At 31.5% G+C, this 57,671-nt stretch carries 56 protein-coding genes and 1 tRNA gene (2 of these 57 running past the window's edge); 20 read left to right on the forward strand and 37 right to left on the reverse strand.

The window, feature by feature from the left end; genetic code table 11:
• Both NAT47_RS06310 and NAT47_RS06315 read left to right on the forward strand, forming a co-directional pair.
• Nucleotides 1–410, forward strand: partial view of a hypothetical protein gene (locus NAT47_RS06310; RefSeq protein ID WP_250581497.1) — the 3' portion only. Its footprint begins 43 nt before the window's first position; 410 of the gene's 453 nt are visible here — the last part of the coding sequence; the start codon falls outside the window, past its left edge; the stop codon is at nt 408–410.
• A gap of 171 nt (nt 411–581) precedes the next feature.
• Complete coding sequence (locus tag NAT47_RS06315; protein ID WP_250581498.1) at nt 582–983, forward strand: hypothetical protein; 402 nt, start codon at nt 582–584, stop codon at nt 981–983.
• A gap of 133 nt (nt 984–1,116) precedes the next feature.
• Here NAT47_RS06315 and lpdA read toward each other — a convergent pair whose 3' ends face one another.
• Together lpdA and NAT47_RS06325 are read right to left on the reverse strand one after the other, a co-directional pair.
• Nucleotides 1,117–2,520 (reverse strand): dihydrolipoyl dehydrogenase, encoded by a 1,404-nt coding sequence (gene lpdA / locus NAT47_RS06320; RefSeq protein WP_250581499.1) that lies wholly within the window; start codon nt 2,518–2,520, stop codon nt 1,117–1,119.
• A gap of 97 nt (nt 2,521–2,617) precedes the next feature.
• On the reverse strand, nt 2,618–3,073 hold the full coding sequence (locus NAT47_RS06325; RefSeq protein ID WP_250581500.1) for an Lrp/AsnC family transcriptional regulator: 456 nt from the start codon (nt 3,071–3,073) through the stop codon (nt 2,618–2,620).
• Between the two features lie 183 nt (nt 3,074–3,256).
• On the opposite strand from NAT47_RS06325, the gene NAT47_RS06330 reads away from it, so the two are divergent.
• Together NAT47_RS06330 and NAT47_RS06335 are read left to right on the forward strand one after the other, a co-directional pair.
• Nucleotides 3,257–4,459, forward strand: coding sequence for an aminotransferase class I/II-fold pyridoxal phosphate-dependent enzyme (locus NAT47_RS06330; RefSeq protein ID WP_250581501.1), 1,203 nt, complete (start codon nt 3,257–3,259; stop codon nt 4,457–4,459).
• Nucleotides 4,460–4,563: 104 nt separating this feature from the next.
• Nucleotides 4,564–6,735, forward strand: a complete 2,172-nt coding sequence (locus NAT47_RS06335) for a S9 family peptidase (RefSeq protein WP_250581502.1) — start codon at nt 4,564–4,566, stop codon at nt 6,733–6,735.
• A gap of 31 nt (nt 6,736–6,766) precedes the next feature.
• Here the strand turns inward: NAT47_RS06335 and NAT47_RS06340 are convergent, their stop codons facing one another.
• Entirely contained in the window at nt 6,767–8,695 is a 1,929-nt protein-coding gene (locus tag NAT47_RS06340; protein ID WP_250581503.1) for an amino acid permease, read from the reverse strand.
• A gap of 231 nt (nt 8,696–8,926) precedes the next feature.
• On the opposite strand from NAT47_RS06340, the gene NAT47_RS06345 reads away from it, so the two are divergent.
• The 3 genes from NAT47_RS06345 to NAT47_RS06355 all read left to right on the forward strand — a co-directional run bounded on the left by NAT47_RS06345 (nt 8,927) and on the right by NAT47_RS06355 (nt 10,350).
• The gene (locus NAT47_RS06345; RefSeq protein ID WP_250581504.1) at nt 8,927–9,562 is read left to right on the forward strand and encodes a peroxiredoxin; all 636 of its coding nucleotides are present in this window, start codon (nt 8,927–8,929) and stop codon (nt 9,560–9,562) included.
• A 78-nt stretch (nt 9,563–9,640) separates the two neighbouring features.
• Complete coding sequence (locus NAT47_RS06350; RefSeq protein ID WP_250581505.1) at nt 9,641–9,949, forward strand: thioredoxin family protein; 309 nt, start codon at nt 9,641–9,643, stop codon at nt 9,947–9,949.
• A 143-nt stretch (nt 9,950–10,092) separates the two neighbouring features.
• Nucleotides 10,093–10,350 carry a DUF6952 family protein gene (locus NAT47_RS06355; RefSeq protein WP_250581506.1) on the forward strand — a complete coding sequence of 86 codons (258 nt, stop codon included), beginning with the start codon at nt 10,093–10,095 and terminating at the stop codon, nt 10,348–10,350.
• A gap of 35 nt (nt 10,351–10,385) precedes the next feature.
• On the opposite strand, the gene arsB is transcribed toward NAT47_RS06355, so the two are convergent.
• From arsB to rpsA, 6 genes are all read right to left on the reverse strand, one after another.
• Nucleotides 10,386–11,414, reverse strand: a complete 1,029-nt coding sequence (arsB, locus tag NAT47_RS06360; RefSeq protein WP_250581507.1) for an ACR3 family arsenite efflux transporter — start codon at nt 11,412–11,414, stop codon at nt 10,386–10,388.
• Nucleotides 11,415–11,418: 4 nt separating this feature from the next.
• On the reverse strand, nt 11,419–12,027 hold the full coding sequence (locus NAT47_RS06365; protein ID WP_250581508.1) for an arsenate-mycothiol transferase ArsC: 609 nt from the start codon (nt 12,025–12,027) through the stop codon (nt 11,419–11,421).
• Nucleotide 12,028: 1 nt separating this feature from the next.
• A complete protein-coding gene (locus NAT47_RS06370; protein ID WP_250581509.1) occupies nt 12,029–12,646 on the reverse strand; it encodes a class I SAM-dependent methyltransferase in 618 nt (205 codons plus the stop codon).
• 1 nt (nt 12,647) lies between these two features.
• A complete protein-coding gene (locus NAT47_RS06375) occupies nt 12,648–13,124 on the reverse strand; it encodes a DUF6428 family protein (protein ID WP_250581510.1) in 477 nt (158 codons plus the stop codon).
• Nucleotides 13,125–13,154: 30 nt separating this feature from the next.
• Nucleotides 13,155–13,478, reverse strand: a complete 324-nt coding sequence (locus NAT47_RS06380; RefSeq protein WP_250581511.1) for an ArsR/SmtB family transcription factor — start codon at nt 13,476–13,478, stop codon at nt 13,155–13,157.
• A gap of 104 nt (nt 13,479–13,582) precedes the next feature.
• Nucleotides 13,583–15,346 carry a 30S ribosomal protein S1 gene (gene rpsA, locus NAT47_RS06385; RefSeq protein WP_250581512.1) on the reverse strand — a complete coding sequence of 588 codons (1,764 nt, stop codon included), beginning with the start codon at nt 15,344–15,346 and terminating at the stop codon, nt 13,583–13,585.
• A 246-nt stretch (nt 15,347–15,592) separates the two neighbouring features.
• Here rpsA and NAT47_RS06390 point away from each other — a divergent pair, with 246 nt between their 5' ends.
• The 3 genes from NAT47_RS06390 to NAT47_RS06400 all read left to right on the forward strand — a co-directional run bounded on the left by NAT47_RS06390 (nt 15,593) and on the right by NAT47_RS06400 (nt 17,696).
• Entirely contained in the window at nt 15,593–16,717 is a 1,125-nt protein-coding gene (locus NAT47_RS06390; RefSeq protein WP_250581513.1) for a TlpA disulfide reductase family protein, read from the forward strand.
• A 164-nt stretch (nt 16,718–16,881) separates the two neighbouring features.
• Nucleotides 16,882–16,963 (forward strand) — tRNA-Tyr (locus NAT47_RS06395).
• Between the two features lie 175 nt (nt 16,964–17,138).
• Nucleotides 17,139–17,696, forward strand: coding sequence for a DUF6642 family protein (locus NAT47_RS06400; protein WP_250581514.1), 558 nt, complete (start codon nt 17,139–17,141; stop codon nt 17,694–17,696).
• Between the two features lie 5 nt (nt 17,697–17,701).
• On the opposite strand, the gene ytxJ is transcribed toward NAT47_RS06400, so the two are convergent.
• The 7 genes from ytxJ to NAT47_RS06435 all read right to left on the reverse strand — a co-directional run bounded on the left by ytxJ (nt 17,702) and on the right by NAT47_RS06435 (nt 22,512).
• Nucleotides 17,702–18,037 carry a bacillithiol system redox-active protein YtxJ gene (gene ytxJ / locus NAT47_RS06405; RefSeq protein WP_250581515.1) on the reverse strand — a complete coding sequence of 112 codons (336 nt, stop codon included), beginning with the start codon at nt 18,035–18,037 and terminating at the stop codon, nt 17,702–17,704.
• A 169-nt stretch (nt 18,038–18,206) separates the two neighbouring features.
• Nucleotides 18,207–19,766, reverse strand: a complete 1,560-nt coding sequence (locus tag NAT47_RS06410) for a protein adenylyltransferase SelO (RefSeq protein ID WP_250581516.1) — start codon at nt 19,764–19,766, stop codon at nt 18,207–18,209.
• 1 nt (nt 19,767) lies between these two features.
• Nucleotides 19,768–20,526 (reverse strand): peroxide stress protein YaaA, encoded by a 759-nt coding sequence (gene yaaA, locus NAT47_RS06415; RefSeq protein ID WP_250581517.1) that lies wholly within the window; start codon nt 20,524–20,526, stop codon nt 19,768–19,770.
• Between the two features lie 149 nt (nt 20,527–20,675).
• Complete coding sequence (locus tag NAT47_RS06420) at nt 20,676–21,089, reverse strand: lipocalin family protein (RefSeq protein ID WP_250581518.1); 414 nt, start codon at nt 21,087–21,089, stop codon at nt 20,676–20,678.
• Nucleotides 21,090–21,184: 95 nt separating this feature from the next.
• Complete coding sequence (locus NAT47_RS06425; protein WP_250581519.1) at nt 21,185–21,451, reverse strand: heavy-metal-associated domain-containing protein; 267 nt, start codon at nt 21,449–21,451, stop codon at nt 21,185–21,187.
• A 78-nt stretch (nt 21,452–21,529) separates the two neighbouring features.
• Nucleotides 21,530–21,943: a DUF6691 family protein gene (locus NAT47_RS06430; protein WP_250581520.1), complete on the reverse strand. Its 414-nt coding sequence runs from the start codon at nt 21,941–21,943 to the stop codon at nt 21,530–21,532.
• A gap of 2 nt (nt 21,944–21,945) precedes the next feature.
• Nucleotides 21,946–22,512, reverse strand: a complete 567-nt coding sequence (locus NAT47_RS06435; protein WP_250581521.1) for a YeeE/YedE family protein — start codon at nt 22,510–22,512, stop codon at nt 21,946–21,948.
• A gap of 99 nt (nt 22,513–22,611) precedes the next feature.
• Here NAT47_RS06435 and NAT47_RS06440 point away from each other — a divergent pair, with 99 nt between their 5' ends.
• The 4 genes from NAT47_RS06440 (at nt 22,612) to NAT47_RS06455 (ending at nt 25,344) form a co-directional block, all read left to right on the forward strand.
• Nucleotides 22,612–23,097, forward strand: coding sequence for a DUF4199 domain-containing protein (locus NAT47_RS06440; RefSeq protein ID WP_250581522.1), 486 nt, complete (start codon nt 22,612–22,614; stop codon nt 23,095–23,097).
• A complete protein-coding gene (locus tag NAT47_RS06445) occupies nt 23,097–23,552 on the forward strand; it encodes a 2-dehydro-3-deoxyphosphooctonate aldolase (protein ID WP_250581523.1) in 456 nt (151 codons plus the stop codon). Before NAT47_RS06440 ends, NAT47_RS06445 begins: the two co-directional genes overlap by 1 nt.
• 98 nt (nt 23,553–23,650) lie before the next feature.
• Nucleotides 23,651–24,469, forward strand: coding sequence for a 3-deoxy-8-phosphooctulonate synthase (kdsA, locus tag NAT47_RS06450; RefSeq protein ID WP_250581524.1), 819 nt, complete (start codon nt 23,651–23,653; stop codon nt 24,467–24,469).
• A 29-nt stretch (nt 24,470–24,498) separates the two neighbouring features.
• Nucleotides 24,499–25,344: a hypothetical protein gene (locus NAT47_RS06455; protein ID WP_250581525.1), complete on the forward strand. Its 846-nt coding sequence runs from the start codon at nt 24,499–24,501 to the stop codon at nt 25,342–25,344.
• A gap of 34 nt (nt 25,345–25,378) precedes the next feature.
• On the opposite strand, the gene bcp is transcribed toward NAT47_RS06455, so the two are convergent.
• A complete protein-coding gene (gene bcp / locus NAT47_RS06460) occupies nt 25,379–25,831 on the reverse strand; it encodes a thioredoxin-dependent thiol peroxidase (RefSeq protein WP_250581526.1) in 453 nt (150 codons plus the stop codon).
• Between the two features lie 112 nt (nt 25,832–25,943).
• Here bcp and NAT47_RS06465 point away from each other — a divergent pair, with 112 nt between their 5' ends.
• Together NAT47_RS06465 and NAT47_RS06470 are read left to right on the forward strand one after the other, a co-directional pair.
• Nucleotides 25,944–26,591 (forward strand): endonuclease III domain-containing protein, encoded by a 648-nt coding sequence (locus tag NAT47_RS06465; RefSeq protein ID WP_250581527.1) that lies wholly within the window; start codon nt 25,944–25,946, stop codon nt 26,589–26,591.
• Nucleotides 26,592–26,942, forward strand: a complete 351-nt coding sequence (locus NAT47_RS06470) for a DUF2200 domain-containing protein (RefSeq protein WP_250581528.1) — start codon at nt 26,592–26,594, stop codon at nt 26,940–26,942. It abuts the gene before it with no gap.
• Nucleotides 26,943–26,974: 32 nt separating this feature from the next.
• Here NAT47_RS06470 and NAT47_RS06475 read toward each other — a convergent pair whose 3' ends face one another.
• From NAT47_RS06475 to NAT47_RS06530, 11 genes are all read right to left on the reverse strand, one after another.
• Nucleotides 26,975–27,118 (reverse strand): hypothetical protein, encoded by a 144-nt coding sequence (locus NAT47_RS06475; protein WP_250581529.1) that lies wholly within the window; start codon nt 27,116–27,118, stop codon nt 26,975–26,977.
• Between the two features lie 52 nt (nt 27,119–27,170).
• The gene (locus NAT47_RS06480; RefSeq protein WP_250581530.1) at nt 27,171–27,755 is read right to left on the reverse strand and encodes an RNA polymerase sigma factor; all 585 of its coding nucleotides are present in this window, start codon (nt 27,753–27,755) and stop codon (nt 27,171–27,173) included.
• A gap of 209 nt (nt 27,756–27,964) precedes the next feature.
• Nucleotides 27,965–29,365 carry a family 16 glycosylhydrolase gene (locus tag NAT47_RS12540; RefSeq protein WP_317236580.1) on the reverse strand — a complete coding sequence of 467 codons (1,401 nt, stop codon included), beginning with the start codon at nt 29,363–29,365 and terminating at the stop codon, nt 27,965–27,967.
• A 7-nt stretch (nt 29,366–29,372) separates the two neighbouring features.
• On the reverse strand, nt 29,373–31,316 hold the full coding sequence (locus tag NAT47_RS06495) for a sialate O-acetylesterase (protein ID WP_250581531.1): 1,944 nt from the start codon (nt 31,314–31,316) through the stop codon (nt 29,373–29,375).
• Nucleotides 31,316–33,541, reverse strand: a complete 2,226-nt coding sequence (gene bglX / locus NAT47_RS06500; RefSeq protein WP_250581532.1) for a beta-glucosidase BglX — start codon at nt 33,539–33,541, stop codon at nt 31,316–31,318. Before bglX ends, NAT47_RS06495 begins: the two co-directional genes overlap by 1 nt.
• A 2-nt stretch (nt 33,542–33,543) precedes the next feature.
• Complete coding sequence (locus tag NAT47_RS06505) at nt 33,544–34,983, reverse strand: glycoside hydrolase family 30 protein (protein ID WP_250581533.1); 1,440 nt, start codon at nt 34,981–34,983, stop codon at nt 33,544–33,546.
• A gap of 113 nt (nt 34,984–35,096) precedes the next feature.
• Entirely contained in the window at nt 35,097–35,945 is an 849-nt protein-coding gene (locus NAT47_RS06510) for an endonuclease/exonuclease/phosphatase family protein (protein WP_250581534.1), read from the reverse strand.
• A gap of 325 nt (nt 35,946–36,270) precedes the next feature.
• The gene (locus NAT47_RS06515; RefSeq protein WP_250581535.1) at nt 36,271–37,665 is read right to left on the reverse strand and encodes a glycoside hydrolase family 30 protein; all 1,395 of its coding nucleotides are present in this window, start codon (nt 37,663–37,665) and stop codon (nt 36,271–36,273) included.
• Between the two features lie 226 nt (nt 37,666–37,891).
• The gene (locus NAT47_RS06520; RefSeq protein ID WP_250581536.1) at nt 37,892–39,343 is read right to left on the reverse strand and encodes a RagB/SusD family nutrient uptake outer membrane protein; all 1,452 of its coding nucleotides are present in this window, start codon (nt 39,341–39,343) and stop codon (nt 37,892–37,894) included.
• Between the two features lie 20 nt (nt 39,344–39,363).
• Nucleotides 39,364–42,369 carry a SusC/RagA family TonB-linked outer membrane protein gene (locus NAT47_RS06525; RefSeq protein ID WP_250581537.1) on the reverse strand — a complete coding sequence of 1,002 codons (3,006 nt, stop codon included), beginning with the start codon at nt 42,367–42,369 and terminating at the stop codon, nt 39,364–39,366.
• A gap of 279 nt (nt 42,370–42,648) precedes the next feature.
• Nucleotides 42,649–45,465 carry a helix-turn-helix and ligand-binding sensor domain-containing protein gene (locus tag NAT47_RS06530; RefSeq protein ID WP_250581538.1) on the reverse strand — a complete coding sequence of 939 codons (2,817 nt, stop codon included), beginning with the start codon at nt 45,463–45,465 and terminating at the stop codon, nt 42,649–42,651.
• A 126-nt stretch (nt 45,466–45,591) separates the two neighbouring features.
• Between NAT47_RS06530 and uvrA the strand changes: the two genes are divergently transcribed.
• Both uvrA and NAT47_RS06540 read left to right on the forward strand, forming a co-directional pair.
• Nucleotides 45,592–48,381 (forward strand): excinuclease ABC subunit UvrA, encoded by a 2,790-nt coding sequence (gene uvrA, locus NAT47_RS06535; RefSeq protein ID WP_250581539.1) that lies wholly within the window; start codon nt 45,592–45,594, stop codon nt 48,379–48,381.
• 2 nt (nt 48,382–48,383) lie between these two features.
• The gene (locus tag NAT47_RS06540) at nt 48,384–49,580 is read left to right on the forward strand and encodes an LETM1-related biofilm-associated protein (RefSeq protein ID WP_250581540.1); all 1,197 of its coding nucleotides are present in this window, start codon (nt 48,384–48,386) and stop codon (nt 49,578–49,580) included.
• Here NAT47_RS06540 and can read toward each other — a convergent pair.
• The 5 genes from can to NAT47_RS06565 form a co-directional block, all read right to left on the reverse strand.
• Nucleotides 49,577–50,212, reverse strand: a complete 636-nt coding sequence (gene can, locus NAT47_RS06545) for a carbonate dehydratase (RefSeq protein WP_250581541.1) — start codon at nt 50,210–50,212, stop codon at nt 49,577–49,579. The genes NAT47_RS06540 and can overlap by 4 nt on opposite strands.
• 95 nt (nt 50,213–50,307) lie before the next feature.
• Nucleotides 50,308–50,991: a carbonic anhydrase family protein gene (locus tag NAT47_RS06550; RefSeq protein WP_250581542.1), complete on the reverse strand. Its 684-nt coding sequence runs from the start codon at nt 50,989–50,991 to the stop codon at nt 50,308–50,310.
• Nucleotides 50,992–51,000: 9 nt separating this feature from the next.
• Nucleotides 51,001–52,593 carry a SulP family inorganic anion transporter gene (locus NAT47_RS06555; RefSeq protein WP_250581543.1) on the reverse strand — a complete coding sequence of 531 codons (1,593 nt, stop codon included), beginning with the start codon at nt 52,591–52,593 and terminating at the stop codon, nt 51,001–51,003.
• A 70-nt stretch (nt 52,594–52,663) separates the two neighbouring features.
• Nucleotides 52,664–52,954, reverse strand: coding sequence for a hypothetical protein (locus NAT47_RS06560; protein ID WP_250581544.1), 291 nt, complete (start codon nt 52,952–52,954; stop codon nt 52,664–52,666).
• A gap of 75 nt (nt 52,955–53,029) precedes the next feature.
• Entirely contained in the window at nt 53,030–53,509 is a 480-nt protein-coding gene (locus NAT47_RS06565; protein ID WP_250581545.1) for a Dps family protein, read from the reverse strand.
• Between the two features lie 95 nt (nt 53,510–53,604).
• Here NAT47_RS06565 and NAT47_RS06570 point away from each other — a divergent pair, with 95 nt between their 5' ends.
• Nucleotides 53,605–54,543: a LysR substrate-binding domain-containing protein gene (locus NAT47_RS06570; protein WP_250581546.1), complete on the forward strand. Its 939-nt coding sequence runs from the start codon at nt 53,605–53,607 to the stop codon at nt 54,541–54,543.
• 34 nt (nt 54,544–54,577) lie between these two features.
• Here NAT47_RS06570 and NAT47_RS06575 read toward each other — a convergent pair whose 3' ends face one another.
• The 4 genes from NAT47_RS06575 to NAT47_RS06590 form a co-directional block, all read right to left on the reverse strand.
• The gene (locus NAT47_RS06575) at nt 54,578–54,772 is read right to left on the reverse strand and encodes a hypothetical protein (RefSeq protein WP_250581547.1); all 195 of its coding nucleotides are present in this window, start codon (nt 54,770–54,772) and stop codon (nt 54,578–54,580) included.
• A gap of 131 nt (nt 54,773–54,903) precedes the next feature.
• Complete coding sequence (gene mnmD, locus NAT47_RS06580; RefSeq protein ID WP_250581548.1) at nt 54,904–55,569, reverse strand: tRNA (5-methylaminomethyl-2-thiouridine)(34)-methyltransferase MnmD; 666 nt, start codon at nt 55,567–55,569, stop codon at nt 54,904–54,906.
• A 38-nt stretch (nt 55,570–55,607) separates the two neighbouring features.
• On the reverse strand, nt 55,608–56,072 hold the full coding sequence (locus NAT47_RS06585) for a hypothetical protein (protein WP_250581549.1): 465 nt from the start codon (nt 56,070–56,072) through the stop codon (nt 55,608–55,610).
• A gap of 3 nt (nt 56,073–56,075) precedes the next feature.
• A complete protein-coding gene (locus tag NAT47_RS06590; RefSeq protein ID WP_250581550.1) occupies nt 56,076–56,576 on the reverse strand; it encodes a DUF4920 domain-containing protein in 501 nt (166 codons plus the stop codon).
• 261 nt (nt 56,577–56,837) lie between these two features.
• On the opposite strand from NAT47_RS06590, the gene NAT47_RS06595 reads away from it, so the two are divergent.
• A protein-coding gene (locus tag NAT47_RS06595) for a branched-chain amino acid aminotransferase (protein ID WP_250581551.1) crosses the window boundary here: on the forward strand, nt 56,838–57,671 show its 5' portion. Its footprint extends 234 nt past the window's final position; 834 of the gene's 1,068 nt are visible here — the first part of the coding sequence; its start codon is at nt 56,838–56,840; its stop codon lies beyond the right edge, outside the window.

The following is a 57,671-nucleotide window of genomic DNA, read 5'->3' on the forward strand; positions in this document are numbered from 1 at the left end:
TGAGTTGTTCAAAGACAAACTCGATAGAAGATACATTTGTTACTGCCCAAAATGAGTATTGGACATATTACAGTCAAGGTCAATCTGGATATATGTATTTTAAGTTTCATAAAAATGGAACTTACGATAAATATGAAAGAGACTTGGGTTTATTTAATAATGATGGTGATTTGGTTAGTGGTAAACGCAATTGGTCAATTTCAAAAGATAGTATTTTTACTTGGGGAGCGCACAAATATGATTTAGTAAGTTGTAACGAAAAAGCGATTGTTATAATGTACTTTGAAAAAAATGGAATTCCAGGCTATATTTTCTTCATTAAAGAAAAAGTAGGTGAAAAAAGAAAAGGTGATTATTATTACGAACAGAAGCGGTTAAAGAATGTGGAAAAATATAAAAGTGCTTGGTAAAAGTGTCACGGCTACACATAACAGCCGTTTGGCAAGATTGGGGTTTTAGGCTTAATTTAAAGTTGGTCTTGTATTTGGAAATTTTGTGCTTAACCGAAAAATAAATCTTAATTTAGTCCCCAACCTCGCCAAGCGGCGGGACGTTAGCGATAATGTTAAAAACCGAAATTCATGAAAAATCTTTTAATAATAATTTTCACTTTGATTTCTTTTCTCTCATATGCGCAGGAAAGTTCGATACAAAATGATTCAATTTCATTAGGAACTTGTAGAGAAGGAATTGAAAACGCAGAGTCTGACTTCAAAAAAAATATTTACAATTTATATTCTTATGGATTGTCTGTCGAAATTATTAAAAAAGGCGAAGAAGATTTCAACGAATTTTACAGAGATTATATGTTTAAAAATTATTCGATTAATATTGAAAATAGAGGTTGTGTTATTTTACCAAAGTCTAAATGTTATGCTGAAACTGCAAAAAAATTAATTTTTCAAAAGTTTGGAGAGGACATATTTGAGCGAACTAGAAAAGAAGCAAAAAAAGCATTTTTAAAAAATAAACACTATCGCTAACAGCGGTTTACTTCAATGGCTACTTCCGTATTTTACTACAAAAAAACCGATAACGCGGATTTACAATCCGTGCTAACAAAAAAAATCCCAAACTCAATTGAATTTGGGATTTTTGATATAATGACTTTTCTATTTACACGTGTAATGCTCTGTTATCAGTTGCTGCTAATGCTGCTTCTTTGATAGCTTCTGCAAACGTTGGGTGTGCGTGTGACATTCTTGAAATATCTTCTGCACTTGCTCTAAATTCCATTGCTGTAACTGCTTCTGCAATTAAATCGGCACATCTTGCACCAATCATGTGAACGCCTAAAACTTCATCTGTTTTTGCGTCTGCTAAGATTTTTACAAATCCGTCAGTGTCTCCTCCTGCTCTAGCTCTACCTAATGCTTTGAATGGAAAACTTCCTGCTTTGTAAGCTACACCTTCAGCTTTTAATTGCTCTTCTGTTTTACCTACAGCTGCAACTTCTGGCCAAGTGTAAACTACACCCGGAATTAAGTTATAATCGATATGAGGTTTTTGACCTGCTAAAATTTCAGCAACTAAAACACCTTCTTCTTCTGCTTTGTGTGCTAACATCGCTCCACGAACCACATCACCAATTGCATAAATATTAGAAGCCGAAGTTTGTAAATGATCGTTTACTTCGATTTGACCTCTTTCTGTAACTTTTACTCCTGCTTTTTCAGCGTTTAATCCATCTGTATAAGGACGACGACCTACAGAAACTAATGAATAATCACCTTCTAATGTGATGATTTCTCCTTTAGCATTTTCTGCTTTTACCGTTACTACATCTCCTGCTCTTTCTACTGATTGAACTTTGTGAGACGTGTAGAATTTCATTCCTTGTTTTTTTAATACTTTAGTCAATTCTTTTGATAAAGCAGCGTCCATTCCTGGAATAATTCTGTCCATGAATTCTACTACAGAAACTTGTGCTCCTAAACGTAAATATACTTGACCTAATTCGATTCCGATTACACCACCACCAATAATTACTAAGTGTTTTGGAACTTCTTTCAGTTTCAAAGCTTCAGTAGAAGTGATGATTCTTTCTTTATCTAATTTGATAAATGGTAAGCTAGATGGTTTAGAACCTGTAGCAATGATAATATTTTTAGATTCGATGATTTCCGAAGAACCATCTTCTTTAGTCACTTTTACAGAAGTAGCGCTTTCAAACGAACCTACTCCATTGAAAACGGTAATGTTGTTTTTATCCATTAAGAATTTTACACCACCCGAAGTTTGATCCACAACTGCTTGTTTACGAGCAATCATTTTTTCAAGATTCACTTTTACATCTCCCGAAACTTCAATTCCGTGGTCAGCAAAGTGTTGTAACTCTTCGTAATGATGAGAAGATGCTAATAACGCTTTCGATGGAATACATCCCACGTTTAAACAAGTTCCTCCAAGAGTTGAATATTTTTCAATAATAGCTGTTTTAAAACCTAATTGGGCACAACGGATAGCTGAAACATATCCTCCAGGGCCAGAACCAATAATGGTTACATCAAATTGACTCATGATTGTATATAAAGTTTGTTGTTTGACTTAAATTCGGATACAAAAGTAACGCTTTTTGAATTAATTCTTTGTTACTTTTTTGGTAAATTATTATAGCTTAGTTTAAAGTAAAAGCTGTTGTATATTTTACTTCACCAATCATAAAAGAACTGTGCGTACTTCCGATATGTTGCAAACCAGTAAGTTTCGTTACCATGAACTCGCGGTATTCTTCCATATCTTTTACATTTACTTTTAAAATGTAGTCGTAATCCCCACTTACGTGATAACATTCTGAAACTTCGGTTAATTTTACTACTTCACTTTCAAAAGTAGTTATGAAATCTTTTGTATGCTGATTTAATTTGATGTGACAAAAAACTACAAATGATTTATTAAGTTTTGTTCGGTCTAAAAGCGCTACATATTTGGTAATAACTCCTTCTCGTTCTAGTTTTTTAATACGTTCGTAAACAGCCGTTACGGAAAGATTTAGTAATAAGGAAAGCTCCTTAGTCGTCCTTTTAGTGTCTTCTTGCAGAAAACCTAAAAGTTTTTTGTCGATTGCGTCCATTGGTTAGTTGTGTTGTTTGTTTTTTAGTTGTCAGCAAATGTAACTAAAACGAATAAATAACCGAAATAAAAACTACATCTTTAACTAAATTTAGAATAAAAATCTAATTTTAATTTCAAGTATTGAATAATAATTTGCCGAATCATATTTTTGATTTAAAATAAACAACTAAACTTTAAAATTATGGAAAAATTTAATCCGGCAGATCGTATTCAAGATTTACAATATTTCGGAGAATTTGGTGGTGTAAATCCATCGATTTCAGATAGTTCAACCTACACATTTCTTTCAGCAAAAACGATGTTTGATACCTTTGAAGGTAATGCTGAAGGTTGTTATTTATACTCGCGTCATTCATCGCCAAGTAATTTATATTTAGACAAAGCATTGGCAGCAATGGAAGGAACAGAATCGGCAAATGTAGCTGCTTCTGGAATGGGAGCTATCACTCCTACTCTTTTGCAATTGTGTGGAAATGGTGACCATATCGTTTCAAGTAGAACTATTTACGGTGGAACGTATGCTTTCTTGAAAAATTTCGTTCCTAGAATGGGCATCAAAACTACTTTTGTTGACATTACAAAATTAGACATAGTTGAAGCGGCTATCACTCCAAATACGAAAGTTTTATACTGCGAAACTGTAAGTAATCCTTTATTAGAGGTTGCGGATATTGCTTCATTGGCTAAAATTGCTAAAAAACACAATATCAAATTAGTAGTTGACAATACATTTTCTCCATTATCTGTAGCTCCTGCGAAATTAGGTGCTGATATTGTAATTCACTCGTTAACGAAATACATAAACGGAAGTAGTGATACTGTTGGAGGTGTGGTTTGTGCGTCTCAAGAATTCATCAACAGTTTAAAAAATGTAAACGACGGAGCAAGTATGCTTTTAGGTCCAACAATGGATAGTTTGCGTTCGGCTTCTGTGATGAAAAACTTAAGAACGCTACACATCAGAATGAAACAACACAGCCACAATGCAATGTATTTAGCTAACAAATTTGAAGCAGACGGAATTAAAACAGTTTACCCAGGTTTAGCAAGTCACCCAAGTCATGAAATTTACAAAACCATGATTAATCCAGAATATGGTTTTGGAGGAATGATGACGATTGACGTTGGAAGTTTAGATAAAGCAAACGCGTTGATGGAATTAATGCAAGAAAGAAATTTAGGTTATTTAGCGGTAAGTTTAGGATTCTACAAAACGTTATTCAGTGCTCCTGGAACTTCAACTTCATCCGAAATTCCATTAGACGAACAAGCTGAAATGGGCTTAACTGATGGTTTAATTCGTTTTTCAATTGGTTTAGACAATGATATCGAAAGAACCTATCAAATGATGAGACAATGTATGTTAGAATTAGGAGTTTTATAATTCCGTCTAAATAAATTTTCAAAAATCCGATTTAAAATTGAATCGGATTTTTTTTGTAACAAATATGTAACTTTGAACTCTAATTCAAAATCAATTTACCTATAATGAAAAACTATATTTTAAGTTTTCTATTGGTTGGAAGCTTTGCCGTTGCGCAAAATTTAACCATTGAAGAAACCGTTTTAGGACCAAGAAAATATGCTCCAACAACACAAAATGCGCAACAATGGCGTAAAGATTCAAAATCCATCACCTATTTAAGTACTGACTTTTCTTCTTTAATTGAAAAAAGCGCTGCTAACGGTTGGACAGCCTCTACTTTAGCTACAAAAGCTGAATTTGAAACCGCTTTGAAATCGAAAATCTCAAATGATGAATTTACAATAAGAACGTTTCCGTTTGCAATCAATTGGAAAACAGTAAATACATTTGAAACGGAAGTTGCAGGCAAGAAAAACAATTACAAAGTAACGTATGATGTAGTTTCAAAGCAAATTACTTCTGTGATTAGTTATGCCGTTGAAGGTACTCAGGCAAAATTCGCTTCTAATAACAATGTAGCTTGGTTACAAGAAAATAATATTCGAATTACGACTCCATCTGGGCAGGTAATTGAAGTTACTAACGACGAAAACAAAGCAATCGTAAACGGTTCTGATTATGTACACCGTCAAGAATTTGGCATTGATAGAGGTATGTGGTGGAATGAAAAAGGAACGCAATTAGCTTACTATCGCAAAGATGAAACTATGGTAGCCAATTATCCGCTTACCAATTGGAATGAACGCGAAGCAACGAACAAAGATATCAAATATCCAATGGCTGGAATGACTAGCGAGAATGTAACTTTGGTAATTTACGATGTTGCTTCAGGAAAAAAAGTAACAATTCAAACAGGCGAACCAAAAGACCAATATTTAACTATGGTGTCTTGGGAATCGACAGGAAAACATATTTTTATTGGGATATTAAATCGCGAACAAAATCATTTGAAATTCAATAAATATGATGTAGCTACAGGTGCTTTTGTAAAAACATTATTCGAAGAAAAAACAACAACTTGGGTAGAGCCACAACATCCTTTGACTTTTGTTCCAAATAACCCAACTCAATTTATTTACCAAACGGATTTCTTTGGTTTCAACCAAATGTATTTGTACAATACTGATGGGAAATTATTGAAAAACTTAGGGCATAAAGATGTGGTTGTTAAAGATATGCTTGGTTTTGATGCTACTAACACAAAAATAAACTATATTGGAACAACAAATAATGGATTAGACCGTCAACTGTTTCAAGTGGATTTAAAATCGGGAAAAACCATTCAGATAACAACTGTTCCTGGAACTCATACGGCTTCCGTTTCTTCAGATGGAACCATGATTTTAGACCAATACAGCAATTTAACCACTCCAAACGAAATTTCGATTTTAAACATCAAAAATAAAATGGCGAATACTACTTTAGTAAAAGCCGAAAATCCATTTACAGGAAAAATTGATTTACCTAAAATCGAATTCGTAACCTTAACTTCTCCTGATGGAAAAACACCATTAAACGGAAGATTAATTTACCCAAGCAACTTTGATGCTACTAAAAAATATCCAGTAATGGTTTATGTTTACGGAGGTTCTCATGCTCAATTAGTAAACAATCGTTGGTTAGGTGGTGCTGGATTCTTCGATATTTATATGGCTCAAAAAGGATACGTAGTATTTACGTTAGACAATAGAGGAAGTGATTCTCGTGGTAAAAAATTCTGTGAAGTTACTCATAGAAATTTGGGCGTAAACGAAATGGCAGATCAAATGAAAGGAATTGAATACTTAAAATCAAAATCTTTTGTTGATGCTGATAAAATTGGGGTTTTTGGATGGAGTTTTGGAGGATTTATGACGACTTCTTTAATGACTAATTATGCTGATACATTTAAGGTGGGTGTTGCTGGTGGACCAGTTATCGATTGGAAATACTACGAAATCATGTACGGGGAACGCTATATGGATACACCACAAGAAAATCCAGAAGGCTATGAAAAAACGTCTTTATTAAACAAAGCAAAAGATTTAAAAGGAAGATTGTTGATTATTCACGGAGCTCAAGACCCTGTAGTGGTGCAACAACACAGCATGAATTTTATTGAAGCTTGTATCAAAGCAGGAAAACAAGTAGATTATTTCTTATATCCAAATCATGAACATAACGTAGGTGGAAGAGATCGAATTCACATGTATGCAAAAATTGCAGATTACTTTGATTTACACTTAAAGAAATAAAAAAAGATCCCGATTAAATCGGGATCTTTTTTTAATTATAATTTTTAGTATTTAGTTTGCTGTTTTTTCTACTAAATCCAAAATAAATTAATAAACCTATTAAAAGCCATATTCCAAAATAAATCCAATTCCAAACACTTAATTCAGCCATCATATATAAACAACTAACCAATCCAAGCAATGGAATTAAAGAAAGATTTTGCTTCCAAGACCAAACTGCAAAAAACAATAAAGAAATCAAAAATATCCACATTGGGATTTTATGTTTAAAAAGATCTAGACCTGTTTCATATTTTAATTTTTGATCAATAGGCAAAGAGTCTACTATGTTTTTGTATGCCACTTCATCCTGTGAAATCTTACTAAAAACATCTTCCAAGTCTGTGCTATCATCTGTAACATAACCATTATTTTTCAAAAATAGGAATACTTCTTTTGTTTGATTTTCTTCTAGAGAAGTTACAATTGTAGCTGGATTATTAATTTGTTTTTCATTTGTTATAAAATCCATTGTAGCAGTTTTATTAACTGTAAAAGCAATTATAATCCCAGTTAAAATGATAAGTGGAAATACATATTTAGAATTAACATAAGGAGTTTTAAATTTTCCTCTTGGAATATCTTTTTTATTTTGAAGTACTAAAACTCCCGCACAAACTAATACAAAAGCAAATAATGTTCCAATGCTACATAGGTCAGTAACCATTGTTAAATTTAAAAATAAAGCAGGAACCGCTACTACAAAACCAGTAACCACTGTAGCAAAAGAAGGTGTTTTAAATTTAGGATGTACTCGAGAAAAACGTTCAGGTAATAAACCATCACGACTCATACTCATCCAAATTCGAGGTTGTCCCATTTGAAAAACTAATAATACCCCAGCCATTGCAACAACAGCACTAATAGCAATAATTCCCGACATCCATTTTAAGTCTAATTTATCAAAAACATATGCTAGCGGATCACCAACATTTAAATCAGAGTAATTAACCATTCCCGTCAAAACAAGAGCGATAATGATATATAAAAGCGTACAAATAATTATGGCCCACATCATTCCCCTTGGTAAATCACGTTGAGGATCTTTACATTCTTCTGCAGTGGTTGAAATAGCATCAAATCCAATGTAAGCAAAAAAGACAGCTGAAACTCCTTTCAAAACACCTCCAACACCATTTGGAGCAAATGGATCCCAATTAGCAGTATCTACATAAAAAATACCAACTGCTATAACTAGTAATATTACGCATAATTTTACAACCACCATTAAATTACTTGCATTACGAGATTCTTTCATTCCTCTGTAAACCAACCACGTTATAATGACAATTATCAATAATGCAGGTAAATCAGCCACTATATGAAAGTTTCCGATAGTTGGTGATGTAGTCCAAGCAGTATAAGATGCTTGTAAAGCTTCTGACAAATTTTCAAATGATTTTCCTCCATTCATTAATGCAGTAGCTTCTTCAAATCCTTTAGATGCTGTTAGATAATCCATTTGCATCCATTGTGGCAAATGCATACCACCACTTTCGAGTAATCCCGTAAAATAATCACTCCATGAAATAGCTACGGTTATATTACCAACAGCATATTCCATAATTAATGCCCAACCTATAATCCATGCTATGATTTCACCAAATGCAACGTAAGAATAGGTATAAGCGCTACCAGAAACTGGTACCATCGAAGCAAATTCTGCATAAGCAAAAGCAGCAAAACTACAAGCAATAGCTGTAAAAATAAATAAGAAAATTACTGCGGGACCTCCATCTGCACTAGCTTTTCCAATTGTACTAAAAATACCCGCTCCAATAATAGCTGCAATACCAAAAGCGGTTAAATCTCTAACTGTCAAATGTTTACCTAATGAATTATGGCCTTCAGCTTCATTTTTGGCTACCTGACTTAAAATATCTTCAACTTTTTTTCTTCTGAATAAACTGGAAAAATTCATATTTTTAAGGTTGTTTTTAATTTTTTTGAAAAACAAATATAGGATTTTATTGCTTAGTTCATACAAACAAAAACCAACCTTTATCAAATAAGTAAAAATTTTAATTTTAAAAATAATAATAAGTTTTATCTATTGTTTTATCTAAAAATATAATAAATATCATATTATATTCGGGTTGCAATTCGTAATTTAGCGGTGTGAAAATTATTAATAACTTTTAAATAAATAATCATGGCTTTAGTAGGAAAAAAATTCCCAAACATTACAGTTGACGCAATCTCTCATATGGGGGACAACTTAAGAATTAACGTTTTAGAAGAAGCGGTAAACAATAAGAAAAAAGTAGTTTTATTCTGGTATCCAAAAGATTTTACTTTTGTTTGTCCAACAGAATTACATGCTTTTCAAGCTGCTTTAGGTGAGTTCGAAAAAAGAAACACCATGGTAATTGGTGCTTCTTGTGACACAAATGAAGTTCACTTTGCTTGGTTAAATACACCAAAAAATAATGGAGGTATCGAAGGTGTTACTTACCCACTTTTAGCTGATACAACAAGAAACTTAGCAGCTGCTTTAGATATTTTAGATGCAGAATGGGTTTATAACGAAGATTTAAATGATGAAATCTTAGAAGGTTCTAACGTTACTTTCAGAGCTACGTACTTAATTGACGAAGATGGAAAAGTATTCCACGAAAGCGTAAACGATATGCCATTAGGAAGAAACGTAAATGAGTACATAAGATTAATTGATGCTTATACTCACGTTCAAACTAAAGGTGAAGTTTGTCCAGCTAACTGGGAAGAAGGAAAAGATGCTATGAGTGCTGATAGAAATTCTACTGCTGCTTATTTAGCTTCTCACTAAAATAATATGTCAATTATCAATGTGTCAATTAAATAAAAATTGGCACATTGACAAATTGTCTAACTAAAATCAAAGAAAATGTTTACAGAAATTGAACAAGATAATTTAGCCGAAATTATTGCCTCTAACGAAACAGTTGTGGTACAATATTCAGCTTCATGGTGTGGAAATTGTCGCATCATGAAACCAAAATTCAAAATGATGGCTTCTCAAAATGAATCAGTACCTTTTGTAGTTGTAGATGCTGAGAAATTTCCTGAATCTAGAAAGTTAGCTAAAGTGGATAATTTACCTACATTTGCTACTTTTAAAAATGGTATATTAGTGAATCAAACACAAACTAACAAAGCGGAAGTTTTAGCTGAATTAGTAAAAGAAGTAGTGTAATATTATAGTTTAAAAGTTTAAGAGTTTAAGTGGTTAAATAGTAATGTTAATAAAATACTTAATATTTTATTCATATTACCTTGAAAACTAAAAGCAAAATACTTTTAAACTTTTAACCTTATAAACTTTTAAACTCAAAAAAAATGAAATTACCAGTTATAAAACAATTAACTCAATTTATTGAAGATAACGATCAAGACTACATCGTTGAAACTATAGAAGTTTTAGAAAATCTTTGTGAAGTTTCATCTTTAAAAGATGAAGAATTGGACGTAATTGCCGAACTTATCTCTAATATGTACGGTGCACTTGAAGTGAATCAAGCTGTAAAAAATGGTGCAGATAAGAAAACCGCTTTAAATGATTTTATGAAACGAGTTCTAGGCTCAATTGACAAATAAAAAAAACTCTCAATTTCTTGAGAGTTTTTTTATTATTAAAACCATCTTCGTTTCAGCCAATAAGCCGCATTAACTAAAATTATCAAAGCGGGAACTTCAACTAAAGGTCCAATAACACCTGCAAATGCCTGTCCGCTGTGAATTCCAAATACACCTATTGCCACTGCTATAGCTAATTCAAAATTATTTCCTGTTGCAGTGAATGCTATTGAAGTCGTTTTGGAATAATCCGCACCAAAATATTTACCTGCGAAAAAACTCACTAAAAACATAACTCCAAAATAAATAAGTAAAGGAATTGCAATCCGAACCGCATCCATAGGAATTTGAATGATTAATTCTCCTTTTAAACTAAACATTAATACAATAGTAAAAAGTAATGCAATCAAAGTTATAGGAGAAATAAAAGGAATAAATCGATTTATAAACCAATCGTTACCTTTCCATTTTATTAAAAAAAAGCGACTTAAAAAACCTAAGACAAAAGGAATTCCCAAGTATATCCCAACAGTTTCCGCAATTTGACCAATGCTGATATTTACAATCGAACCTTCAAAACCAAAGTAAGGTGGTAAAATCGTAATAAAAATATAAGCATAAATACTATAAAGTAAAACTTGAAAGATACTATTTAAAGCTATTAAACCTGTTGCATATTCTCGATTTCCTTCTGCTAAATCATTCCAAACAACTACCATAGCAATACATCTGGCTAATCCAATTAAGATTACCCCAATCATATATTCTGGATAACCATTCAAAAACAACAAGGCTAAAGTAAACATCAAAATAGGTCCAATTACCCAATTCAATAATAAAGAAACACCTAAAACTTTTGTATTTAGAAATACTTCACCCATTTTACTATAGTCGACCTTGGTTAAAGGTGGATACATCATCAAAATCAATCCAATAGCTAACGGAATATTTGTTGTCCCTGATGAAAAGGTATTAATAAAATTGGCCGAATTAGGAATAAAATAACCAATTCCCACACCTATTAACATCGCTAAAAAAATCCAAAGCGTTAAAAATCTGTCTAAAAAACCTAATCGTTTTTTCATATTTTTATTTTATTTGAGAGAATACAAAATACATTTCGCTTGCAATTTGCAAACTACGTTCCGCATATTTTTCGTCCTCAATATCAGTCCCATCAAACATTTTTGGATCGTCGTACATAATTGGAAATCGTGCCTCAGCACCAAAAACCATAGGACATCCTTCATCTGCATTATTACATGTCATGATAGCTGCAAAATTGCTTTTCGGATTAAAATCATCAAAATACGTTTTTGAAAAACAAATGATAGGGTGTTGATTGTTATCAAACTTCACAGCATATACTGGATTTAGTCCTTCACTCAATTTCTGAAATTGAAATCCTTGATTTACTAACGTTTCACTCACTTTTGGAAACATCTCCGTTGCTTCTGTTCCACCAGAATAACAATAAATATTTTGAATTCCAAAATGAAAAGTCATGGTTTGTGCCCAAATTTGCGACAAATGACTTCTTCTAGAATTATGAGTACAAATAAAGTTCAATCGAATCTCTTCATCAACATTCAATTTCCTTTGGATATAATCCATTAACGGTTGTAAAACTACTTTACGTTCATCTGAAATTTCAATTTTAGCAATTGATTCGATAGTTTTTGATAAATTTTCTAACATACTATTTCTTTATGTAATGACAAAAAATAAAATTCTGAATAGTATCAAAAGGTGTTTGATGATCTTCGGTAAAGCAATTTTCTAATTCGAAATCTTCGCCAAAAACCGCTTCCATTTTTTCAACTGAATATTGTGTTATGAGTAAACCGCTACATTTTAACGGACCATCCTCTGAAAAAGTTCCAATGATTAAATGCGCATTTTGAGTGGTATTTACAATGACATTGTTTTTATATTGTTCGATTTCATTCACTTCCGTAAAAAAATGAAAAGATGCTCTATCGTGCCATACATCAAATTTTTCATCCGATTGAAAATGCAAACTGTCGGAGACTATAAAAGTCACATTCTGAGCTTTATCGCCTAATCGTTTTTTAGCACGTTCAATAGCAGCTTCTGAAATATCTAGCAAGAATAAATTTGTATAACCTAATTCCAATAAATTATCAATCAAATAGCTGTCCCCTCCACCAATATCAATAATTTTAGCATCTTTAGCCACTTTACAAGCTTGAACTAACTGAATAGATGTTTGAGGTTGTTTCTGATACCAACTTACCTCATTTTCCGCTTTTGTAGTAAAAACAGTTTCCCAATGTTGATTTTTAGTATTTTCCATATTAACAACAACCTGAATCTGGTGTGCAACAAGAAGTTTGTTTTGGCTTCCACTCGCCTATTTTAACTTTTGGTTTTTCAGTTGGAATGCCGCATTTGTCTTTTGCTAAACAATCCGTTAGTTTTGAAATTAACAAGAAATTTGTTCCATCAAAATCTAAGCTAAATTTACCGATGGTTTCCTTCATTTGATATTCGACTTCAATTTCTAAGTCGGGTAATACTAGCGTTTTTTCTGAAAGTTCGATGATGTGAATTAATTTTTCTGGATGCAATCTGTGATCATAATCATTAGCTTCCCAAAGTTGAAAATTCACCAGTTCCTCTGTTCTAACAATTCCTCCACAATCAATAAAATGTTTAGATACTTTTCCTACTTCTGTAACATGGAAATGGTTTGGGACTAATTCACCATTAGGTAATTGAAAAGCTATTGTGGTTAACTTTTTTAATTCAGATTTAATTTCAGATAATTTCATATTTAAGTTTTTTTTGTTTTGATATAATTTTTAACAACATTTATTTTTAAGCTGCTGATTAATGGAACCAAAATACTTTTCTATAATTTCTATAGTATCTGGATTAATACAATAACAAATTGCAGTTCCATCTATGCTTCCTTTGATAATATTTGCGTTTTTTAATTCTTTTAAATGTTGGGAAACCGTTGGTTGCGCTAACGGCAACACTTCTACAATATCACCACAAATACAAGTATCAACCGACAACAAATATTCTACAATTGCCACCCTAGCAGGATGAGATAAAGCTTTGAACAAATTTGCCATTTCATTATGTGCTACCGAAAAAGATTCAGATTTAGATACTCCCATTATTTTATAAATTATTATATTGCAATATTACGATAAATAAATATATTATCCAATAAAAAATCCCGAAATTACTTTCGGGATTTAAAATATAGAGAAAATTGAGATTAGTTACCTCCTTTTTCCATTTTAGCTTTTAATTCAGCAAGAATATCGTTATTATCACCTAAAGTAGATGTTTGTGCTGGAGCTGAAGTAGTTTCAGTTGCAGCTTTAACGTTTTTCTCCTCTTCTTCTCTGAAGATAGCTGTATGAGATGCTACTACTCTTTTGAATTCTTTGTTGAACTCAATTACTTTAAAGTCAGCAGTATCACCTTTTTTCAATTTTTTACCGTCTTCTTTTTCCAAGTGACGTGTAGGAATGAAAGCAACGATATCGTCACCAAATTCTACAGTAGCTCCTTTGTCAACAATTTCAGAAATTGTTCCGTTGTGGATAGTTCCAACAGCGAAAGCATCTTCGTATTTGTCCCAAGGATTAGCAGTAGTTTGTTTGTGACCTAAAGATAATTTACGACCTTCAACGTCTAACTCTAATACAACTACATCTAATTTATCACCTACGTTTACAAATTCAGATGGGTGTTTGATTTTCTTAGTCCAAGATAAATCAGAGATGTAAACTAAACCGTCGATACCTTCTTCTAACTCTACGAAAATTCCGAAGTTAGTAAAGTTTCTCACGATTCCAGTGTGTTTAGAACCTACTGGATATTTAGCTGTAATATCTGTCCATGGATCTTGAGTCATTTGTTTGATACCTAAAGACATTTTTCTTTCTTCTCTATCAAGAGTTAAGATAACTGCCTCTACCTCATCACCAATTTTCATAAAATCTTGAGCACTTCTTAAGTGAGTAGACCAAGACATTTCAGAAACGTGTATTAAACCTTCTACACCTTCAGCTACTTCGATGAAAGCGCCGTAATCAGCTAAAACAACTACTTTACCTTTTACTTTGTCACCTACTTTTAAGTCAGCGGCTAATGCATCCCATGGGTGAGGGTGTAATTGTTTTAAGCCTAATTGAATTCTTGTTTTCTCATCATCGAAATCAAGGATTACAACGTTTAATTTTTGATCTAATTCTAATACTTCAGATGGGTGGTTGATTCTTGACCAAGATAAGTCAGTGATGTGGATTAATCCGTCTACACCTCCTAAGTCGATGAATACCCCGTAAGAAGTAATGTTTTTAACAACACCTTCTAATACTTGACCTTTTTCTAACTGACCGATGATTTCTTTTTTCTGAACTTCGATATCAGCTTCGATAAGAGCTTTGTGAGATACAACTACGTTTTTGAATTCGTGGTTAATTTTAACTACTTTGAATTCCATAGTTTTATTCACATATTGATCGTAATCACGGATTGGTTTTACATCAATTTGAGAACCTGGTAAGAATGCTTCGATTCCGAATACGTCAACGATCATACCACCTTTAGTTCTACATTTTACGAAACCATTAACGATTTCTCCAGACTCATTAGCAGCGATAACTCTATCCCATGCTTTGATAGTTCTAGCTTTTCTGTGAGATAATACTAACTGACCTGTTTTGTCTTCACGAACGTCGATTAATACTTCAACTTTATCACCAACTTTTAAGTTAGGATTGTAACGGAATTCGTTTAATGAGATTACACCTTCAGATTTAGCGTTAATATCAACGATAGCATCTCTATCAGTAATTCTTACAACAACTCCTTCAACAACTTCTTCGTCTCCAGTTGATACGAAAGTTTTCTCTACTAAAGTTTCAAATTCTTGTAAGTTTTTCTCGTCAACTGCATCGATACCTTCTGCATAGTTGTGCCAGTTAAAATTCGCTAAAAACTCTTCTTGTGTTTTGTTAATTTCAGACATGCTGATTAAAAATTTGTATGTTGCGTTTCTTGCGTTTCTTTCTGCGAAGAGAAAACATCAACAGTGTTTTACATAAATAATTGATTACCTGATGGAAACGCTTTTTCGCCAAAAGGTGTGCAAAATTACGACTATATTTTTGATTAACAAAACTTTGCTTAATCAAATTTATATTTTTCTGACATATTTTTATGTTTCATTCCTGACTTATTTTAAATACATTTGCGAAAATTTAATTAATAGAAAATGAAAAAAGTCTTATTTATTTTTAGTGTTCTTATGTTCACTGTATCATGCAACAATCTTAAAGACAACGAATTTGTAATCGAAGGAACCATTTCTGGAATTGCTGACGGCAAGAAAGTTTTTATTGAAGTTCCAACAGAAACAGGCTCAACGGTTAAAGATACGGGGATAGTAAAGAAAGGTACTTTCGAACTTAAAGGCACCGTAGAAGATATCGAGTTAGGTTTTATTAGAGTTGAAGAACAAGAGTTTAACCTCCCTGTTATTTTGGAAAATGGCACAATAGTAACAGTAATCAACAAAGATTCTCTTCAAAATTCCTCTTTAAAGGGAACTAAAAACAATGATATTTTTCACAAATTCAATGAAGATTCTAAAGCTATTGCAAAAAAAGGGATGAAATTTCAAAAAGAAAATGGCCCTAAAATGCTCATGGCGCAACGTAATAAAGATACAGTAGCTATTAACGCATTGAGAAAAGAATTTCAAAAATTTCAAGAGGAAATGAATGGTTTTTCTAAGAAGTTTATTAAAAATAATCCTGATGCATTTTTATCTGTGTTATTATTAGAGAATTTTATGATGCGTAATTACTTAAGTACAGATGAAATTAATACTTTATTCAATGGATTATCTGATGAAGTAAAGGCTACTAAAAATGCGAAACGTCTTAAAGAAACAATTGCGGCAAAAACAGCAGTAGTAATAGGTAAAGCTGCGCCTAACTTCTCAGCTCCATCACCAGAAGGAAAAACAATCACTCTTAAAGAATCATTAGGAAAAGTTACCATTATTGACTTTTGGGCATCATGGTGTGGACCATGTAGAATGGAAAATCCAAATGTAGTCGCATTATATAAAGAATTTAACCCGCAAGGATTGAACATAATCGGAGTATCTTTAGATAAAGACGCTGCAAAATGGAAAGAAGCAATTGCAAAAGATGGTTTAACTTGGACTCAAGTTTCAAATCTTAAATTTTGGGAAGACCCTATTGCAAAACAATACAATGTACAATCAATTCCTGCAACATTCATACTTGATGCTAAAGGAAATATTGTAGCAAAAGACTTAAGAGGAGATGAATTACGAGCTAAAGTAAAAGAACTTATAGGCGTAAAATAATTCAATGTTCTAAATTATGTAAAAAATCTCCTTTAGGAGATTTTTTTATGTTTTTCATTTACAGAACATTATAAAATAGTCCATAAAATAGTAGCAAAATCCTTTGTAAGAATAAAAAACAATTCTATATTTGCAACCGCTTAGTCAAATAAGCACGTTGGTTTGGGGAGATACTCAAGCGGCCAACGAGGGCGGACTGTAAATCCGCTGGTTACACCTTCGCAGGTTCGAATCCTGCTCTCCCCACAAAAGCACTTCGGTTGAAGTGCTTTTTTTGTTTTTATTGTCGGCCTTATCTCAGGGGTACTACAACTATGGAGTATCTATGGAGTATCTATGAAGTATCTATGAAGCATCTACGGATTAGCTCTACGAAGACTTAGATAAAACAAACGAACAACTTCAACTTTAAAAGTATTAAATGTCAAATAATAGCAAACTTTTTTGTCTTGATGGTGTATCAGACAAAAACTCTGAAACTTTAAATGTAATGCTTCCATCATTGGAAAAATTGGCTTTAGAATATCACATTACAAATGTATACCAAACCTGCTATAGCATAGAAGGATTAGAAGAAAGCTTATCTACTTTACTTTACGAAGATCGAAACTTCCGTGATTATGAAATTATCTACTTCGTGTTTCAAGGAAGAGATAACAATATCATAATTGACAATTATTTGTATAGCTTTGAAGAAATAGCAGAATTCTTTGAGGGCAAACTAACTAACAAACGCATTCATTTTGCAAATACGCTACAATTAGATTTAGATTCCGAAACTGCTCAATATTTTTTGGATGTAACAGGAGCTATCTCGATTTCAGGATATCGCAATCCTGCTCCTATTCTGAGCACTATAATTGATAATCCGTTCTTCTCCTTATGTCAGGAATATGATGATGCAACCGATATTGTTGAAGAATTATTCGAAAAATACGGAGCTTTAGCTAAAGGAATGGGATTTGTTTTGTATTGTTAACTTCTTTACAAATACTTCGCAATTTCTTCCGCTTGAATGCTGTGATGTGAAACACGATATACTACTTCCCCATCCTTCAAAACTATAACTTGTGGAGATTGGTGTATCACATTTAATTCATCCGCTATAAAATTGGATACACTTCGATAGGAAAGTAAATCCAAATAGTTAAAATCCGCTTTCGCGGTTAATAAATCATTTCCATTAATTAAACGTTCTTTTGCATAAGCACTAATACCACAAGTTACACTATCTTTAAAAATAATTTGTGGTTTTTCATATGATTTTTGAACAATATCTTTTACTTGTTGGTCGGTTGTAATTGGATTCCAGTTTTTCATAGTTTTTTTGTTTCAGGTTTCAGGTTTCAAGTTTTTGGAACACAGATTATAAAAATTAGCGTAATCTTTAAAATCTTACATGAGCTTTATTCAACGTATTGCTTCACTTATTTTTTTCTTATATGACTTACATGTTAAATTAACCTTTTTGTTACTTTTGCTAATAAATCTAAGAACTACAAGACAACATCGAACACCCTACTTTATTTCGTGCCCAATCTGGTCGTTTAGCAAACCATTTCTCATTTTGTGGTTGCTCATCGTAAGGATGTTTTAGTAACTCATGAAATTCATTAATCAAAGTATAATCTTCCTTCTCAGCCGCATCGATAGCTAATTGTGCCATGTAATTTCGTAATACGTATTTTGGATTCACTTTATTCATCCTAACTTTTCTATCTGTATCAGAAATAGAATCTTCATTTAACTTTTTAAGATAAGCTTCCATCCAATTGAACCAACTAGTTTTTATTGTTGTCACTATAGCATCCGATTGATAAAAAGCATATTCTATTTTTGATAAGGCAATTTCGGGCGAATCTGATTTTAAAACATTAGCTAAATTGCGATAGAAAATTGTCATATCTGTTTCATAAGCCGTTAATAAGGTTGTCAATTCATCCTGAAAATCGGAATCATATACTGAAGTTAGTCCTAATTTTTCCTGCATCATCAATGGAAATTTCGCGTCAAAATGATGACTGTAACTATTCAAAATAGTTTCCATAGCTGGAATATCTTCAATCAAAGGATATAAAGCATTTCCTAATTGAATCAAATTCCACAACGCAATATCAGGTTGGTTTCTGAATCGGTAACGTTTTCCTTCAGCATCGGTTGTGTTAGGAGTCCAATCAGGATTATAATCTTCTAACCAACCATAAGGACCGTAATCAATTGTGAGTCCTAAAATCGACATATTATCCGTATTCATAACACCGTGAACAAAACCTACACGTTGCCATTCTACTATCATATCCACCGTTCGATTCACTACTTCTTGATAAAAAGCCAAATACTTTTCTTTTCCTGTCTCTTTAATTTGTGGATAGAAATGGTGAATCGTGTAATCTGCTAATGCCTTTAAATTTGGCAAATCTTTTCGAGCCGCTAACAATTCGAAATTTCCAAAACGAATAAACGAAGGTGCTACTCTACACACCACCGCTCCGTCTTCATATGCTGGATTACCATTATATAAAATATCACGTAGTACTTTATCACCAGTGGTTACTAGAGACAATGAACGCGTTGTGGGAACTCCCAAATGAAACATCGCTTCACTACACAAATGTTCCCGAATAGAAGAACGTAATACTGCTAAACCATCCGCATTTCGTGAATAAGGAGTTTCTCCTGCTCCTTTTAACTGTAGTGCCCAACGTTTCTTATTGTTTATAACTTCAAACAAATTAATGGCCCTACCATCACCTAATTGTCCCGCCCAATTCCCAAATTGATGTCCGGCATACGCCATTGCAAAAGGTTGGGTTTCTGGTAATATTTTACTACCTGAAACCACCTCTAAAAACTCTTTAGATGTAAGATCATCTTTAGATAAACCAATTAAATCAGCTACCTCAGTTGTAACATGAAGTAATTGAGGATTGCTGGGAACACGAGGCGTTACAAATGAATAACAAGCTCCAAAAACTTGTCTTCGAGTATTTGAAGTATCCGTATCAGCGGTTAACTCTTTGTTAAACGTATCGTTTAGGTGTAATTTCATGTTATCGGGTAAAAACTAAGGTGTTTCCTTTAGACAAATTAGCATCAAAGGCATACCCTTCGTAATTGAATTGTTTTAAATCGTCAATCGTTTCTGCATTGGTATCAATAATATATCGAACCATCAAACCTCTTGCCTTTTTCGCATAAAAACTGATCATCTTTAGTTTTCCGTCTTTGTAATCTTTAAATTCTGGAGTAATAACTGGAACTTTTAAAGCTTTTGCATCAACCGCAGAGAAATACTCATTGCTAGCTAAATTCAAAAATAGCTCATCGGTTTCTAACTCGTCGTTTAAAGCTTTTGTGAGTTTCTTTTTCCAAAATTCATATAAGTTTTTATTTGCACTGATAGGCAATGAAGTTCCCATTTCCAATCGATACGGCTGCATTAAATCGAGCGGTTTTAATATACCATACAAACCTGATAAAATTCTTAATTTTTCTTGTAAAACAGCTATTTTATCCGCTGGAATTGAATATGCATCCAATCCCGTATACACATCACCATCAAAAGCATAAACTGCTGGGCGCGCATTTTCTGAAGTAAAAGGCAAGGCCCAATTTTGATTGCGTTCCCAATTCAAATCGGCCAACTTTTCCGAAATGTCCATTAACTCCATCAAATCTTTTGGCTTTTTCTTTTTTAGCGTTTTTTGAATGGTTTCCGCTTCTTTTAAAAACAAACTTTCGGTGAAATCTTGTACAGGAAGTGGCGATTCAAAATTTAATGATTTAGCTGGTGATACTACAATTTTCATAACGTTTTTAGGATATTTTACTTATACTTTCAAAAGTACGAAAATTAGTGAATATGAGATTTAGTAAACCATAAATAATACTTATGATACCATTAGGAATAAAAAAATCCCGAATAAATCGGGATTTAGAATGTATGAAAAGTTTTTAATTACCTTCTTGTGAAAACTTGTATAAAAGTTTCTCCAGAAAAAACAATTTTCACTTTTAAAGTTGTAGCATTCAGTGTTACAATTTCTGCGGTTGCAATCTCGCCTCCAAAATTAACAGTTAACGAGTTTCCTGATTTAGTCCATGATCCTTGGCTCAAATCTTGAGTACAATTCGTATCAAAATAGTAATCTTTCATTACACCACCTGCTAGAAATTCTGTGTAGTCTTTTTGTGAACTGCATTCATGCTCGTAAGGAGCTAAAACCTCTTGTCCTCCAACAATTGCACCTTCTTGAGAGTATTCCCATCTACCTTCTAGTCCAGTTGAAGAAGATGAAGAATCATCATCTTTACTACAAGAAGTTAAACCTAACACCAATGTTGAAACGAAAAGAAATAAAATTTTTTTCATGAGTAAGTAATTTTTTATAGATTAATAATTATTTGTACAAATAAAAATAAAAAAATCTTACAAACAAAAAAAAATGTAAAAAAAATAGGATTTATTTAACTCATTTTTCCAATAGCACAACTTACATAGGATTTTGCTTTTGATCCAAGAGTGTTGGCTTCACCATCTTCAGGATACCCAAGTGATTTCAATTTATTTTTCACTTCGTTTAGTTGCTCTTCTGTTTCATAAGAGAATGTCACAATACTTTCCTCGACATTTACCGAAACATTTTGGATGTCATCAATGGCTGAAATACCTTTAGTTATAGTATTCGCGCAACCACCACATTTTAAATTTTGTATATGAATTGTTGTTTCCATTTATATTGATTTAATAAATAACAAATTTACAAAATTCTAACGGTAATGCATTGAAATAAAGACTACTTTAACTTAACTTTAATGAGGCAATTTGTCTTTTACTAAACCATAAATATAAGTTCCAAGTAACGCCCCAATCAGGACCAAAGCAATAGCATAAGTTCCAGTTCCTAAAAGTATGAAAATAGGTCCAGGACAGCTCCCAACTAACGCCCAACCTAAACCGAACAAACTTCCACCAATAATGTAACGCCAAAACCCACGTTCTTTTTCAATGATATTAATAGGGAGACCATTGTAATCTTTTACCTTATATTTTTTTATCAATTGAAGACCAACAAACCCAGTAAAAAAAGCCACTCCCATAATTCCATACATATGAAATGATTGAAAATGAAACATTTCATAAATACGGTACCAAGAAACAGCTTCACCTTTAGTTAATGCAATTCCAAAGAAAACTCCAACTAGAAAAAAACGTACTAATTTCATACTTATATAGTTTTAAAAATTAGAGGTAGAATAAAATGAGCCATTACCAATCCACCGATGAAGAAACCAATAACTGCAATTAAAGATGGTAACTGAAAATTGCTCAAACCCGAAATAGCATGCCCAGATGTACAACCACCGGCATATCGAGTTCCAAATCCAATTAACAATCCTCCTATCAATAAAATTGCGAATCCTTTGGGAGATTGTAGCGTTTCCACACTAAAAATAGCGTCTGGCATTAATTTTCCGTTTGGAGCATCAATTCCTAAAGTTTGTAATTGTGTAATTGTGTTAGGATTGATATTTACCCCACTCCCATTCGAAAGAAAATAAAAGGCAATAAATCCACCTACAAAAGCACCTAAAACAACCGCTAAGCTCCATTTTTGTTCGCGCCAATCCAACTTAAAGAAATCACTAAATTTTCCAGCACCTGCCATAGTACACATGGTACGAAGATTAGATGACATCCCAAATGATTTTCCGAAATAGGTTAAAATTAGCATGGTGATTCCGATGAAAAATCCCGAAATAGCCCAATGCCAAGTGCCATAAATTAGTTCCATAGTAATGCTATTTTTGGCAAAAATAGAAATTCAAATCGGGATTTGTAACTTTTGTTACATTTTATAGTAAATTTGGGCTATCAAACTAAACCTCACCATATGAAAAAATTTACTATCGAATTCAAATGGGCCATTATTTCTGTAATTATTTTTTTGGCTTGGATGACATTAGAAAAACAGTTGGGTTTTCACAATGAAAAAATCAAATGGCAAATGGTATTCACTTTGTTGTACATTTTTCCCTCTTTTCTATTGTATTACTTAGCCTTACGTGATAAAAAGAAAAATTACTATAAAAACAACATGAATTGGCGACAAGGATTTATTTCTTCAATCGTGATATCTTTTATCATTGCTGTTTTTTCTCCCATAACACAATTTATTACACACGAATTTATTTCACCTCAATATTTTGAAAGGTTAATATCTTTATCGGTTGAGAGCAAAAGAATGACTTTGGAACAAGCACAGAGCTATTTTAATCTTACTGCATACATTTGGCAAAATATATCAAGTGGAATTTCAATAGGCGTGGTTTTTGGTGCGATTGTTGCTTATATGATTAAAACCAAAACAGCATCATAATGAAATATTTTTTAACCTTACTGTCTGTATTTTTTATGACGAGTTGTGTTAGTACAAAGTCAACCTTAAAAAACGTGGACAACACAGCTAAACGACCACTTGTTAAAGATAAAGCATATGTTATTACTGAATATGCATCTGACAACAAATATGGTTACGACCCAGATTATCCAATTAATATTGGATTCATACATGAAAAACAAGAAGATATTAACGTAGCCTACTATTTCAATGGCTTAGAAGGTCTTAAGGGAGAAAAAATATCATATCAAAAAATTGATATGTGTTGTCCATTCCCTACTAAAAATAGTTTAATGGGTGCCGGGACTCTCAGTATTTACGAAGTTACTATAGATGATAATCCTGCGAAAATAACACTATACTTTAATATTTATGAAAAAGGAAAGATTCTTTGTCCAAAAGGATTTAAAATAAAAAAACACACCCTTGATTAATATTTAAAAACTTTTTATTTAAGTGTAACATTTGTAACCTTTAAAACTGCTGTATTAAAGGTTTTTATTTTTATCTTTGCATCATCAAATCAACACAAATGAATTTAAAAAATATCCCCCAAATAAAGCACACCGATAGTGGTAATTTTTTCTTATTATCTGGTCCTTGCGCTATTGAAGGAGAAGAAATGGCGATGCGAATTGCTGAAAAAATTGTTGCTATAACAGACAGGCTACAAATTCCCTACGTTTTTAAAGGTTCGTTCAAAAAAGCTAATCGTTCAAGAGTAGACAGTTTTACGGGAATCGGTGATGAGAAAGCCTTAAAAATTCTTCAGAAAGTATCCAGAGAGTTTGGTGTACCTACCGTTACTGATATCCATACCAACGAAGATGCCGCTATGGCAGCTGAATACGTTGATGTATTACAAATTCCAGCTTTTTTAGTTCGTCAAACAGACTTGGTAGTAGCTGCTGCTAATACTGGAAAAACGGTAAACTTGAAAAAAGGACAATTCATGAGTCCAGAAAGTATGAAACATGCCGTTCAAAAAGTTTTAGATAGTAATAACCAAAACGTTATGGTGACTGATAGAGGAACCATGTTTGGTTATCAAGATATGATTGTAGATTTCAGAGGAATTCCAACTATGCAACAATACGCTACAACGGTTTTAGATGTTACACACTCATTACAACAACCAAATCAAATGACAGGTGTAACAGGTGGTCGTCCAGACATGATTGAAACTATTGCAAAAGCAGGTATCGCTGTTGGGGTAGACGGAATTTTTATTGAAACACATTTTGATCCTGCAAATGCCAAAAGTGATGGCGCTAACATGTTACATTTAGATTATTTTGAAGGTTTAATGACAAAACTTGTGGCCATCCGTAAAACGATAAATCAATTTTAATTTTAATTATTTATTATCACTAACTTCAAATGAAACATCCATTTTTAATGGCTGTACTAACTTTTTGTGTTTTTTCACAGTACACCTTTTCGCAAGAAACAGTCGAAAATCCTGAAAAATACACAGCTCGAAACAAAGGAAAATTCTATATTTTTTGGGGTGGAAACCGCGAATCGTATTCTAAATCAGACATTCGATTTAAAGGAGCCGATTATGATTTTACGCTTCATAATGTATCCGCTCACGACAAACCAAAAGGATTTCATCTAGATTATTTTAACCCAGCCCGAATGACAATTCCACAAACAAACTTTCGAATTGGGTATTTTATTTCGGATCATTACAACATTTCTATCGGATTTGACCACATGAAATATGTAATGTATAATGACCGAAGAGTAAATTATTCAGGTTATTATCCAAATCCGGGTACTTACAATGAAAATCCAGCTGATGGCCAATTGACCTTAGATAAAGATTTCTTATTGTTTGAACACACTGACGGATTAAATTATGTAAACACTGAAATTTCTCGTGTAGATGATATTTCAAAACTTTTCAGAATTAACAATACGGATAAAATTCAAGTAAACATTACAGAAGGTGTAGGTGGTGGATTTTTATATCCAAGAACAAATACAACCCTTCTAGGTAAAGATCGTTATGACGAATTTAACATTGCAGGTTATGGTTTATCGGCAAAAGTAGGTCTAAACGTTACTTTCTTTAAACACTTCTTCATTCAAACCGAATTAAAAGGAGGTTACATAGAAATGAACAACATCAGAACCACACAAGATAAAGCAGATTCAGCCGAACAAAATTTTTGGTTCTTACAAAGAATCTTAACCGTTGGAGGAATTTTTAGAATATAAATTAAAAGCTCGAAGAAAATCTTCGAGCTTTTTTTTATTTTAAAATCTGAGCAGCGTGTGCTTTTGTTTTCACATCCGAAATTACTTCTTCGATAATTCCGTTTTCATCAATTACGAAAGTAGTTCGGTGAATACCATCATATTCTTTTCCCATAAATTTCTTAGGTCCCCAAACACCAAAAGCTTGAATTACAGATTTATCTTCATCAGCTAACAACGGAAAAGGTAACTCATATTTTTCAATAAACTTTGCTTGCGCTTTAGCACTATCGGCACTAACACCTAACAAAGCATAATTATTGGCTTTAAATCTTTCAAAATTATCTCTTAAATCACAAGCTTCTGCTGTACAGCCTGGTGTGCTTGCCTTAGGATAGAAGAAAACAACTAATTTCTTTCCTTTGTAGTCGGTTAATGTGTGAGTTGTGCCACTTTGGTCTAAACCTGAAAAATTTGGGGCTTTATCTCCAGCTTTTAATGTTGTCATTTGTTTTTGGTTTAAAAGGTTAAATGTTTAAAAGAATCGAAACACTTTGATGAAATTGAATTTTGATATTGCGCTTTAACTTTATAACTTTACGAATCAAATTTAGTTAAAAATGACCAAAAGTGAAAAGGTAACATTCGTTATAAATACGTTAAATGAATTATATCCTGAAATTCCAATTCCTCTAGACCACAAAGATCCTTATACCCTACTAATCGCTGTATTACTTTCAGCTCAATGTACCGATATTCGTGTGAATCAAATTACACCTCTTTTATTTGCGAAAGCTGATAATCCTTATGATATGGTAAAAATGAGTGTGGAAGAAATTAAAGAAATCATTCGTCCGTGTGGTTTATCACCTATGAAATCGAAAGGAATTCACGGTTTATCCGAAATCTTAATTGAAAAATACAATGGTGAAGTACCGCAAAGTTTTGAGGCTTTAGAAGCGTTACCTGCAGTGGGACACAAAACAGCGAGTGTGGTTATGAGTCAAGCTTTTGGAGTTCCTGCTTTTCCAGTTGATACGCATATTCATCGATTGATGTATCGTTGGGGCTTAACAAACGGAAAAAGCGTACAACAAACAGAAAAAGATGCCAAACGTATTTTTCCTGAGGAATGTTGGAACGATTTACACTTACAAATTATTTGGTACGGAAGAGAATATTCTCCTGCTCGTGGCTGGAATTTAGAGAAAGATATAATTACGAAGACGATTGGAAGAAAGAGTATATTAAACGAAATTACGAAATAAATGGCATCAAAAAGTGTAAATCATATGATCTTTGCGAGTGTTTATCCTCATTACATAAACAAAGCGGAGAAAAAAAATCGCACAAAAGTAGAAGTTGATGAAATTATTTGTTGGTTAACCGGTTACACACAAGAAAGCCTTCAAACCCAAATTGACACAAAAGTAGATTTCGAAACTTTTTTTGAACAAGCACCTCAATTGAACGAAAACGTTACTAAAATTACAGGTGTTATTTGCGGCTATCGCATTGAAGAAATTGAAGACCCATTAATGAAAAAAGTGCGTTATTTGGATAAGTTAATTGACGAATTAGCGAAAGGAAAAACAATGGAAAAAATCTTGAGAAAATAAAAAATGCCTCAAATCTCTTTGAGGCATTTTTCTTAATTAGCGATGATTTCAAAACTTGAATTTCCTACTTTATGTATACTCAATGCTTTTGAAAAATTGAGTAAAAACGCAATCGTTTCTTTTTTAGGTTTCATCTTTTGAGCTGCTAATTTTTTCTTAGAGTAAAGTTTTGCCATGTATAGATATTTGTTTGTTTAAATCTATAACGTCAAAAATTTACTTTTAGTATTAGTTGGTCAAAATAATTTGATTTTTTTCTATAATTTTTCTCAAATTTAATAAAGCATAACGCATTCTACCTAAGGCTGTATTAATACTAACACCTGTTAAATCAGCTATTTCTTTAAAACTTAAATCTTGATACATTCTCATCATTATAACTTCTCTTTGATCCAAAGGAAGTTGTTCTAACAATTTAGTCAAATCTAATTCAACTTGTTCCGATATCATTTGTCCTTCTACATTCAAACTATTATCAGTCATAAAACTAAAGATTGAAAATTCTTCAGAATCTCTTTGATAAGGCATTTTTTTAGCTTTTCTGTAATAATCGACAACCAAATTATGAGCAATTCGCATCACCCATGGTAAAAATTTTCCTTCTTCGTTATACGATTGTAATTTTAGGGTTTTAATTACCTTAATAAAGGTATCTTGAAAAATATCATCTGATAAATCTCTATCATTTATTTTAGAATAAATAAACCCATAGATTTTAGATTGATGTCTTTCTATCAACGTAGCCAAAGCAGATTCATCTCCGCTTATATAATTTTTTACCAAAACCGCATCAGGAAGTACAAGATTAGCCATAACAATACCTTTTAGTTAATTAAGATCGAGTTCTAAAAAGTATTTTTATTGTATAGGCATTGCTGTTTTTGAGATTAATTATTCAAATTTAACATAAAATTTAATTGAAATACAAATCCTCAATTGAAATTTAACATTTTAATTGAAAAAATTTAATAAAAAATGCGTTTAAGGATATCTAAACGCATATTTTTGAAATAAAAATCGAATTATTGATATACTTTAATGTAGTCAATTATAAATTCTTGTGGGAAAATAGCATCATTAACTTCAGGGCCTCCAAAATTTCCTCCTATTGCCATATTTAAAATAATAAAAAATTTTTGATCAAAAGGCCAAATGTTCTCATTATAAACTTGAGGTTGGAAAGTATATACTAATAAATCGTCTACATAAAACTCCATTTTTTGTTCGTTCCAATCTACCGCATATACATGAAATCCCTCTTCGATACTATCTATTTTAGTTTTTTTTGAATTTTTTGAATTTCCGTGACTATCATTGGTGTGCAAAGTTGTGTAGATAAAATTTGGCTCCTTACCAACATATTCAAGTATATCTATTTCGCCACATTTTGGCCAACCAACATCTGAAATATTGGCGCCTAACATCCAAAAAGCAGGCCAAATCCCTTTTCCTTGTGGTAACTTAGCTCTAGCTTCTACTCTACCATATTTAAACTCTTGCTTGTTTTTAGTAGTTATTCTTGTAGATGTATATTTATTTTGTTCCTTTTTAGCCGTAATGATTAAATTTCCATTTTCAATCCTATGATTTGAATTGGTATACAATTGCCTTTCATTATTTCCCCATCCACAATTAGGACAACCGTCGCCCATTTCAATATTCCATGCGGCATCATTTAATTTTGCTTCATTAAAATTTTCTTCCCAAACTAATTTTTTTGATTGCTGTTTCTGTCTGTTTTGTTCTAACATCCAATCGTAAATTTCATGATTATTGTAAACTCGCGACCAACTATCATGATTAGCATCTTCAAAAATTTCAAATTTTATATCGTTATGACAAGCTTTCAATTTATCATAAATTGCTATAGCATAATCAACACTCACCACATCATCCTGAAGACCATGAAAAATTCTAATGGGAATCTCTTTAATTTTACAGTTTTCAACCATTGGAACTCTATCTACAAATCCTGCAATAGGAACTAGTGCTGCAAACAATTCAGGATGTTCAAATGTTAAATTCCAAGCTCCCCAAGCCCCCATACTTAAACCTGTTAAATATATTCTAGAGCGGTCGATTTTATGTTCTTTGATTACTTTTTGAATTAATAAATATAATTCTTCTGAATTCCAATATTTGTCTTGTGGACATTGTGGTGCCAAAATGTAAGCATCAAGCTTGTTTGATTTTATATAATTTAGCGGACCATGTATTTTTAGTTTATCTAAATCTGTTCCCCTTTCACCAGAGCCATGCAAAAAAACTATTAATGGTTTGGATTCCTTTGTATTATCAGGTTTAGATAAAATATAATTCAAGGAAAATGAGTTAGAAATCTCAGATTTTATCAAACCTTTTGTTTCCGTTTGTCCAAAAATTGTAGTTACTGTAATTAAAAATAATAAAACGAGCTTATTCATTTATAAGTTAATTGATTTTATATTTCTCAGATTCTGTACTTAATTTCCAATCATCTGTTCTAAATGGAACAGCGGGAAAACCTTCATTGTTAAATAAATTGCATTCAGAAGCATCACCCATCCACCCAAAACGAACTGCAATAGGATTTGCTACTTTGTTAGATGTTATAACTACATTATCATATACTATCTCTGCTTTTGCATAATGAAACACTTTATCTTCTCCAGCCACTTCAAAACCTTTTATATACCCATATTTATCCTTAGTCATTAATCCAGAACCTAAATTTTCAAAAGTCAGAATGGTTTTTCCATCACTATTTCTGAATGATTTGAAAGTTGGCCCAGAAAAACAAACCGATTTTTGATTGTAAGTATTATGCAATGAGATAGCTGCTAAACGTTTTCCAACATCTTGTTTGTTGGTTGGGTGTATATCGAATGGATTAACCACTAAATCAGTTGATACAGCCATTCCAGTATTTTTAAGTTTTAAAGTTTGAGTTTGTGCTTCTCTAAGTTCAGCCCATGCACATCCTTCGTTACTGTTTCCTTTTGTTACAAAACTTGCTAACTGCACAAAATAAAATGGAAAATCTGACTTAAATTTAGAACGCCAATCCTCAATCAACAAAGGAAAAGCTTTTTTATATTGATAGGCTCTTTGCTCATTACTTTCACCTTGATACCATATAACTCCTTTAAATGCGAAAGGAATCAATGGATGAATCATGGCATTGTAACACAAGGATGGAAATTCGTTTTGGTTAACGTTATTTAAGATAGATTCTACTTGAAATTTCCATAATCCACTCAAAGGAATTTCTTCTTTATCTGTCACAATTTTTAGAGATTTACTCTGACCATGCATTCCTCCCCCGGCACCTGTATCTGTAACTCTGACAGCAATTACATTGTCGCCAATATTTAAGATTTCTGTTGGAATTAAATAACTTCTTTTTGCATCCCAACCATTGGTTTTGCCAACTCTTATTCCATTAACAAAAGTTTCGTCATTATCGTCGATTGCAGGAATTTCCAATGCAACAGATTTTGGTTTTTCATTTAATGTAAAGTGTTTTCGAAGCCAAACAACTCCATCAAAATTTCCTAGAATTTGCTCTTCCCATGGTTGTGGTTGGTTCAACGTTAACCATTGACTATCATCAAAATTTAAATCTTTGTAAAAAGGAACATTATCCGTTGTAAATTTTGATTTTTGTAATGTTTCAATATCTTTTTTAGCTACAATCATTTTGCTTTCTAACAAAGAATCGATATTGACTTTTGGCATTTGAGCAATCATTTCTTTAAATTCATTACTATTTTCAAAACCTTCTCTACTGATCCAAGTTTCAATATTCGTACCTCCCCAGGTAGCATTAATTAAACCTATTGGAATGTTTAATTTTTGTGTTAACTCTTTTGCAAAATAATAACCCACACCCGTAAAATCAGCTACAGTTTCAGGTGAGCAAATTTGCCAAAAAGCATCTTTAAAATCTGTATTGGGTACAGAATTTATTTGCTTAGGTATTTTTATATGTCTAATAGTTGGAAAATTTGCTTTTAAAATCTCCTCTTTTGAATTATCAGACTGACCTACAGACCATTCCATATTTGATTGTCCGGAACAAATCCAAACTTCACCAACTAAAACATTTTTAATTTCTATTGAATGACTTCCTTTAACACTCAAAGTGTAAGGTCCGCCAGCATTTTCATTATTTAGATAGATAGTCCATTTTCCGTCTTTACTAGCTTTTACTTTTTTAACTTGATGATGAAACTTAACGGTAACCGTTGTATTAGGTTTATCATATCCCCAAACTGGAATTTTTGTATTACGTTGTAATACCATGTTATCCGAAAAAATTGAAGCTAAAGAAGTTTGAGCATTTGTTATTACTGTTGAAAGTAATAAAACAATAAGGCTGTATTTTAATTTCATTATTCTACTAATTCAAAATTATCTTTTAATCGAATGTCTTCAGAAGAAGCTCCAATCATTAATTCAAATTCTCCAGGTTCTGTGATGTAGTCTAGGTTATCATTATAAAATGAAAGTTTACTTTTATCAATTGTAAATTTAATTATTTTCGTTTCACCTACATTTAAATGCACTTTGATAAAATCTTTCAATTCCTTAATTGGTCTTACTACTGAACCCACTTTATCACGAAGATATAACTGAACCACTTCTTCCCCAGCATATTTTCCTGAATTAGTAACATTTAAACTCACCTCAATTATTTCTAAACTATTGATTTTATGAGATGATAATTTTAAGTTTGAATACTGAAAAGTAGTATAACTTATTCCATAACCAAATGGAAATTTAGGTGAATTTGACAAATCAATATAAGCAGATTTATAATTTTTATCATCATTAATCGATGGTCTTCCTGTATTAAAATGGTTGTAATAAATAGGGATTTGTCCTTCATCTCTTGGAAAAGTCATAGGCAATTTTCCAGAAGGATTATAATCTCCAAAAAGTACATCTGCAATAGCATTTCCTGCCTCAGAACCTAACCACCAAGTATATACAATTGTTGGCATATTATCTGCTGTCCAATCAAAAATTAACGGACGACCTGCATTAATTAAAATGACAATTGGCTTACCTGTTTTTTGCAATTCTTTGATTAAGTCTTCTTGAACACCTGGCAGATGAATATTACTTTTACTTTTGGCTTCCCCGCTCATATTCCATGCTTCCCCAATACTCAAAATTACAATATCAGATTTATTTGCTACAGCAATTGCTTCTTGAAAACCCGACTTATCATCACCTTCAATATTGCATCCTTTAGCATATAACAATTTCGTGTTTTTACCAACTTTTCTCTCAAGACCTTCCCATTGAGAAACTATATAAGTAGAATCTACATCTTTCAAATCAACCGCCCAAAAACCATGATTTATTCGCTTTGGTTTCACCATAGGACCGATAAAAGCTATTGTTTTTAATTCTTTAGAAAGTGGCAAAACATTGTTCTCGTTTTTAAGTAAAACAATACTTTTCGACGCAACATCACGTGCTATTTTTGTGTGTTCTGGATTATTTAGAGCTGCTTTTTGTCTTTTTGGATTGGAGAATTTATAGGGATCATCAAACAGACCTAATTCAAATTTTTTATAAAGAATACGCCTAACAGCATCATCAATAAGTTCAATTGAGACTTTATTTTCCTTAACTAACTCCGCTAAATTATTACGATAAGCATTACTTTCCATATCCATATCAGATCCAGCTGTAATTGCCTGCAAAGCTGCTTCTTTACTATCTTTAGAATATCCGTGAGCGACCATCTCTCCTATTGAACCCCAATCAGAAACTACAAAACCTTTAAAGTTCCATTTTCCTTTCAAGATATCTCGTTGAAGATAGCTATTACCAGTGGCAGGAATTCCGTTTAAATCATTAAATGAATTCATAAAAGTTGCTGCACCAGCGTCTAAAGCTGACTTAAAAGGAGGTAAATAAGTTTCCCATAACATTCTGTAACTCATATCTACCGAATTATAATCTCTTCCTCCAACTGCAGCTCCATAAGCAACTAAATGTTTAGCGCAAGCCATTACTGCATCTACATCGCCTAATTTTTTACCTTGAAAACCTTTCACGCGGGCAAATGCGATTTTTGAACCTAAATAAGTATCTTCTCCAGCACCTTCCATAACTCTACCCCATCTAGGATCTCTGCTTATATCTACCATAGGAGCAAAAGTCCAATGAATACCCGAAGCTGATGCTTCAACTGCAGCAATTCTAGCACTTAATTCTATTGCATTTAAATCCCAACTAGCAGCTTCAGCTAAAGGAATTGGAAATGTAGTTTTATAACCATGAACAACATCTTGACCAAATAATAATGGAATTTTCAATCTAGATTGCATGGCTAATTCCTGATATTGTCGGGTATATTTTACTCCTAAAATATTAAGCATTGAGCCCAATTGCCCACTCTTAATTTCGTTTTGCTTATTTGGGTTTATCGTAATTGGTCCCGTTACTGTATTATCTCCTGAGTATTGATTTAATTGTCCTATTTTCTCATCAAGTGTCATCTTTTTGATTAACTCATCAACTTTTATATCAATGTCATTTTGCTGCGAAAACACAGGAAGAAAACAAAGAAACAGAATAAACTTTAGGATGTAATTTTTCATTATTAATGTATTATTGTTTGAATTGCTTTTGGTAAAATTATAATTTCTGTAGCATTAGTTCCAACACTTAAGAAATATTTAATCTCTTTATCCGTATGATTCATAACTACTGTTACAATTTCTCCATTTGGATTCATGAATGAAGTTGTTAACAAATTACTTCTACTAGCAGAACTAGCAATTCTTTTAGCTCCTTTGTCTATAAATTTAGAAAAATGTCCTATAAAATAATAAGAAGGTGTATAAATCAGTTCTCCAGTTTTCAAATCTGCATGAATTGGAGCGAAACAAAAGTTTTTAACATGATTTGGCCCACCATTTTCATCTAACAAGATATTCCAATCAGTCCATCCCACCGTTCCATTATTAAAGTCATTAATCATTGATTTGCCATAGCGCTCGCCATTAGCCCATAATTGGTAATTTTTAGCATCAAATTTTTCAACACAACCTTCTGTGAATAGTAAGTTTTTATCTGGATACATTTCATTTACTTTTCCAATGTTATCATACATTTGATCGCCTCCACTCCAATTTTCATACCAGTGAAATCCTATTCCCCAAACATATTTACTGGCTTCTTTATCATCTAAAACTGCACTAGCTCTTTGCGTAATTAAATCTCTGTTATGATCCCAAATAGTGATTTTTTTGTCTCCAAAACCTGCTTTTTTAAGGGTAGGTCCAAGAAAATTTTTCAAGAAATCTCTTTCTTCTTCAGCCGTATAAATACAAGATTCCCAAATTTGAGTGGCCATTGGCTCATTTTGAACAGTTAATCCCCATACTGGTAATCCTTCATTTTGAATTGCATCAATATATTTCACATAATAATTTGCCCATGATTGATAATACTGAGGTAACAATTTTCCACCTTTTAACATGTTATTATTGTCTTTCATGAAAGCTGGAGGCGACCAAGGACTAATGTAAAAAGTGGCTTTAGAACCTATCAAATTCATTGCTCTTTTTAGCATTGGTATTTTGAATTTTTTATCAACTGAAATATCAAAAGATTTCAAATCTATATCACCGTCTTGAATATAAGTATAGCTTGATGAACTAAAATCGCAGCTATTCATGTTTGTTCTAAGAATTGAATACCCAATACCTTCATTTTTACTAAAATAAGCATTTAAAAATTCTTGTTGCTTTTCTGATGACAGTTTGGAAAAGACTTCGGCAGAAGCATCTGTAATAGCACCACCAATTCCTAAAAAAGTTTGAAATTTTTTATTTGGATTCACAAAAACACAAACTTGTGTCTCCAAAGGCTGTTTCATTTCTTTAAAATAGTATGTTTGGTCAGATTTATCTAACCTAAGATTGGTTTCATTTGCGGATGTATATACTTGTATATTTTTTCTTGAAGTCGTCTCCTTTACAGAAGAACATCCTAAAATGACAAAATAGCTGAAAAGTAAAATTACTGATTTATTCATAATATTGTTTAATTTAAAATGTGTAAGCTACAAGTGATACACCATATCGTGAAATTGTAACCTATTTTGTGTTTGATTGTGGTAAAAAATGTTCTTTATTGTGAGCTATATTTTCATTGTTCAAATTTAATTTCTACCAAAATCGGAAAATGATCTGACGGATACTTTAAGTTTCGTGAATCAATCAAAATTCCATATTTTTTTACTCGTATATTACTAGATCTCGATATAAAAATATAATCGATTAATTCTGTAACAGGTTCGTTGTAATTAAAATTATTAAAAGTTCCAACTGGTCCAAATGCTACTTGCTCAGAAATATCTCTGGAATCATGCATAACCTTTTTAATGTCAATTATTCTTTTATCTGTAGGATTCAAATTAAAATCTCCCATAAAAATAACTGGATAATTTTTTGAGTTTAGTTCTTTTATTTTGCGAATGATTAATTGAATTCCATTCGTTCTTGCTTCTTCTCCAATATGATCTAAATGCGTATTAAAAACCCAAAAATTTGTTTTCCGTTTTTTATCTTTAAATAAAGCATAAGTACATATTCTATTGTATGCTGCATCCCAACCTTTTGAAATAGTATCGGGTGTGTTTGAAAGCCAAAATGTATTTGTTTCAAGTACGTCAAATTTTTCTTTTTTAAAAAAAATAGCGGAAGATTCTCCTTTGCCAATTCCTTCTCTAGCAATTCCTACCTTATCATATTGCTTAAGAGAATTTATTATATCAACTTCTTGATTAGGTCTAGCTTCTTGAATTCCCATAACATCAGGTTCATAAAACTGAATTTGAGAAATTAAAAATTCTTTTCTATTAGCCCAACTATTATCTCCATCGGAAGCAACATCTAATCGAATATTGTAAGTCATAAACTCATACGTTTGAGCCTTAACTTGAAAGCAAATAATAAATAAGAATGAAGCTAAAATTATTTTTGAACAATTTTTCATATTTCTTTTAAAATTAAATAGAGTTTCTATTGAACCAAAACAGAAACTCTATTTTGAATAAACTAACTAAAAAAATAAACTATAATCTTTTAATCTTAATACAATCGACTTCAAATGTTGCTGATGTTAAATTTAAATCTATAGTTTTTACAGAATTATTGCTAATTCAGCTAAATCTTAATAAAGATTAAACTTCAATTTTTGTAAATGTGTAAAAACAATAAATTGTCAACTTAAAAATTATAAAATACAATTCACAATCCCTTGAACAAATTACTACAGTTAAAACGCTAAAAAATAAATCCTTTATTCATTTGTGATTACATTAAAAGACATAGGTTGCAACGGTTCTTCCATCTAAAGAAGTTGAAACCGATTTATCATTTATTTTAATATTAAAATTTTCTGATGTAGAATTTTCATTTAAAACGATTACCACTGTTTTTCTATCAGGAGTTTTAAAAGCTACATTTGGTAAATTAGAAATTTGCTTAGAGGCTATTCTTACTGAATTCGCAGGAACAAATTTTGAAGCATGTGCTATAATATAATAACCTACATTTCTTTTAAAAGTCTGACTGTTTTCAATAGTAATGGCACCCTTACATTGTGTACATCCTCCCGGAGTGTGGGGTCCAAAATTAACATCATTTGCTAAGTTCCATTCTAAAGCAGTTTTACTCCAATTTAACATTGAACCAATAATAACGTTTTTCATGTGCCAAATTAAATCTCCTGAAAAAGTCCCATCAGAACCTGTCCATTGCTCCGTGAAATAAACATTTTTTGTTGGATGTGCATCATGTAAAACAGATAGTGCTGAAATATCACCTTCATATAAATGAAAAGCGGAACCATCAACAAAAGAATTTGCAATTGGATCATTTAAAACTTCCAAAGGATATTCTGGCTTATTACAATTATGATCGTAAGCTATAATTTTTGTTTTAATATTAGCATCACGAAATGCGGGACCTAAATGATTTTTAATAAAATCTGTTTGCTCCGTAGCCGACATGCTTAAACTTGGATTATTTCCAGCATGTAATGGCTCATTTTGTGGTGTAATAGCATCAATAGTAATTCCTAATGATTGCATTTTTTTGATATATTTTACAAAATATTGTGCATAAACATTGTAATATTTTGGTTGTAATTTACCACCAATACTGCTATTGTTGTCTTTCATCCATATAGGTGGTGACCATGGTGTTGCAATAATTTTAATGTTAGGATTTATCACTAAAATCTCTTGTACCATTTTAATCAACTCCTCGTCTGGTTTTAAGCTGAATTTTGATAACGTAACATCTGTCTCACCTTCAGGAATATCATTATAGGAAAAAACACGAGCATTTAAATCAGAAGCGCCAATACTTAATCTCAAATAATTAATTGCTATAGATTGAGTTGAATTTCCAAAAAGTTCTTGTAGTAACTGTTTTTTCTTTTCTGGGACCAATTGATTTATAACCTCAACACTTCCTCCTGTTAAAGTATATCCAAAACCATCTATACTTTGAAAGGTTTTAGAAGTATCAATCTCTATACTAGGATAAGAATTGTTGTTAATACCAAATTTTAGATTTAACGTTTGTTTATGTAGTTTTACTGACTCGTCTGCTTTAGTTATCCAAACATCAACATTTTTAGTTTTGCTAGAAATGTTTTGTGTTGAACAAGAAACAGATAGAGTTACAGGTAAAAATATATATATCAATATTTTTATAAGTTTAACCATTTTATTTAATTCAAAAAGAACATTGTAACTGCTTGAAATTTAAATTTATTAGATATTAAGTAGCTGAACTAACAATTGTAATATGTTAAGCTAGCTACTTTTCATTCTAATCTTTACATCAAAAAAATAAAATCCATTAATGAAAACTACAATTTAAATGAATTTTTCAAAAAGAGTTATCATTAATGGATTATGATTTTAAATATTAATATCCAGGATTTTGTGTTAATAATGGATTTGCATCTAATTTATCTTGTGGTATAGGCCACAAAAGTCTATTTTGATTGATATTTGAAGCTGTTGGTAAAACCACTCCGTTTCCGTCTCTTTGTTGAGATAATACTTCAACTGCTTTACCCATTCTTTTAAGATCAAACCAACGATCTCCTTCAAAAGCTAACTCCATGAATCTTTCTTTAAGGATTTTGTTAATTGCATCTGTTTGATTAGTAGCGGTAATTGTGCTAATTCCAGCTCTAGTTCTTACTTGATTAACTAAAGCCATTGCTCCTGATACATCTCCTAAAGTAGCTAAAGCTTCAGCTTTTAATAATAAAATATCAGCTAAACGAGCGATGTAAAAATTTTGATTTCCGTTAGTATCTCTCATTTTGTAAGCAAAAGGATAATTAGTTGAAGACCAATAATTATCAGCCCAACCAACATTTGCTACAGTTATTGTTGATGCTCTTCTTTGAGTATCACCATTTTCAATAAATGCTTGAACTAAATCGTGAGAAGGAGCATTAAATTTTTTCCAATCAGTACCTAAAAACATAAATGTATTCCATGCACCAATAGGGCTACCCCATCCGCCACCATTCACTTCCCAAATAGACTCATCATTACCTTCATGAGCACTATCAAAAAGATGATCAAAAGTAGTCATTAGAGAATAACCACCTGCAATAACTTCATTACAATATTGAACCGTTTTTGTCCAATCTGGATTTGGCATTGTAGCGTAAACTTTAGCTAAAAGTGCCTTTGCTCCCATTTTATTCGCTTTAAACTTATTAGATCCATCAGGAGCTTTATCTATTGCTACTAAACAGTCTAAGATAATTTGGTCATAAACTTCTGCAACAGGTTTTCTTACTGGAAATAATTCATTAAAAGCTTGCTCAAAGTTAGCACTTGAAATTGAAAAAACAGCTGTTGTTGCTATAGGACAATCTCCCCATAATTGAGCTGCTTGAAAATGATTTAAAGCTCTAATTAATGACGCTTCACCTATCATTTCATCTTTACGAGTTTGACTTAAATCAGAAGCTTGATTAACATAATTAATAACAATATTACATGTATTGATATTATTATAAATGTCATTCCAATCTCCTCTCATTTGAGAATTTGTAGATAACATTTGAAAAGCTTCATATTGAAAAATAGCAGGATTATCTGCTCCAATATAAGCATTATCAGACTGTCCATCACCCGCTAATAAAAAGTCTAATTGCCAATAGCCAGAACCAAAAGTCCCATAAACTGCATTCATTCTAGACTCAGCAGCAGCTGCATCTTCAATTACAATTCCATTATTTAAAGACGTTGCTTCTTCAGTTATTGGCTCTGTATCTAAATAATCTGAACATGATGATAAAAACAATACCATTAAAAGGGTTATTGCTTTTAAATAATTTTTAACTAATTTCATAATTATATAGTATTTTAATTTTAAAAGTTTGCTTTAAGTCCAAAAATGAATGTTTTAACTTGAGGATACGTTCCTAAATCAATTCCTTGTCCTATACCTGTAGCATTATTGAACGCTCCAACTTCTGGATCAAAACCTTTATAATTTGTGATGGTATATAAATTTTGTCCTGTAACATACAATTTCACAGAATTCAATTTCAAATTTTCTAATTTAAATTCATATCCTAAAGTAACCGCTTTCAATCTTACATAAGAACCATCTTCAACGTATCTATCAGAAACGTGTAATGCATTTGGATCATTAGCTCTTGGTACATCGGTAACTTGCCCTGGAGTAGTCCATCTATTTAAAACTTCAGTAGATTGATTGTTGTAATTACTCATTAATGTTAAATCCATTCTTGAAGCATTAAAGATATCACCACCTTGAGAACCCGTAATTAAAGCATCAAGTGTAAATCCTTTATAGCTAAAATTATTACTAAATCCGAATGTATAATCTGGATTAGGGTTTCCAATAATTGTTCTATCATCTGTAGTAATTTGTCCGTCTCCATCAATATCTTGATACATTAAAGAACCTGAAGCTGGATCAACTCCGTCTACTTTATAACCATAGAAACTTCCTAATGGAATTCCTTCAGCTAATAAAATTACACTTTCTCCTACTGATGTTAAATTTTGAAATTGTATTTTCTTAAGTAAACCTAGAGCTACAACTTCGTTTTTGTTGAAGGAAATATTAAAATTCGAATTCCACTTAAAGTCTCCAGTTAAATTTCTAGTATTTAAACTTAACTCTAAACCTTTATTTTCAATTTCTCCTGCATTATAATAATATGGTTTTGAAAAACCTGGGAAATAAATGATTTGTAAAAGATCTTTTGTATTCTTTTTATAGATATCTGCAGAAAATTTTACTCTATCTTCAAATAATCCTAAATCAAATCCAAGATTAAGATCTGTTGTAGTTTCCCATTTTAAATCTGGATTACCAATTTGATCTAATGTGGTAGAATTGGTTAAAGGATTTGTATAATTTAAATCGAAACTAGAATATGCTGGTAAGCCTGATAAATTACCCGTTTTACCCCATCCTGCTCTTAATTTTAATTCGCTAACAGACGTAAAACTTTCTAAGAAATCTTCGTTAGAGATAATCCATGCCGCTGAGACACCTGGGAAAAATCCCCATTTATTACCCGAAGCTAATTGTGAAGCTCCACTTTCTCTAAATACTCCATTAAAAATGTATTTATTATTCAAAGTGTACGTAACTCTACCAAAATAAGACAAGCTTCTTACTTTGTTTTCTCTTAATTCAAAAGACTTGTTAGTAGCAGCATCATAATCATAATGAGTTTGATTAACATTGAATCCAGTTCCTGAATTTGCATCTTTATAATAATTATTACTCTGCATCGACATACCTCCTAATAATTTTAAATCTGAGTTATCAAATTTTAAAGAATAATTAAGTGTATTTTCAAAATTTAAGTTCTCATATTTTTCAAGAGTGTTACTTCCTCTACCTTTTATTGTAGTAGGATCATTTTCGCCATTTCTACCCCATACATTGCTATATGGATCTACAAATTGAACATTTTCAGATCTTGTTATATCAGATGAAAACATAGGTTTCCAAATTAAACCCGGTAAAATATTAACATCAAAACTTACACTACTTAAATATCTATTAACAGCTGTTTCATTTTGTCTTGCTAATAAAGAAACTGGATTCTCCCACCCAGATTGATATGGGTTTACAGCATATTGTCCATCTTTAAATCCATCTCTAAACGATCCATCAGGATTAGTATCTCTTATCATCAATTCAGAACCCCAAACAGGTAAAAATGAAGGAGTAACCAAAGCACTCATAACAGCTCCACCTTGTCCAACACTGTTATTATCACTAATATACGATCCATCTGATTGAATTACGTTCATACTTACATCCGTTTTCAACCAAGATGTTAGATTTGCATTCAAATTAATTTTACCCGAAAATCTTTTGTAATTAGAGGGACTGATAATACCGTCCATAACTTGATAGCCTAGTGCACTATAAAATTTTAATTTTTCGGTACCGCCTGCATAAGAAAAATTATAATTTTGATCAACACCTGTTCTTAAAATTTTATCTTGCCAATCAGTATAAATTCCTGCATATCTAGGATCATTAGCTGTAGTTAAATAGCTCGGATTTATCTCTCCTAATAAAGTTTTATAATCTGATAAATTTAACACATCTACATTACTAACCGCTTTAGAAAAACCTAAATAAGAACTAAACTGATAGTCATTTTTATTAGCCTTTCCTTTTTTTGTTGTAATGATTACCACACCCGTAGAACCATTAACACCATAGATAGCTGTTGCAGTTGCATCTTTTAAGATTACCATATCAATGATGTCTTCTGTATTTAAACCCGTAATATCTTTGGTTTGAATTCCATCAACCACATATAATGGCGTGTTTCCAGAATTAATTGAGCTAAGACCTCTAATACGAACATCAAAACTAGCTCCTGGCTTCCCTGAAGTTTGTACAACATTAACACCTGTTGCATTTCCTTGTATTGCTTGAGCAACATTTAAGATAGGACGACTCTCAAAAGCATCAGATTTGATCGTTGAAATAGCATTTGATACATTTTTACTTTTTTGAGTGCCATAACCAACGTTTACAACTACCTCTTTTAGTTGATTAATATCCTCAACTAAATTAATAATCATTTCTCCATTAGTAATTTGCACTTCTTTTGTCGCATATCCTACATAAGAAACAACTAGTTTATCAGCATTATTAGAAACTGATAATTTAAATTTTCCATCAAAATCGGTAATTGTTAGTGTATTAGTACCTTTTACTAACACATTTGCACCAATTAATGGAATCCCATCTGACACCACTTTACCAGAAACTGATTTCTGAGCTTGTGCAGATGTAATAAAGACGAATAACATAGAAATAAGAAAAATATTTTCCCTAAATCTGTTTAATTGTGGCTTTAATTTCATAAGTGAATAAAATTTAGTTTGGTTAATTCTTACAAGACCTATTTATATCTTGTTAACAAGATGTTAAATTATTCAATAAACCCATAACTCCTAACCTATCAACCACAACAAAAAATATACAATGACATAATTTTTACAAACAAATAAAAGAATATCGCAAAAAATGTTTTGATTCTTGAGAAAATGAAAAAATAATTACTTGTTAAATCTTGAATATAAGCGATATAAAACCACGCCTTGTTGAGGTAATGTTGTAGTAAAAGTATACAAATTGTATAGTTACAATCCTAAAATATAATCTACAAGACCATTATCATGCATCAAATTAAGCTTTTTACGCAAACGATAGCGTTTTATTTCAACACTTCTAATCGAAATATTTAGCATAGGAGCAATCTCTTTTGAAGTAAGATTTAATCTCAAATAAGCACATAATTTTAAATCACTCGACGTTAAGTTTGGATGAAGTAATTTAATTCTCTTCAAAAAATCTTTATCAACATTATCAAAAGCTTCTTTGAATACATTCCAAGAATCATCTTCATTTATATTTCTGGAAATTGTAGTAATGACAGATTTTAGGTTTTTATTATCGCTTGTTTCAGCAGATTTTTTTAAATCCTCTTTTATAATAGCTAATAGTTCATCTTTTTTAATCAAACTCATGTTAGATACTGCTAATTCTTTATTTTTTGCATCTACATCTTGAGCGAGCTGTTCGTTCTTAAGTTTAATGATTTGCTTTTCGCTTTCTAATGCTGCTATTTCTAATAATAAATTATTCTCTTCAATTAATTTCTCTTCTTGCTTTCTAAAATAATTATGGTAAGATTTATTAATGTAAAAAACTGAAATAATAAAAATAACTATGTAAATAATCCATGCAAAACCTGATGCATACCATGGTTTATTGATTTCAAATTTATAAACGATACTATTAGATACTAATGTATTAGCAACTTTGGCTCTAACTTTTAATGTATAAACCCCGGGAGATAAATTTTTAAAATTAGCACTAGACTTTGTACTCCAACCACTCCATTGCTCCTGAAAGCCTTCTAATAAATATTGATATTCTACATCTATAAATTTATCGTATTGAGGTACCGAATAATTAAAAACAATATTATTCTCTGAATGATGCAACTCAATTTCTTTTGATAATGAAATATTCTTTGGTGAATTTTCTAATTTGTTGACAGAAACTGAATTTAATATTATACTATGCGTTTTAACTTTAAAATCAGATAAATTAATAATGAAATACCCATCTGTTTTTCCTATTAAATATTCATTGTCTCCTATTTGAGAAACATTTTCGTAACCTGTCATTGGATTAGTAATCGAAAATGGTATTGAAATTTTATGTGTTTTAAGTTGAGAATCAAAATTTCCAGAAGTAAAATAATAAATTGAATTTTTAGTAAAAAACCACATTTTGTTTGATTTATCTACATTTATTTTTCCAGAAATATATCCTCCTTTTGATAATATTTCACTCAAATGGTTATCCTTTTCAAACTTATTTGATTTTGAATTCAATTTATAAACTCCTTGTTTTCCGGCAAAGTAAATCGTGTTGTTATACTTTGCTAATCCAATGTTTTTACCTTTTCTAGGTGAGTTTAGTATCGTAAATCGATTTACTTTTGATAATTCTTTATTTAGTTCAACTTTTATAACCCCTTTATATTCATGACCAACATATAAAACATTATTATTCGCCATTTCAAAATATCGTGATGATATATCAAAACCTTTAATTTTGTTTTTAAAAACCCAACCATTGTTTGTTTTTTCTAAAATTGATAATCCATCATAATTTCCTTGAATTATGCAGTTTTTATTATTTGGATTAACGTTGAACTTCCAAGTTCCTGATTCTTTATAAATTAATTTGATTTTATCCTCTTTAACTATGAAAGTTCCTAAATCATGCCCACAAAATAATTGATTATCATATTCAAATAAAGCCCAAACCTGACCTTTTGTTCCGTTGATAAAACTAAATCTACTATTTTCGTCTGAATTTTTATAAAACAAGCCTTGATTCGTTCCTAAATAAATTTTGTTATCAAATTTGATTGATGTGTATACGGTCCCCAAGTAGCCATCATCATCTTTATAATTTTTAATAGGTGATTGTAAATTAACACAATCAATCCCATTATCTAGACCTAACCATAAATTATTATCGGAATCTTCTTTGATAGACAAAATTGTATTGTTACTTAAACCCGTATTTTGTGTGATATGATTTTTTATTTCCCCATTGGAATCTAAAATATAAATCCCGTTTGAAATCGTACCTAAAGCAAAACCTCCATTAGATAACTTTTGAGCACTAAAAATTGTATTCATTTCTATTTCTGCTTCAGACAAGAAATGAAATTTTGATAATTTTTTATCTTCTAATTTAAAAATCCCAGCTCTCTCTGTTTGAAGCAAAACACCCTCTTTATCTTTAAAAATTTCAACAATTCTGTTATTTTGAATTCTAGAATCATCTGATACCAATACAGATTTTCCGTTTATAATTTCATACAGACCCTCACCAATTGCTTGAAAATATATAGAATTTTCAACCTTATAACATTTAAAAATATACTGTTGTTTGTCAATAAAATTAAAACTACCATCTTTAGTATTATAAACATAAATTCTATCAAAAGATTGGAATAAAACCCAATAATCTACTGTGATTATATTCCAAAAATGTTCATCTTCTATTAATTTGTTTTTAATTTTATTACTAATTGAGGTATACTTCAACAACCCATTTACTTGTCTTTTCCAATACCCAAATTCCATATAACAACCTGTGTATATTTTATCACCAACTACTTTTACCGAACGAATAATAGTTTCATTTGGTGATGGATACAAACTCCAATTAGATCCATTAAATTCTAATAAGCCTTCATTATTAGCAAAATAAATAAAATGATTTTTATCTTGAGAAATCATCCAATTTTGATTACCCGCATGATATACACTTGATGGATATTTAACTATTGGAGGGAGTTCTTGTGCAACACTACATATACCTGTAAGAAGAAGTATTAAATATATATTATTTTTAATAAAAGAGACCATATGGCTATAGTAATTTATGGGTAAAAATATTGTATTATTACCAATAGTTCAAATTTAAATCCACTTTATATTTTGATGCTTGTCACATTATAAATTATTATCTTTGCAAATCTTTTAAAAACAACCATGAAACAACCCAATATTGCTACTTTAGATCCTAAAAAAAACATTATAATTAAGGGAGCTCAATTGCATAACCTTAAAAATTTAGATGTTGCAATTCCAAGAAATAAATTAGTCGTAGTTACAGGACTTTCCGGGTCTGGAAAGTCGAGTTTGGCATTTGATACTTTATATGCTGAAGGACAACGTAGATATGTTGAAAGTTTATCATCATACGCACGCCAGTTTTTAGGGAGATTAGACAAACCAAAAGTAGAATACATTAAAGGAATTGCACCCGCAATCGCAATTGAACAAAAAGTAAATACCAGTAATGCACGTTCCACCGTTGGAACTTCTACCGAAATCTATGATTATTTAAAACTTTTGTTTGCAAGAATAGGAAAAACATACTCGCCTATTTCGGGTAAAGAAGTCAAAAAAGATACAGTTTCCGATGTTATCAATGAAGTAAAAGACTTGCCGTTAGAAAGCCGTTGGTTATTGCTTGCCCCTATTCATTTAGAGGATGGAAGAGCTTTGGAAGACAAATTAAAAGTCTTATTACAACAAGGTTTTGCACGTATTTTAGTAGATAACGAAATGGTTCGTTTGGATACCATCGACCAACACCAATTAGACAATAAAGACATTCTACTTATCGTTGATCGAATTGTCGTTAAAGACGAAGAAGAATTCTATAACAGATTAGCCGATGCTGTTCAAACTGCTTTTTATGAAGGAAAAGGTATTTGTTATTTGCAAGAAGTTGATTCAAAAAAACGTCTAGAATTCAGTTCTAATTTTGAATTGGATGGCATTACGTTTTTAGAACCCAATATTCATTTGTTCAGTTTTAACAATCCTTACGGAGCTTGTCCAACCTGCGAAGGCTATGGAAGTGTTATCGGAATTGACGAAGATTTAGTGATTCCAAATACCGCTTTATCCGTTTATGAAAATGCTATATTTCCTTGGCGTGGTGAAAGTATGGGATGGTATCGCGATCAATTAGTAAACAACGCTTATAAATTTGATTTTCCAATTCACAAACCCTTTTTCGAACTTTCAGACGAACAAAAGCAATTAATTTGGGATGGAAATTCGTACTTCACTGGATTACATGATTTCTTTGCAGAATTAGAAGAGAAAAATTATAAAATTCAAAACCGTGTTTTACTTTCGAGATATCGTGGAAAAACAAAATGTACCACTTGTAAAGGCAAACGTTTACGTTACGAAGCTAATTTTATAAAAGTAGGCGGAAAAACGATTTCTGATTTGGTCGATTTACCAATAGTAAACTTAATTGATTTCTTTAAAAAATTAGAATTAAACGAATACGATGCTAAAGTGGCTAAGCGCTTATTAATCGAAATCAATAATCGTTTAGACTTTTTGTACAATGTGGGATTGAGTTATTTGACTTTAAACCGAAATTCTAACTCGCTTTCTGGAGGAGAATCGCAACGAATTAACTTAGCCACTTCGCTAGGAAGTAGTTTGGTAGGTTCGATGTACATTTTAGATGAGCCGAGCATCGGTTTGCATCCAAAAGACACCGAAAGATTAATTGATGTTTTAAAAAATCTTCGCGATTTAGGCAACACCGTAATTGTAGTAGAACACGACGAAGATATCATGAAAGCTGCCGATATGATTATCGATATTGGTCCAGAAGCCGGAACGCATGGCGGTGAATTAGTCGCACAAGGAACGTATGATGAAATTATAAAAGCCGATTCGCTTACTGCGAAATATCTAAACGGAAAAGAAGAGATTTCGGTACCTAAATCTAGAAGAAAATTCAAGAATCATATCGAAGTTATAGGCGCCAGAGAAAATAACTTAAAGAACGAAAACTTCACTTTCCCATTAGAATGTCTAACAGTGATTACAGGTGTTTCGGGAAGTGGAAAAAGTACCTTGGTTAAGAAAATTTTGTTCCCAGCGATTCAAAAGAAATTAGAAGGTGTTGGAGAAAAAGCAGGACAATTTACTGAATTAGCCGGAAGCTTTTCACACATCAAACATATCGAATACGTAGATCAAAATCCGATTGGAAGAAGTTCGCGTTCGAATCCGGTTACGTATATCAAAGCTTACGATGATATTCGTGATTTATTTGCGAAACAAAACGTTTCTAAACTACGAAATTATCAAGCCAAACATTTCTCTTTTAACGTGGATGGCGGAAGATGTGAAGTGTGTAAAGGCGATGGAGAAGTAACCATCGAAATGCAATTCATGGCGGATGTTCATTTAGAATGTGAAGCTTGTAACGGAAAACGTTTCAAAAAAGAAGTCTTAGAAGTTACTTTCGAAAACAAAAACATCGACGACATTTTAAAAATGACCATTGATGAAGCTTTATTATTCTTTACCGAACACAAACAAACCAAAATCACGCAAAAATTACAACCTTTGCAAGACGTTGGTTTGGGTTATGTACAATTAGGGCAATCCTCTTCTACCCTTTCTGGTGGCGAGGCGCAACGTATTAAATTGGCTTCATTTTTAGTAAAAGGAACCATTAAAGACCGAGCTCTATTTGTTTTTGACGAACCTACAACGGGATTGCATTTTCACGATATTAAAAAATTATTAGCTTCGTTTGATGCGTTATTGGAAAAAGGACATTCAATAATTGTAATTGAGCACAATTTGGATTTAATAAAATGTGCCGATTATATTCTTGATATTGGTCCTGAAGGTGGTGAAAATGGAGGAAAGTTAATTGCTTTTGGAACGCCAGAAGAAGTAGCAAAAAATAAAAATTCGGTTACAGGAAAATACCTAAAAGAGAAATTATAAAGATGATAAACCCATCTGCAAACGGTTGGATTGACAAATTTTTTGCTGAAAATAATGACAATTTCATTGATTTTCAAGGCAATACATTGTCTTTTTATGAAGATTGTAGAACCACAGGGTTTATTTATGGTTATGTAGTACGTTACCAACTTCAAAATCAAATCAATACTACAAAATGGTCGTATGATGAAGTAACGAAGGTGGGATTTTTAAATACGCTTTTTTCTTTATATCGCATTGAAAATTCAAACGGAACAAAAGAAAATTTTATTAATTCGGTTTACCAATTTTATAAAATCATTCAGCCAGAAAATCTGAACTTTATCAAAAAATTACTTCCCGAAGGAACATACAGTTCTCGCTTGGAAAAAATTATAGACGACCGAATTCAGACAAATAACAATACCATTAGCAAGAATTTCTCGCACATCATTACTAATGCCCTTTTGTTTATTGATGTTTTGGCGTTCGAGCATTTTTTAAAAAATGAAATATTACCATCAGATTACTTAAAAAATGTAGAATCGGATTGTATTAAAATTGTCTCATTAGCGTTAAAAATTAAAGAGCGAAAATCAAAATATGATGAATTATTGGTGAAATTGTTCGAAAATTCAATTCGTTATACCAAATTCAATACTATTGAAAATATCGAATTATCCGAGATCAAATTGATACGTCATACTTCGTTATTGGAAAAATTATATTTGTTAGATATTGCGCAAATGGCACTTTGGAGCGATGAAAAATTAGAAACTAACGAAGAAAATTTCTTGAAACAATTGTGTTTAGAATTGGATTTGGAACCTTCACTATTAAATAAAAGTTCCTTGGAAATCAATGAATTTATTGGTAAATACCATTCGGAAATTCCATTTTTCAACTATTCGAATCCAATTAAACATTTTTACGATCAAGCCAATAAAAATGTCACGAAACTAATCATTCGCAACAAAGACCGATTAACCAAAGAAATTAAAGAAAGTGGTGAATTGATGCAGCTTTTAGCCAAATCTACTACTAAAGATTTAAGTAAAGAGGAAAAAAAGAAAGTAAAAAAACAAATACTTGACATCTGTAAAACAGTTCCGTCGTTGACTATTTTTTTACTTCCTGGTGGCGGCTTATTATTGCCTATTTTGATAAAATTTATTCCTCAGTTGCTACCATCTGCTTTTAATGAAAATTTAGATGATTAAAGTTTCAACTGATATACATCATCAAGATCCTTATCACAACTAAAGTTAACATCTAAATCCGTTACATAACCATCGTTAAGACCATAAACCCATCCGTGTAAGGTTAATTCCTGACCATTTTTCCATGCATTTTGAACTATGGATGTTTTAGCCAAATCCATAACTTGTTCTCTCACATTGATTTCTACAAATTTATTAAATCGTTCGTTTTCATCTTCAATAGCATCTAATTCTTGTTGATGAAAACGATACGTGTCTTTTATATGACGTATCCAATTGTCTATAATTCCAACTGAGGTATTACCCATTGCAGCTTTAACTCCTCCACAACCATAATGTCCGCAAACAATGACATGCTTTACTTTTAACACATTAACTGCATAATCCAAAACGCTTAACATATTCATATCGGAGTGTACTACCATATTGGCGATATTTCGATGCACAAATACTTCACCCGGTTCCGCTCCAATTATTTCATTTGCAGGAACACGGCTATCGGAACAACCAATCCAGAGCAATGGTGGATTTTGTTTTTCAGCTAAACGTTTAAAAAAATTAGGATTCATAGCTAATTTGCTCTCAACCCACTTTTTGTTGTTGTCTAATATTTTTTTATAAAAATCGCTCATGATACAATTGTATAAATTCAAATATAAAAAAAAGCTTTCAATTCAAGTCTATTTTTTTATGAATTGAAAGCTTTTAAATTTTAATAAATTAAAAATTAATGTCGTAATTCTGCTACTGTAAATTCGGGATTAAGATCATCCTTAATGTACATCACCTCATCATAGAATGATACAACACCAGTTTCTATGTCGTGCATGGCTCCAACAATTCCAATTTGACCATTTTCTAACATTTGTTCTAAAACATAACTTCTTTCGATAATACTTTTAACGCTTCGCTTGACGTTAATTTCAGCAACATTTTCAACAAATTCACTATTTTTTGAACTTCTCTCAACAGTAGTTTGCTTTTCTTCGTAAACTGCAGGTTGAATTTTAGATAATAATTCGGTTAAATTACCCATTTCTACATGATCGCAAGCTCCTTTGACTGCTCCACATTTGGAATGACCTAAAACCACTATCAATTTAGAACCAGCAACTTTACAAGCAAATTCCATACTTCCTAAGATATCGGTATTAACAATATTTCCGGCAATTCGAACAGAAAAAATATCTCCTAATCCTTGATCAAAAATTAACTCAGCCGAAGTTCTACTATCAATACAGCTCAAAATCGTAGCAAAGGGCCACTGACCATCACGCGTTTCGTTAACTTGTTCTAATAAATTTCGATTAGCTTTGAGGTTATTTATAAACCTATTATTCCCTTGTTGTAAAAACTGTAATGCTTTACGAGGAGTCATTTGGGCTTGAGTTTCTTTATTATGTGCTTTCATGATTCTTGATTATATTGCTTCTTTTGCTTCTTTAATTTTAATATGTTTGAATTCAACTGTATCTAGATTGTATTGTTCTTTAAAACCTTTCAAAGTTAAATCTATTTCTTTGTCATCGGCCTTTATGTTTCTAAAATCTTTTATGAGTTCGACTACATCAAAATCGATATATTTTGTATTGGAAGCATCGATAATTAACTTTGAACCTCTAGGAATACTCGCCAAAGTATTTTTTATAGCTGCTTTGTTTAAAAAGGAAACTTCTTGAGCCAATTTCATGGTAATTATATCTCCATCTTTGAAAGACTCCTTTTTGAAAGAATAGGCAATTTTTAGATTTTGATATAATATAAAAATAATACTTATTCCTAATCCAATACCAACACCTTTTAACAAATCGATAAACACAACTGCTAAAACCGTGACTAAAAAGGGTATAAACTGGGAATATCCATTTTGCCATAAATGCACAAAAACACTTGGTTTTGCCAATTTATACCCAACCATTAATAAAACCGCTGCTAAAGCCGCTAAAGGGATTTTATTTAAAATAAACGGAATAGAAAGTGCAAAACTAATTAAAAGAAATCCATGAAAAATAGTGGATAATTTAGTTCTTCCACCCGAATTAATATTAGCAGACGAACGAACCACTACCGAAGTCATTGGTAATCCACCTAATAATCCACTCAATAAATTTCCAATTCCTTGTGCTTTTAATTCTCTATTAGTATCTGTGAATCTTTTATAAGGATCTAATTTATCGGTAGCCTCAACACATAATAAGGTTTCTATAGAGGCTACCACGGCTATCGTTAAAGCTACTATCCAAACTTTTTCGTTTGTTAATGCAGAAAAATTAGGTAAAGAAAATTCGTTTTGAATTTCCGCAAAAGTGGGAAGATTTACAAGATGATTTTGGGTAATAATCGCTAAACTTGAACCGGATTGAATGAAAAATTCGTTCAATAAAATACTAATAACAACGACCACTAAAGCTCCTGGAATTACTTTTAACTTTTTTAAAGCAGGAACTTTTTCCCATGTAATTAAAATGGCCAACGATAATAAAGTAATTATTAAAGCTCCATTATGAATGTAATTTACAGACTCAATTAAAGTGTCTAAAGTGGAATTTCCAGACTTCTCTATGTAAAAAAAGTCACCTTCATTATTAATATCGTAACCAAAAGCATGAGGAATTTGTTTTAGAATTATAATGATTCCAATCGCTGTCAGCATACCTTCAATTACACTTGTAGGAAAATAATTTGAAAAACTACCTGCTTTTAAAAATCCCAAAGCAATTTGAATTAAACCTGCCAAAATTACAGCAACTAAGAAAATATCGAAACTTCCCAAATCTGTAATCGCGGTTAAAACAATAGCAGTTAATCCAGCTGCTGGACCGGTAACACTTAAAGACGAATTACTTAAAAAGCCTACCACTACACCTCCAATTACTCCTGAAACTATACCTGAAAAAAGGGGCGCACCAGAAGCTAAAGCAATACCTAGACACAATGGTAATGCTACTAAAAAAACAACAAGACCCGCTGCAAGATCTCCTCTTACATTGGAAAAAATAGAATGATTATTCATGGATAATTTTATAATACGTTAATAGAAGAGCATCCCTCTTTATAAGAGTGATGAAAAAAAATTATTAGTATTATAAAATGTTTGGAGGCGGAGAAAAAATTTGATGTGCTAGATTATCAAAACTAATTATATGTTCCACTACAAAATCTAGTCTTTCAATATATGATGTTGAAAAAACTAAAAAAGAATAATTAGCAAAAGGTACAGTTTTTATTTCATTAAATGGAGCGTGATTTTCCTCTTCTTCACACATATTGTAGAAGTAAGAAATATTAACTTCTTTATTAACTATCCCTATAATTGTTGGGGTCGATAAAAAAGAAATAAATATAAATAGAAATAAATTCACAAATAATTTCATATCGCGAATTTAGTATTTCAAAAAAAACTTTTTCTTAATTTTTTTATAAAAAACCACGCTAAGGCGATAGTTTTTTTAAATATCTTCTTCCATCCAAGCTTTTAACATCCAATTGGTCTTTTCTTGCTCGCTGATAAAATCGCTCATCATAGAATTAGTTCCCTCATCATTAATTTCTGATGCTTTATTTAGAATGGATCGCTCTATTTGTAAAAGTATACTTAACGATTCTAATATCAACTCAATGGCCTCAACATCATTTGATATATCTTTACCTACTCGAAGTTTACTATTTGCAACATAATCTGAAAAAGTGTGTAATGGTGTTCCTCCTAAAGTTAAAACACGTTCGGCAATTAAATCAATCTTTAACTGACTATCATTATACAACTCCTCAAATTTTAGATGTAAATCGAAGAAACGTTTACCTCTTATATTCCAATGCAACCCTCTCAAATTTTGATAATAAACCTGAAAATTAGAAAGCAAACCATTTAATTCTTTTATCAATTCATTAGTTTGTTCAACTGGAAAACCTAGACTATTTAACTTCATAAATTTTAATTTTATATGTCAAATTTACAAATTTTAATACCTTTAAGCTATAAATTTAATTGATAGTTTTTATATTTGTATCAAATTATCTAATAATGACAATTACTCAACTTTATTACGTACTAGCAGTTGCCGAACACAAAAATTTTACTTTAGCAGCTGAAAAATGTTTTGTTACTCAACCCACTTTAAGTATGCAAATACAAAAATTAGAAGATGAACTTGACATCTTGATTTTTGATAGAAGCAAAAAACCGATATTACTAACTGAGGTTGGAGAAAAAATTGTAAATCAAGCAAAAAATATAGTAAATGAAGCTGGACGTATAAAAGATATTGTAGATCAACAGAAAGGCTACATTGGTGGAGAATTTAAAGTGGGTATCATACCGACAATAATGCCTACTTTATTGCCGATGTTTTTAAATAATTTTATCAAAAAATATCCTAAAGTTAATCTCATTATTGAAGAACAAACTACTGAAGAAATAATAAAGAAATTAAAGAATGGTCATTTGGATTGTGCGATTGCAGCAACCCCACTTGAAGAGGATAATTTAAAAGAAATTGTTCTTTACTACGAGCCTTTTGTAGCCTATGTTCCTTCCAATCATGCATCTATTGACAAAAAAGAAATCGAAATTTCAGATTTAGATTTAGACAAAATACTGCTACTTCAAGATGGTCATTGCTTCAGAAATGGAATATTAAATTTATGTAAAAACAATAAATTCATTGCAGATAGTCATTTTCAACTTGAAAGTGGAAGCTTTGAAACATTAATTAAATTGGCCGACGAAGGATTGGGTACTACATTACTTCCCTATTTACATACTTTAGACATGAACGATAAAAGTAAAACTAAATTAAAATCATTTAAAGATCCAAAGCCAGCTAGAGAAGTTAGTTTAATTTATCCAAAAAACGAATTAAAAATTCATATCATAAATGCGCTTCGTGATACCATATCTGGAGTTGTTCGAGGAGCTATAGCTTTCAGTGATGTAGAAATTATAAGTCCAAAATCTAAATAAAAAAAGTCCCGATAATAATATCGGGACTTGTATTTTAATTAATGTAGATTAAACATTGTCTTAATTCAGGCTTTTCTTTTGTAAACTGTAAAAGCCATTCTCTTAATTGATCTATTTCATAAGGCAATAAAGTTCTAACGGCTTTCTCTAATTCTTTACAAAATAATTTGGGGTCAAAACTAACACGTTCCAAAATTGACTTGGTGTAAGAAAACATTGGTCTGGGCATAACTCTTTTAGTTAAATGATTAGACTTGTGGGTAAGAACATATTGTAAAATTAATCAAAAATGGCATTAAAAAAAATTAATTGCATAAAAAAAATGCTAAAATTTTACTAAAATATTATTTTCCAGAAGGATTATATACTCTTTGTTCCTCGTAACATTTCTCTTTTACCTGGAGCTCCAGGTAATTTTTCAACTGAAAATCCGGCACTTAACATCGCTTTTTTAATAGGTGTACGACAAGCATAGGTAACCAATACACCATTAGGTAAAAGCGCTTTATACATTTTCTTAAATATAGTTTCACTCCATAATTCTGGCTGTAGTTGAAAACCAAATGCGTCAAAATAAATCAAATCAAATTTTTCTTTATCACCTATATCTTGAAAAAACTGTTTTCTCTTGGTAAGTGTAAAATCTTTAGCAATATTTTGTTCGATTTCCCATTCACTAGAATGCATAATTCCAAAAATGTTTTGATATTCAAAAACTCCTAATTCAGAAACATAATTTAATTGCTCTATCTCTTCAATAGATACCGGATACGCCTCTACTCCTACATAGTTTACTGTTTTTTTATTCCATGTTTCCAAAAAAGTTATAAAAGCATTCAATCCCGTTCCAAAACCTATTTCTAAAATCGAAATTGATTTGTGATTTTGAAATAAATCCAGTCCATTTTTAATGAAAACATGTTTTGCCTCTTGTATGGCTCCATGAGTAGAATGATAATTCTCATCCCAATCTGGAATTCGAATTGTGGTTGAACCATCATTAGTAACTATAATCTCTCTTTTCATATCATAAAAAAAAGGGTTTTAATAAACCCTTCCTATATTTATTTAATGTATAATTTTTTTATCCTAGGTATTGGTCCACTACATTTCACTTGATGACATTGTATACAGGCATCCACACCCTTATTAAAATGTTCCTTAACGTTTTTAGGATCTTTATAAATCATTTCCTGTGCTTGAATAAATTTTTGAGCTTGCTCATCAAAAAAAGCATCTTTATCATGCTCGTCTGTCATAACAGCTTTGTGAATCTTGACGAAATGCTGAGGGAACTTACCAACAGTATCACCATTTATAATTCTGTCTTTTAAACGTTGATTATCTACATACATTTGCTCCATTAAAGCTGCCATTTCTGACATTTCGTACATTTCAAATTCTTCATTTTCAGAAGAATCAACAGATTCCTCCACAAGATTTTCATTCGTGTTTTCTATTTGTTTATCTTTCTGACAAGATTGAAATCCAAGAATAACAAGTAAAAAAGCTACTTTAATTAATTTCATAAATTACTTTTTAATGTAAACACCAGTAGCTGTAAAAGAATAAGTTACTTCTGGTTTTTTAATTTTTGCAATTTCTTCTTTTGATTTTCCACCATCTTTAGCATAATGCTTTAATTCATCAACAGTTACGATATCAACAAAAGCATATCCGTTAACAATAACTTCATTACCGTCAGCATTTAAAGGAACGAAAAAACCGTAATCTTTAAATTTAACAAATGATGACTCACCTTTTCCTAAATCTAATTTCATCCAACATCCTTTTTTCTTGCAAACTGAATTAATAGTAGTCTTAAATTGAACCGGAATAGAATCTCCTTTTTTCAAATTTTTATATTTTTTCAACATAGCATCTTTTGAAAGAACTTTGTTAGGAGTAAATTTCTCTCCAAATGACGCATATCCAGGAAGATTATTAACCGTTGATTTATTAGGTTTTTGGGCTTCAACTTGAAAAGTTAATAAAATAGCTAAAATAGCTAAAATGAATTTAATTTTTTTCATGATTATAAAGATTACGCAACAAAAATAACCATTTTTTTAATTTTCTACCATAACTACATGTTTTTAAAATGATGTATTATCAAAATTAAATATAATTTCGAAGAAAAATATTCATCACAACTAATTGGTGACCTGATAATATTTTTTCTACTAACCCAAATAAAAACTTCTTTTTTTTAGTAAATTTGCAACCAAAATGTATGATTCATCTCTTTTTTTATAGAATATACAAAAATTAAACAACATAACTGTTTGAACCTAATGGAATTAAAAACTTTAAACGATATCGAAATTATTTCGGTTCCTGAATCAAAAATTAATCAAATCGATTTTGAAAACTTAACTTTTGGAAATGTATTTACTGACCACATGTTAGTTTGTGATTATACAGATGGAAAGTGGCAAAAGCCTGTTATTGAACCTTATGCGCCTTTTATGATTGATCCGTCTTCTAAAGTTTTTCATTACGGTCAAGCTATATTTGAAGGAATGAAAGCATATAAAGATCAAAACGATGATGTTTGGTTATTTAGACCTGATGAAAACTTTCATCGTTTCAATAAAAGTGCAACAAGAATGGCAATGCCGGAAGTTCCTGAAGATGTATTTTTAGGAGGCTTACACCGTTTATTAGAAATCGAAAAAGAATGGGTAAAAAAAGGAAAAGGGAATAGCTTATACATACGTCCTTTCATGATAGCTACTGGTCATGGGGTAATTGCCGCTCCTTCTCAAGAATATAGATTCATGATCATTTTGTCGCCTGCAAGAGCTTACTATTCAGGTGAAGTAAAAGTTATTATTGCAGATTATTACAGTAGAGCCGCAAACGGTGGAATTGGTGCTGCCAAAGCTGCTGGAAACTATTCTGCTCAGTTCTATCCAACAAAATTAGCTAACGATCAAGGTTTCCAACAAATTATTTGGACTGACGACGCTACACATACCAAGCTAGAGGAAGCTGGAACTATGAACGTTTTCTTCAGAATTGATGATACTTTATACACGGCTCCTACAAGTGAAAGAATTTTAGATGGTGTAACTCGTAAAAGTGTTATCGAATTAGCAAAAAGAGAAAATATTAGAGTTGAAGTT

This window comes from Flavobacterium fragile (assembly GCF_023634865.1).
GTDB classification, from domain to species: domain Bacteria; phylum Bacteroidota; class Bacteroidia; order Flavobacteriales; family Flavobacteriaceae; genus Flavobacterium; species Flavobacterium fragile.

What these genes read in the sequence shown, in the direction of transcription:
- NAT47_RS06355 (WP_250581506.1), top strand. Translation starts at nt 10,093, where the DNA reads ATGAAATTACCAGTTATAAAACAATTAACTCAATTTATTGAAGATAAC.
- NAT47_RS06400 (WP_250581514.1), top strand. Translation starts at nt 17,139, where the DNA reads ATGTCAAATAATAGCAAACTTTTTTGTCTTGATGGTGTATCAGACAAA.
- NAT47_RS06345 (WP_250581504.1), top strand. Translation starts at nt 8,927, where the DNA reads ATGGCTTTAGTAGGAAAAAAATTCCCAAACATTACAGTTGACGCAATC.
- NAT47_RS06350 (WP_250581505.1), top strand. Translation starts at nt 9,641, where the DNA reads ATGTTTACAGAAATTGAACAAGATAATTTAGCCGAAATTATTGCCTCT.
- NAT47_RS06495 (WP_250581531.1), bottom strand. Translation starts at nt 31,316, where the DNA reads ATGAAATTAAAATACAGCCTTATTGTTTTATTACTTTCAACAGTAATA.
- NAT47_RS06365 (WP_250581508.1), bottom strand. Translation starts at nt 12,027, where the DNA reads ATGTTAGAAAATTTATCAAAAACTATCGAATCAATTGCTAAAATTGAA.
- NAT47_RS06575 (WP_250581547.1), bottom strand. Translation starts at nt 54,772, where the DNA reads ATGCCCAGACCAATGTTTTCTTACACCAAGTCAATTTTGGAACGTGTT.
- NAT47_RS06585 (WP_250581549.1), bottom strand. Translation starts at nt 56,072, where the DNA reads ATGAAATTAATTAAAGTAGCTTTTTTACTTGTTATTCTTGGATTTCAA.
- NAT47_RS06530 (WP_250581538.1), bottom strand. Translation starts at nt 45,465, where the DNA reads ATGGTCTCTTTTATTAAAAATAATATATATTTAATACTTCTTCTTACA.
- NAT47_RS06475 (WP_250581529.1), bottom strand. Translation starts at nt 27,118, where the DNA reads ATGGCAAAACTTTACTCTAAGAAAAAATTAGCAGCTCAAAAGATGAAA.
- NAT47_RS06520 (WP_250581536.1), bottom strand. Translation starts at nt 39,343, where the DNA reads ATGAAATTAGTTAAAAATTATTTAAAAGCAATAACCCTTTTAATGGTA.
- mnmD (WP_250581548.1), bottom strand. Translation starts at nt 55,569, where the DNA reads ATGAAAAGAGAGATTATAGTTACTAATGATGGTTCAACCACAATTCGA.
- NAT47_RS06590 (WP_250581550.1), bottom strand. Translation starts at nt 56,576, where the DNA reads ATGAAAAAAATTAAATTCATTTTAGCTATTTTAGCTATTTTATTAACT.
- NAT47_RS06390 (WP_250581513.1), top strand. Translation starts at nt 15,593, where the DNA reads ATGAAAAAAGTCTTATTTATTTTTAGTGTTCTTATGTTCACTGTATCA.
- uvrA (WP_250581539.1), top strand. Translation starts at nt 45,592, where the DNA reads ATGAAACAACCCAATATTGCTACTTTAGATCCTAAAAAAAACATTATA.
- NAT47_RS06435 (WP_250581521.1), bottom strand. Translation starts at nt 22,512, where the DNA reads ATGGAACTAATTTATGGCACTTGGCATTGGGCTATTTCGGGATTTTTC.
- NAT47_RS06420 (WP_250581518.1), bottom strand. Translation starts at nt 21,089, where the DNA reads ATGAAAAAAATTTTATTTCTTTTCGTTTCAACATTGGTGTTAGGTTTA.
- can (WP_250581541.1), bottom strand. Translation starts at nt 50,212, where the DNA reads ATGAGCGATTTTTATAAAAAAATATTAGACAACAACAAAAAGTGGGTT.
- NAT47_RS06440 (WP_250581522.1), top strand. Translation starts at nt 22,612, where the DNA reads ATGAAAAAATTTACTATCGAATTCAAATGGGCCATTATTTCTGTAATT.
- NAT47_RS06335 (WP_250581502.1), top strand. Translation starts at nt 4,564, where the DNA reads ATGAAAAACTATATTTTAAGTTTTCTATTGGTTGGAAGCTTTGCCGTT.
- bcp (WP_250581526.1), bottom strand. Translation starts at nt 25,831, where the DNA reads ATGACAACATTAAAAGCTGGAGATAAAGCCCCAAATTTTTCAGGTTTA.
- NAT47_RS06470 (WP_250581528.1), top strand. Translation starts at nt 26,592, where the DNA reads ATGGCATCAAAAAGTGTAAATCATATGATCTTTGCGAGTGTTTATCCT.
- NAT47_RS06315 (WP_250581498.1), top strand. Translation starts at nt 582, where the DNA reads ATGAAAAATCTTTTAATAATAATTTTCACTTTGATTTCTTTTCTCTCA.
- NAT47_RS06510 (WP_250581534.1), bottom strand. Translation starts at nt 35,945, where the DNA reads ATGAAAAATTGTTCAAAAATAATTTTAGCTTCATTCTTATTTATTATT.
- NAT47_RS06370 (WP_250581509.1), bottom strand. Translation starts at nt 12,646, where the DNA reads ATGGAAAATACTAAAAATCAACATTGGGAAACTGTTTTTACTACAAAA.
- NAT47_RS06505 (WP_250581533.1), bottom strand. Translation starts at nt 34,983, where the DNA reads ATGAATAAATCAGTAATTTTACTTTTCAGCTATTTTGTCATTTTAGGA.
- arsB (WP_250581507.1), bottom strand. Translation starts at nt 11,414, where the DNA reads ATGAAAAAACGATTAGGTTTTTTAGACAGATTTTTAACGCTTTGGATT.
- bglX (WP_250581532.1), bottom strand. Translation starts at nt 33,541, where the DNA reads ATGAAAAATTACATCCTAAAGTTTATTCTGTTTCTTTGTTTTCTTCCT.
- NAT47_RS12540 (WP_317236580.1), bottom strand. Translation starts at nt 29,365, where the DNA reads ATGAATAAGCTCGTTTTATTATTTTTAATTACAGTAACTACAATTTTT.
- NAT47_RS06325 (WP_250581500.1), bottom strand. Translation starts at nt 3,073, where the DNA reads ATGGACGCAATCGACAAAAAACTTTTAGGTTTTCTGCAAGAAGACACT.
- NAT47_RS06555 (WP_250581543.1), bottom strand. Translation starts at nt 52,593, where the DNA reads ATGAATAATCATTCTATTTTTTCCAATGTAAGAGGAGATCTTGCAGCG.
- NAT47_RS06380 (WP_250581511.1), bottom strand. Translation starts at nt 13,478, where the DNA reads ATGGGAGTATCTAAATCTGAATCTTTTTCGGTAGCACATAATGAAATG.
- NAT47_RS06480 (WP_250581530.1), bottom strand. Translation starts at nt 27,755, where the DNA reads ATGGCTAATCTTGTACTTCCTGATGCGGTTTTGGTAAAAAATTATATA.
- NAT47_RS06550 (WP_250581542.1), bottom strand. Translation starts at nt 50,991, where the DNA reads ATGAAAGCACATAATAAAGAAACTCAAGCCCAAATGACTCCTCGTAAA.
- NAT47_RS06430 (WP_250581520.1), bottom strand. Translation starts at nt 21,943, where the DNA reads ATGAAATTAGTACGTTTTTTTCTAGTTGGAGTTTTCTTTGGAATTGCA.
- NAT47_RS06540 (WP_250581540.1), top strand. Translation starts at nt 48,384, where the DNA reads ATGATAAACCCATCTGCAAACGGTTGGATTGACAAATTTTTTGCTGAA.
- NAT47_RS06445 (WP_250581523.1), top strand. Translation starts at nt 23,097, where the DNA reads ATGAAATATTTTTTAACCTTACTGTCTGTATTTTTTATGACGAGTTGT.
- NAT47_RS06375 (WP_250581510.1), bottom strand. Translation starts at nt 13,124, where the DNA reads ATGAAATTATCTGAAATTAAATCTGAATTAAAAAAGTTAACCACAATA.
- rpsA (WP_250581512.1), bottom strand. Translation starts at nt 15,346, where the DNA reads ATGTCTGAAATTAACAAAACACAAGAAGAGTTTTTAGCGAATTTTAAC.
- NAT47_RS06340 (WP_250581503.1), bottom strand. Translation starts at nt 8,695, where the DNA reads ATGAATTTTTCCAGTTTATTCAGAAGAAAAAAAGTTGAAGATATTTTA.
- NAT47_RS06565 (WP_250581545.1), bottom strand. Translation starts at nt 53,509, where the DNA reads ATGAAGTTAAATAGTCTAGGTTTTCCAGTTGAACAAACTAATGAATTG.
- ytxJ (WP_250581515.1), bottom strand. Translation starts at nt 18,037, where the DNA reads ATGAAAAACTGGAATCCAATTACAACCGACCAACAAGTAAAAGATATT.
- lpdA (WP_250581499.1), bottom strand. Translation starts at nt 2,520, where the DNA reads ATGAGTCAATTTGATGTAACCATTATTGGTTCTGGCCCTGGAGGATAT.
- NAT47_RS06570 (WP_250581546.1), top strand. Translation starts at nt 53,605, where the DNA reads ATGACAATTACTCAACTTTATTACGTACTAGCAGTTGCCGAACACAAA.
- NAT47_RS06330 (WP_250581501.1), top strand. Translation starts at nt 3,257, where the DNA reads ATGGAAAAATTTAATCCGGCAGATCGTATTCAAGATTTACAATATTTC.
- NAT47_RS06410 (WP_250581516.1), bottom strand. Translation starts at nt 19,766, where the DNA reads ATGAAATTACACCTAAACGATACGTTTAACAAAGAGTTAACCGCTGAT.
- NAT47_RS06525 (WP_250581537.1), bottom strand. Translation starts at nt 42,369, where the DNA reads ATGAAATTAAAGCCACAATTAAACAGATTTAGGGAAAATATTTTTCTT.
- kdsA (WP_250581524.1), top strand. Translation starts at nt 23,651, where the DNA reads ATGAATTTAAAAAATATCCCCCAAATAAAGCACACCGATAGTGGTAAT.
- NAT47_RS06465 (WP_250581527.1), top strand. Translation starts at nt 25,944, where the DNA reads ATGACCAAAAGTGAAAAGGTAACATTCGTTATAAATACGTTAAATGAA.
- yaaA (WP_250581517.1), bottom strand. Translation starts at nt 20,526, where the DNA reads ATGAAAATTGTAGTATCACCAGCTAAATCATTAAATTTTGAATCGCCA.
- NAT47_RS06560 (WP_250581544.1), bottom strand. Translation starts at nt 52,954, where the DNA reads ATGAAATTATTTGTGAATTTATTTCTATTTATATTTATTTCTTTTTTA.
- NAT47_RS06455 (WP_250581525.1), top strand. Translation starts at nt 24,499, where the DNA reads ATGAAACATCCATTTTTAATGGCTGTACTAACTTTTTGTGTTTTTTCA.
- NAT47_RS06425 (WP_250581519.1), bottom strand. Translation starts at nt 21,451, where the DNA reads ATGGAAACAACAATTCATATACAAAATTTAAAATGTGGTGGTTGCGCG.